Origin of the sequence: Bacillus sp. 3103sda1 (assembly GCF_024159135.1) — a bacterium.
Taxonomy (GTDB): Bacteria; Bacillota; Bacilli; order Bacillales; family Bacillaceae_G; genus Bacillus_A; species Bacillus_A rhizoplanae.
The window spans coordinates 3337886-3395556 of record NZ_JAMYWS010000001.1 but is presented as its reverse complement, the minus strand read 5'-3'; the positions used below and the strand labels follow the sequence as shown (position 1 = coordinate 3395556).

Sequence of the window (57671 nt, the reverse complement as noted above, 5' to 3'; positions counted from 1 at the left end):
ACGTGAACAATATAAACTTCTTGTTCCGCATGTGAGCGAGAAGTTAATAGAATTAATGAATGATCTTATGTTTTATATTCAAGATCGAGTAGATACACCGTTAAATGAGCATATTCATATTGCTTTAACGGATCATATTGCTTTTGCAATTAAGCGATTAAAGCAAGGATTTACAGTAGACAATCCATTTTTAGTGGAAACGAAAGTACTGTATCCAAAAGAATATAAAATTGCAGAGGAAGTTGTAGAATTAATTAACTCTCGCTTAAATATCCATCTTCCAGAAGGCGAGATTGGATTTATCGCATTGCATATTTATAGCTCTATTACAAACTCTGAGGTGTCTTCTATTAATCAAAATTCTAGATTGATTGCTCATCTCATCTCTTTAATTGAAGAAAATTTACAGATCGTGTTAGACAAAGAGAGCATTCATTATTTACGTCTTGTTCGGCATTTGCAATACACGATTGAACGTGTGAAAAATGGTGAACAAGTGGAAGAATCACAACATTTTGCAGACCTTTTAAAAGCTGAATTTCCAGAGTGCTATAATTTGGCATGGAAACTTGTTAAAGTAATGCAAAATCAATTGCAACTGCCTGTGTATGAAGCGGAATCGATTTATTTAACGATGCACTTACAGCGTTTAGTGAAGGTAGAAGAAATGTAGAAATTGTTTGATTTTGTCGAAAATGTAAACGTTAAAAAAAGTTGTTGAATCGCTTACATCACTTATGTATAATAATCTTACAGAAAGTTATTATTTTCGACAAATGTTGCGCATCGATAAACGGAAACGTTTGCGTGAATTGAATATCGCACTTATTTCATTACGATTCGACACGTGTTACTGATTCGATCAGGCATGAGTGAAGAAGAGGTTGGAATGGTAGCTGTTGAAAGGGACATACTACTCCTTGATAGCTATTTTCTACCTTTTTTTAACTCATGCCTTTTTGCATTTGCCGAAAGTAAAAATAAAAAAGAAAGGGAGGAAGAATCCAAATGTTTAAAAAGATTTTTGGTGTTCTTCAAAAAGTCGGAAAAGCATTGATGCTTCCAGTTGCTATCCTTCCGGCGGCAGGTATTTTACTTGGATTTGGTAATGCATTTCAAAATCCACAGTTAACAAATTTAATCCCTGCTTTAAAAGCAGATTGGTTTGTTCTAGTTGCAAAAATCATGGAACAATCTGGTGACATTATTTTCGCAAACCTTGCATTATTATTCGCAGTAGGGGTTGCCATCGGGTTATCGAATGGAGACGGAGTAGCTGGATTAGCGGCCTTCGTTGGATACTTAATTATGAACAAAACGATGAGCGTATTCTTAGGAGTAGACAAGCTAGTTCAAGTAACAAGCAAAGCTGGAGATCCAATTAAAACTGGTTTTGCAGATCCAGCTTATGCAAATGTATTAGGTATTCCAACACTTCAAACAGGAGTGTTTGGTGGTATTATTGTCGGGATATTAGCGGCATATTGCTATAACAAATACTACAACATCGAATTGCCATCATATTTAGGATTTTTTGCCGGTAAACGTTTCGTGCCAATTGCAACGGCAACATTCTCTTTACTTTTAGGGATTGCAATGTGCTTTGTTTGGCCACCGATTCAAGGTGCTTTAAATACGTTTTCACATCAAATGATTGATGCAAATAAAACGTTAGCAGCATTTATGTTCGGTTTGATTGAGCGGTCTTTAATTCCATTTGGATTACATCATATTTTCTATGCGCCGTTCTGGTTTGAGTTCGGTTCATATACAAATGCAGCAGGTGAAGTTATCCACGGTGACCAAAAGATTTTCATGGCACAATTAAAAGATGGTGTCACATTAACAGCTGGTACATTTACAACAGGTAAATATCCGTTTATGATGTTCGGTCTTCCAGCAGCAGCATTAGCAATGTATCATGAAGCACGTCCGGAAAATAAAAAAATGGCAGCTGGTATTTTAGGATCTGCTGCGTTAACATCTTTCTTAACAGGTATTACAGAACCAATTGAGTTCTCATTCTTATTCGTAGCACCTGTACTATTTGGAATACATGCAGTATTTGCTGGTTTATCATTTATGGCTATGCAACTTTTAAACGTTAAAATCGGGATGACATTCTCCGGTGGTTTAATTGACTTTATGCTATTTGGTGTATTACCAGGCCGTACCGCATGGTGGTGGGTAATTATTGTTGGTCTTGTATTAGCAGTGATTTACTATTTCGGATTCCGTTTTGCAATTCGCAAATGGGATTTAAAAACACCAGGTCGTGAAGTAGTAGAAGAGGTTGAAGGAGCAGGAAAAGTAGAAGCAGGCGAGCTTCCAGGTGAAATTTTAGTAGCGTTTGGCGGAAAAGAAAACATCGCTTCTTTAGATGCTTGTATTACACGTTTACGCGTTCAAGTAAAGGATCAAAAAGATGTAAATAAAGATCGTTTAAAAGAGCTTGGAGCAGCAGGTGTTCTTGAGGTTGGTAACAATATTCAAGCGATTTTCGGTCCGAAATCTGATACGTTAAAATCACAAATTCAAGATATTATGGCAGGTCGTGCAGTGCATGTTCCAAAAGAAGCACCTGCAAAAGTAGAAGAGCCTGTACAAAAAGCAGATGTAAATGAAGTAATTGCGATTCCGATTGAAGGTAAAATTTTACCGATTACAGAAGTGCCAGATCAAGTGTTTTCCGGAAAAATGATGGGGGATGGATTTGCGATTGAACCAGCGGAAGGAACTGTAGTTTCTCCGGTAAATGGTGAAATTGTGAACGTATTCCCAACGAAACATGCGATCGGTATTCAATCTGAAGGCGGAAAAGAAATTTTAATTCACTTCGGTATTGATACAGTGAAATTGAATGGAGAAGGCTTTGAAGCACTAGTTTCTCAAGGTGATAAAGTAACGCAAGGCCAGCCTTTATTAAAAGTAGATATAGCATTTGTAAAAGAAAATGCGCCTTCTATTATTACGCCAATTGTTTTCACAAACTTACAAGAAGGACAAAAAGTTGAAATTAAAAAGCAAGATAATGTCCAAAAAGGTGAAACAAACGTTATTGAAATTCAGTAAAATTTAGACGCAAATTGTTTACAATTATAATAGGCGATGTAGTTGACCAGGCATCGCCTATTATATACAATAGAAAGTGTAGTACTCACGTCTATACAACTTAAAATATACTGTAGTTTAAAGGAGATAGATCATTATGGAAAAAATCTTTAAAGTAACTAGCGACTCAGGAATTCATGCTCGTCCAGCAACTTTACTTGTAAACACAGCAAGCAAATTTGGTGCTGATATTAACTTAGAATATAACGGCAAAACTGTAAACTTAAAATCAATCATGGGTGTTATGTCTTTAGGTATTCAACAAGGCGCAGAAATCAAAATCACTGCAAATGGTGATGATGCAGCTCAAGCAGTAGCAGCTATCGAAGAAACTATGAAAAACGAAGGATTAGGAGAATAATGACTCTTAACATTAAAGGGATCGCCGCGTCAAGTGGTATTGCAATTGCAAAGGCGTTCCGTCTAGAAAATCCTGAATTTAATATTGCAAAGAAATCGATTACGGATGAAGCTGCGGAAATCGCACGCTTAGAAGCTGCGCTTGAGAAATCAAAGTCTGAATTAGAAGCAATTAAAAATCATGCTTTTGCTGAGCTTGGAGCTGATAAAGCGGCTATCTTTGAAGCACATTTACTAGTATTAAATGATCCAGAACTAGTAAACCCAGTAAAAGATAAAGTGAAAAACGAAAAAGCAAACGCTGAATTTGCGATGGATGAAGTTGCATCAATGTTTATTACTATGTTTGAGAGCATGGATAATGAATACATGAAAGAACGTGCAGCGGATATTCGCGACGTGACAAAGCGTGTTATTGCACACTTACTTGGAATTAACTTCTCAAACCCAAGTACAATCTCCGAAGAAGTAATCATCATTGCAGAAGATTTAACACCGTCTGATACAGCACAATTAAATCGTAAATATGCAAAAGGTTTCACAACTGATATTGGTGGACGTACGTCTCACTCTGCAATTATGGCTCGTTCAATGGAAATCCCAGCTGTTGTTGGGACAAAAGTTGTGATGGAGCAAATTCAAAACGGTGATATCGTAATCATCGACGGTTTAGATGGAGAAGTAATTGTAAACCCATCTGAAGAGACTCTTCGTGTTTATGAAGAAAAGAAAGCACAATTTGAAGAGCAAAAAGCAGAATGGGCAAAATTAAAGAATGAAGCAACAGTTACGGCAGATGGTCATCACGTTGAGCTTGTAGCAAACATCGGTACACCAAAAGATGTAAAAGGTATTATTGACAACGGTGGAGAAGGCGTTGGTCTATATCGTACAGAATTCTTGTACATGGGCCGTGACAACCTTCCAACAGAAGAAGAGCAATTTGAAGCATACAAAGCTGTTCTTGAAGGTGTAGGAGAAGGTCAGCCGGTTGTTGTTCGTACACTTGACATTGGTGGCGATAAAGAGCTTCCATACTTACATTTACCAAAAGAAATGAACCCGTTCTTAGGCTACCGTGCAATTCGCTTATGCTTAGAAGAACAAGATATCTTCCGTACACAACTTCGTGCATTACTTCGTGCGAGTGTATACGGTAATTTAAAAATTATGTTCCCGATGATTGCAACTCTTGATGAATTCCGTCAAGCAAAGGCAATTTTATTAGAAGAAAAAGAAAGACTTGTGCAAGCTGGTACAGTGGTTTCTGATAGCATTGAAGTTGGTATGATGGTAGAAATCCCAGCTTCTGCGGTGTTAGCTGATCAGTTTGCAAAAGAAGTAGATTTCTTCTCTATCGGAACAAATGATTTAATTCAATACACAATGGCAGCAGATCGTATGAATGAACGCGTTTCTTACCTATACCAACCATATAACCCAGCAATTTTACGTCTTGTAAAAATGGTGATTGATGCAGCTCATAAAGAAGGGAAATGGGCTGGTATGTGCGGTGAAATGGCAGGAGATGCTTTAGCAATTCCGTTATTAGTTGGATTAGGATTAGATGAGTTTAGCATGAGTGCAACATCTATTCTTCCAGCAAGAACACAAATTCGTAAGCTTTCAAAAGTGCAAATGGAAGAGTTAGCACAAAAAGCTTTAAATATGTCAACTGCTGAAGAAGTAGTAGAACTTGTAAAAAGCATTTAATGAAAAAACCTGAGCTGATTGAAATCGGTCTCAGGTTTTTTTATACAATTCACTTTTTTATTGAATTTGTATTCTATTTAATTGTTTTCGGGTTAATCAACTTTTCATATTTGTGAGTAGAAATAAAACCAGGAAAGCTATTGCCTCCCTGGAAATTACTGACTTTTATTAGAAAACGATAGCTACAACATCATCTGGGCAAACACGTAATAAGCCTCCACCAGGTATATTGCCTCCTGAGAAAAGTGCTACGCCATTTGAAAATCCCTCGAATACAACGTTAGTAAAAGTACCATTATCTCTAACTGTTAATAGAGCGATTCGAGTACCGACACAAAGATTTCTAAGAACGTTGCAAAAACGATTTCTATGACCAGTACGTACACCGCTACGGCAGTCGCTACGGAAACGGCGGTCGCTACGGAAACGGCGGTCGCTGCGTACACCGCTACGGCAGCCATCAAATCCAAAACATCCTCCGAACATAATTCTCACCCCCTTCACATTAATAAGATATGCTCTAGGTACATGCTTTGTTTGGACACAGTGGAAAAATTTTTTAAGATTTTTTCCTATTTTTTAGGAAAATAATAAATGTTTTAGGTAGAATGTTGTTATTCTTCTTATAACATATGAGAAGAGGGAAATGAGAGTTTGGACAATAAGCGGATATGTATAGAAAAAAGACTGCCTCTTTTTAATAAAGACAGTCTTTATATTTTTTTGCTTTTATATAAAACAATGATATATACAGGAAGTGCTAATAGTAGTGGTGCAACGGAACGACCAGCATGCTGACCAATTTCGGACTGAAGCGCTGTTTCTTTTGAAAACTGTAGCATCGCAATATTTGTCATATCTCCAACGAAGTATAGAAGTAGTACTGTGACTAGATAGCACAATATTGCGATAAAGCTTCCAGATAAATTCAACGAAAATCCCTCACTTGTTATCAATTTGTTACTATTGTATCATAATTGTAACAAAAAAGCATCTTTAGAGTACAGTCTGCTATTCCTAGGTAGTAAGCCCTTCTTAATATTTAGAGAGAAGTGAAGAAGATAGATGGAGAATAACTGCTGTCACGTGTCTGATTGGTGAGAGCTTTCCATTAGTGAGGAATGAAAAAAACCTCCACTAATGGAGGTTTCATTTTATCCCACACTAACGGGCAGTAAGACTTCCACCTCAAGATTCAGAGAAAGCGAAGAAGATAGGTGGAAGATAGCTGCCCGTAAGTACCCGATTGGTTCAACTAACCATCAGTGGGGGGATGAAGAAAACCCCCACTGATGGAAGTTTCACTTTATTTTGCCCATTCTGTTACTTGTTCTACGCTCATGCGTGGTGCTGGGTGACCTGCTAATGTAGATTCACCAATTGTAATTAACATAATTGGAAGGTAGCGAGAAGACACGTTAAACTCTTCCATTAATGCTTGCGGGTTAAAACCTCCAATTGCACATGTGTCCCAACCAGTTGCTTTTGCTGCAAGCATAAGTTGCATTGCTGCTAAAGATGCATTAGAGAATGCGGCATCGCGTGGGTATTGTTCACGTTGATATGCACCTTCAATATTTTGTGACAAACGATTTTTTGCTTCTTCTTGCATAAGTCCTTGTTCTACAAGTGGACCGTATACAGCATCAACATTTTTATATGCTTCTAAGTCAGCTAATATAGCGACAACTGCAGAGGCATCAAGAATTTGTTGTTGATTATATGCAATTGGATGTAAGCGACGTTGTACATCTTCTCCTTGGAATACAAGGAACTTCCAGTGTTGTAAATTCCATGCTGATGGTGCTTGGCCAGCAGCTTTTAAAATATCATATAATTCTTCTTTTGAAATTTCTTTTTCAGGGTTGAAAGCACGATTAGATGTGCGTTCGTATAAAACAGTAAAGAAATCTTGCTGTGTCATTATAATTCCTCCAACCTTTGTTTCTATTTGTAAATGAGTTGAATGTAAAAATGTTCTTAACTTACATTTTGTAAGTAGATACTGTAAAAGGATATAATATATGCAGTTCTATTGTCAAGTGTTTTAAAAAAGATATGAATAAAAGAAGATATTCGCACAAACGTCTCACTTATTGTTGTCATACAATAAAAAGATGATACAGGGCTTCAAAAGGTTTATGTAACGTGAAACAGCCATGTGATGGTTTGTTGAACAAATCAAGTTCTTATAAGTGATGAACTCTATCGTAAGGGATTCTTAAGCTTGTAAGAATGGGATAAATGAAGTGAGTGAAAACCTAGTGGTGAACATTCTGCATTTTTTATTGGAACATACCGTTTTTCAAAATGTATTACAAGATCTCGATGTGAATGTATTGTATATTGAAGAAGGTCATAACGAGCAACATACAGTTGCAACGTTAAAGCCAAAGTGCTTGTTTTTGGCACATAGTTTTAAGGACGGGAAAATATTGTTTGAAAAAGTTCAACCACAAATCGTAATTATATATATTTCTCATGCTTCTCAAGTCGAATTTGTAAAAGAATTATTTACTTCAAATATTTCTTTTATCATTGTATGGAGTGCACAAGTTACATCTCAGTTTGTTGAACTTATTAAACTTGGGGTACGAAACATTGTGTTACCTCCAATTACGCCTCAATCTATACTTGCTGAAGTGCAAAAGAGTGTGTATGAGTTGTCATTGTTAAAACAAGTCATATTACAACAAGAGTTACTTCAAATGATATTCGATTTTCAGAATGATTTGTTGTTTATTGTAGAAGATGATGAAATTATAGATTGCAATACAAATTTTTTACGTTTTTTCGGATATGAAGATCTTATGTCATATCATGAGCATCACATGACATTTGCTGAACATTTTGCAGAGGAGAATGGGTATTATATTGCAGAAAATGATACAATGTGGATTGATGATTGCTTAACGAAATCAAGAAAAATCAAAATGTATAATGAGGCTGAAGAAGCAACTGTGTTTTTGTTACGTATTGCTCCTTTGCCGGATGATGTAACGAGATTCATCGTTACATGTACAGATATTACAGAGTTAGAAGAAGAGTATAAAGAACAAGAGCGCTTAGCAACAATTGATTCCTTAACAAATATTTATAATCGGTTGAAGTTTCAAAGACTATTTTCACAAGGTTGGGAAACTGCTATACGAATGAGCCAATCATTTGCTCTTATTTTATTTGATCTTGATGATTTCAAAAAAGTAAATGACACATATGGTCATGATTTTGGAGATTTAGCATTGGTACAACTAGCGGAACTTGTGACAGCAAAATTACAGTCGCATCATGTTTTTGCACGGTGGAGCGAAGAAGAATTTATTATTTTTTTGTCTCATACAACAGAAAAAGAAGCATTTCAAATTGCGGAATCGCTTCGATTTTTTATCGAAACAAAAAAATTTTCTGGAATTTCAAATATCACAGCAAGCTTTGGTGTTGCTGCATATGAAAATGGAATTACAAAAGAAATATTGATGCATCGAGCAGATGTTGCATTATATGAAGCAAAGAAAAAGGGGAAAAATCAAGTGTGCTTATATAGAAAAGAAAAAATGTAACATTTTTTCGCAACAAATTGTTGCGATTTTTTTTTATTATCGGATAATGGTGAGGGGGGAATGATTATTTAAGATGCGATGGAGGATTTTTAGTAATGAAGACGTTATGGAGTACAATTATTGTTTTGCTTTCTATTTTATTAGTTGGGAGCTATTTCTTTTTTAAATTACCTGCTAAAAAAGAAGCGAAGTCAATAAAAACAATACCCTCTACTGATACAATAAAAGAAAGAGAAAAAGAAATTGATTATACGGCTGTTGCACAAAAACTAGAACAATATTTAAAAGATAAACAATTTAATGGCTCAGTTCTCGTTTCATATCAAGGCCGTACAATATTAGATAAAGGGTATGGCTATGCGGATGTACAAAAACAAATTGAAAATACGCCGCAAACAAAATATCGAATTGGTTCTATTACAAAAACGACAATTGCGGTGTCGATTCTACAGTTGCAAGAACAAGGAAAAATAAATATACAGGATAACGTGAATAAATATATTCCTTCTTTTCCTGTTAATAAAAATATTACGTTGTATCATTTATTAACGCATACATCGGGACTCCCTGATCATGGAAAAGGGAAAGTCAATGCGGCATCCCGTCTTAGTTTAGTGACATGGATTGGACAACAGTCAACTGCTTTTCAACCTGGAAGTGGCTGGTTATATTCAGATTATAATTATATGTTGCTAGCTTATATTCTAGAAAAAAACTCGGGACAATCTGTAGCACAATACGTTACAGATCATATCTTTATTCCCGCGGGGATGACAGAGTCAGGTATGGGAGAGACACCAGCAGGAGATGTGAATTTTTCAAAAGGATATAAAAAGAAAGAGAATGAACTTGTGCTAGCGCCTAAATTAGCAATGAATTGGTTATATGGATGCGGAGAGATGTATACAACGGTGCATGATATGAAAAAGTTAGATGAAGCAATTATGACAGGTAAGCTTATCTCTGCTGAAAGCTTAAAATTAATGCTAACACCATCTTCAGAAAAAAAATATGCATTTAGCTTATATATATATCCAGATTATTATCATAATCATGGTGTACTTTCGGGATGGAATACATTTAACAATTTTAATTGGGATAAACAATTATTTGTAATTGAATTCTCAAATGTGCAAAATGGAATTGATGATGAGTTTAATAATGAATTTCGTAAACTTGTGAGTGATTTATTAGAGAAAAGGGGATGAGAAGATGAAGCAGATATTGCCACCAGCTTCTATTGGTTTTGTTGGTACAGGTGTTATGGGAAAGAGTATGGTGCGTCATTTATTAAAAGCTGGTTATACTGTTTATGTATATAATCGTACAAAAGAAAAAACAGCAGCTTTGATTGAAGAAGGTGCGTACTGGTGCGATTCTCCTAAGGAAATTGCAAGAACAGTAGATGTTGTAATGACTATGGTTGGTTATCCACATGATGTGGAAGAAGTATACTTTGGTGCAGAGGGGATTCTTACTCATGCAGAACGAGGGACGATTACGATTGACTTTACAACATCAACACCAACTCTTGCGAAACGTATTTATGAAGAAGGGAAGAGCAAGGGAATTCATGTATTAGATGCCCCCGTATCGGGCGGAGATATCGGAGCAAAAGAAGGAAGCCTTGCGATTATGATCGGTGGGGATGAAGAAGTATATGAAGCATGCTTTCCGTTATTTGAATTGTTAGGCAAAAACATTATATTGCAAGGAAATGCAGGTAGTGGCCAACATACAAAAATGTGCAACCAAATTGCGATTGCATCTAATATGCTTGGTGTATGTGAAGCACTTGCTTATGCAAAAAAGGCAGGTTTACATCCAGAAAAAGTGTTACAAAGTATTTCTACTGGTGCAGCAGGTAGCTGGTCATTAAGTAATTTAGCACCGCGCATGTTACAAGGTGATTTTGAACCAGGATTTTACGTAAAACATTTTATTAAGGATATGAAAATTGCGTTAGCAGAAGCAGAACAACTTGGGTTATCTGCGCCTGGCTTAGCTCTTGCGCGAGAATTATATGAACAATTGATGCAAGACGGTGAAGAAAATAGCGGCACACAGGCATTATATAAACGATACATAAAGGAGTGAGTGTATGGGTTTAGAGAAATTTGATATTATCATTGATACGGTACAGCGCGCAGAAACAATTTATATTAATGATAAGCAACTGGCTGCGTTTAAAAAGAAGTATAGTTTTGAACCGGTATTTGAATATGGTAGAGATGAAACAGGTCGTTATGTCATTCGAACAACGAAAGAAATGCTAGAAGAGATGGAATTTTATTTAGCGTTAAAGTACGAACGTGATCTCATTGATTTATATATGAATGCAGAAGTAGACGGGAAATTTTATGTTTCGGTTAGTTATGGAGAGGATGCACTTCATTTACAGGAGCTATTTCAATTTTTAGAAGAAAATAAATAAAAAAGTCCTCATATGAGGACTTTTTTATTTAGGAAAGGCCTGTTGCTCGGCGTGCTTTTTCAATTGGAAAGGGAATGACTTCAGCCATTCTAGTTCGAGTAAATCGTTTTGTGCGAGAATGACGTAATATATATAGTGCAAACAGTAAACAAACAGGAATTGCACCATATAAACCAAAAAATAAAGCGCTTACAGAAGATGCGACAAAACCAATCATACCAACTTCTAATTCCTCCATAATGGCTCCCACAACAGCAGGTATAGACCCGCAAACGACACCGAAAAGAATGGCTAAAATTAACTCCATATATTCCCTTCCTCCTTTTTACAATTCCACTTGTTTTTTCTATTATTTGTATTATAACACATTTTAAACAGAATATTCAGAAAAAGTTCACAAAATGTTCATAAAATTGTAAAAAATTATTCAACAAAAAATGCAGGTTTATCTCCTGTATAGAGATAAACCTGCCTATAGGAGGATGTATATATGTAGAGTGAATAAAAGGAAGAAAAAGGGGAATCCACTCCTTTTATTCAACGTACTACCTTAGTAAATAGGAACCCAACCTTCAGTTGTCACAAAAATACGAATTGCAACAACTTGACGATCATCTTGAAGTGTAAAGTAATGTCTCGCGTTTTCAGGAACCGAAATTAAATCGCCTGGTTCAAGTTCAACATCAAAGAAACGACCGTTTTTTCCTTGAATGGCAAAAATGCCATGTCCGCTAACAATAAAGCGAACCTCATCATCAATATGATGGTGCTCTTGTTTAAAGTTTACTAACAATTCATCTAGATTCGGTGTTGCATGAGAAAGTGAGATGACATCGCTCGCTTGATAGCCGCGGCGCTTAGAAACATCAGCAATTTCTTCTGCGAATACTTCTAAAATTTCTTTCTTATTTTCATCAGTTAATGCATAGTTTTCTTGTAAATGACCAGGAAGTTTTGTGATATCCCATTTCTCATACAAAACACCTTCAGTTTGTAAAAACTGTTGTACTTCTATTTCTTTTTCAATACGAGTATTAACTTCATGAATACGAATTTGTGCCATGTTGAACGCCTCCTTTAATTGATAACAGTTTAATATGAAATTGGAATAAAAACTCGTATGCTTCTAATCTCTTTTTTGTATCAAAGCTATCTTTTCCCCATACTGTAATACCGTGATTGCGAATTAAAACAGCTCCTGCATCTTCGTAAATATGATTGCGAAAGCTCTCACCTAACGTTGGAATATGAGCGTAATTTTCAATGATTGGAATACGAATAGAAGCTCCTTCTTCCCAAATATTGAGTGCTTTAATAATTTCTTGATTACAAAGCACAACTTCTTTGTCGTATACGTTTGTAATTACATTATTATCGGTTGTATGGACGTGTAAGACGCATGCAGCGTTTGTATGATTATAAATGTGAGTATGCAACAATGTTTCTGCAGAAGGGCGTAAATCTGTTTCTAAAACAGGGGTTCCATTTTGATCGACTAACAGAAAATCGTCGGGTGTTGTTTTTGTTTTATCTCTTCCGCTTGCTGTAATGAGAAAGGTAAGGGGATTGTCACTCACTTTTATTGAAATATTTCCGCTTGTTGCTGGAAACCAGTTCCGGTCGGTTAATTCTTTTTTCAGTTCACTCAGTTCTTGCCATTGACGAAATAGTTGTTTCACTTTATCACCTCCAACAATTGCTTCACTTCGTTTTGTATATCGTGAAATGTTTCAAACGGTGTATAAGAAATGTGATGTTCTTTACATTTTGTAATAAGAAAGTCACGAGCAAATACCTTGTCAGCAAGCTTTGCTGCTTGTAAATCTGTAATAGAATCACCAATTATGATTTTAAAATCATTTTGTGAACTTAAATTGCGAATAAGTGTTGATTTACAAAGACCACATTCATTTTCGCAATGCTCATCACATGGATATGGCCAGTTTACTTGAACTGTTTTACCCGAAAAATCAGTTGCATTACAGTAAATTTGATTAGAATCTATAAGTTCTTCAAGAAGAGGATAAACGAAAAAGTCCATTCCTCCTGATATAATATGAAGTGAGATGTTCTTTGTTTGGACAAACTGTACGAATTCTTCAAAACCAGAACGAATGACAGCAGTCTTTTTTATGAAAGTTGTAATCTCATTTTGTAAACTTGTAGGTAATAGAGAAAAAAGTTTTCCTACACCTTCTTGAATAGAAAGTTTTTGTGATAAAATTTGTTGTTTAATTGTTTCCGCTTCCGGCGGTGCAAACTTTTCCATAATGGCAACGATATTATCGTTATTTGTAATTGTGCCATCGAAATCGCAAAAAATGTGAATGCTCATGATTTCACCTCTTTAGAAGGGTCGCCCCACAAACGAAGGGCTGCTTGTAAATAAGAATCATCAACTGCATACAGCGGTGTGTTTGTTAGCGTTGCATCGATGGCAGCTCGAAATGCTTTTCCGCCTCCCTGTGCACCAAATGGATGTCCGTGAATACCGCCACCAGCATTAATGACACATTGCTGACCAAAATCACGAATAAGAAGTGGAACAAGTCCTGGGTGAATACCAGCAGATGGAACAGGAAAGCTTCGTTTCAATGGTTCGTTTTCATCTGTAAGTGCTTTTGCTAGATAAAGTGCTTCTTCTTTTTTTAAAGCAACGGTTCCATAAGGTGATGGAAATAATGAGAAATCTGCGCCTGCATAGCGAAGTAGTTTACCTAGTAATAAGGAAGACGAAAATCCATATAATTCAGATGCGATGTAAGTTCCACTTACTGCTGGATGTGCCATGATTGGGATAGAAATATCATCGTCTTCAGCTAATGCTTGTAAAACATCAAGTCCATAAGCAAATACATTGAAGAGTAATACATCAGCTCCAGCTGCAACTGCTTGTTTTGCTTTCTCTTTTAAATCATAAGTTCGTCCGGATAAGTTAACAGCGTATAACGTCTTATGACCGTATGTTTCGTATACAGACTGCAATACTTCTTTTCCAGCCCGAATGCGTTCTGACAGTGGTGTTAACGGATTATCAAATAAAATTTCATCATCTTTTACAATGTCTACACCGCCGCTTGCTTGATCACGAAGCTGTGTTTTTAAATAACCGATATTACGACCAATCATTCCTTTAAAAATACTCATGAGAAGAGGGCGATCGTGAACATTCAAAGTGCTTCGTATCCCATCGATACCAAATTTAGGACCTGGAAAACATTTTTTTATATCATCAGAAAATGTCAAATCAATTAATTTAATTTCTCCATCCAGTGATAGCTTTCCGAAAACAGTTGTAAAAACCGCTGGTAAGTCGGTACTAAAGTTAGCAGATGGATAATGAATTTTAATAAGACCGCGTTTTACTTTTTTATCAAGGTATATATTTATTTTTTCATTATCTTCTAATTCTTCTACGCTAATGACTGAGCCTTTATGTTGTTTTAATTGTTCTTGTAGTAATTGGGGTAAGTGTGTCCACGAACCAACCGTTAAGCCGAGGGCGATTTGCTCTGCCTTTTGAATTAAATTTTGAGAATCATCATGAATTAAATATGTCGCTGTTATTCCGCTCATTTTCATAACCTCCTAGTTGAATAAAAAAACCTCTCAGCTAAGGAGAGGTTTTTTTACAACCAGCTCCTTATCTGTCAGCTTAATGCTGCGAGAATTAGCACCGTGCCTATATAAAATAGATCGGTTGCCGGGTTTCATCGGGCTCGTCCCTCCACCTGCTCTTGATAAGAAGTATTCGGAAATGTTTTAATATTTTTGATAACTGAATTCTGACAGAGAATTTTTATGTTGTCAATGATTTTTTGAAAATTTTTAATTGATTAATTCTATGGACCGCTTCGCGAAGGCGTTCTTCTGTATGTAATAAGCCAACGCGAATGTAACCTTCCCCATGTGTACCAAAGCCGACACCTGGTGCAACGGCAACGTGAGCTTGCTCTAATAATACATCAGCAAATTGTTCTGAAGTATACCCATCTGGAACAGGCAGCCATGCAAAAAAAGATCCTTTTGGTGCAACCACATTCCAACCGATAGAATGACAGGTAGTAATCAAAGCATTTCTTCGAGATTCATAGCGTTCAACTAGTTCATCTACGCAAGTTTGCGGACTTAATAACGCTTGGCGAGCAGCTTCTTGCACGGCACCAAAAATACTGACATACATATGATCCTGTAATAAGTTGATTGCTTCAATGACACTTTCATTCCCAACAGCAAACGCAATGCGCCACCCTGCCATATTATATGTTTTTGATAATGTATAAATTTCAATGCCAACATCTTTTGCTCCATCAACTTGTAAGAAACTAATTGGCTTTTTAGCATCAAAGCCAATGGCACCATACGCGAAATCATGACAAACTAAAATGTCATGTTTGTTTGCAAACGATATAGTTTTCTCGAAGAATTTTGTTGTTGCAATGGCTCCTGTTGGATTGTTCGGATAGTTTAAAAACATTAATTTTGCTTGTTCAGCAGTTTGGGAATCAATCTTTGTATAATCAGGTAAAAAATGATTTTCTGCTAATAATGGCATTGTTGCAAGTTTTGCTTTCGCTAAGGCAACACCTGATAAATAATCTGGATAGCCAGGATCAGGAACGAGAATTGTATCGCCTGGATTTGTAAAACAAAGCGGTAGCTCAACTAATCCGGCTTTCCCGCCAAATAAAACAGCTACTTCGGTTTTGGGATTTAACTGTACACCGTATTCACACTCATAAAACGTAGCGACAGCTTCTTTTAAGCTTTCATGCCCGCGAAATGGCGGATATTTATGATGAATTGGTTGTTCTGCTGCACGCTGTAGCGCTGCTACGATATGCGCTGGCGTTGGCTGATCTGGATTTCCTTGTCCTAAGTTAATAATATCATGACCAGCTTGCACGGCTTTGTTGACTTTTGTGACGAGCGAAGCAAAAAATTGTGTTGGTAATAATGTTAATGACTCAGAAGATTGAAAATGCTTCATACTTTCCACCTCTTTTGAAAGTTGTTACAATTCTAGTGACAAATAATATAATCTTTCCAACTTTTTGTAAAGAAAAAATAAAAGGGAGTAGGGAGAAATTAATGAAAATTGCTTGTATTCAAATGGATATTACTTTTGGGAATGTAGAAAAAAATATAGAACATGCCGAAAAAAAAATAAACGAAGCGATGAAGGAAAAGCCAGACGTTATTGTATTACCAGAGTTATGGACAACAGGGTATGATTTGGAACGTCTTCCTGAAATTGCTGACCCAGATGGGAAATACACGAAACAATTATTATCAAAGTGGGGTAAGCAAAATTGTGTGAATATTGTTGGAGGATCGATTGCTAAGCAGACAGAGAAAGGTGTTACAAATACAATGTATATTAGTAATCGAAGCGGAGAAATTGTGGCTGAATATAGTAAAGTTCATTTGTTTCAACTGATGGATGAGCATAAATATTTAATTGCTGGAAATGAAACTGGGCATTTTCTATTAGAGGATATACCGTGCGCAGGAACAATTTGCTATGATATTCGTTTTCCAGAATGGATACGTGTTCATGCTGCACACGGGTCAACAGTATTATTCGTTGTAGCAGAGTGGCCACTTGTTCGCTTAGCGCATTGGCGGTTATTACTTCAAGCAAGGGCAATTGAAAATCAATGTTATGTTGTAGCGTGCAATCGTGCTGGACGTGATCCGAATAATGTATTTGCAGGCCATTCTCTTATTATTGATCCTTGGGGAGAAGTCGTAAATGAGGCAGATGAAACAGAAATGATTTTGTATGGAACATTAGATGTAAAGAAGATTTCTGAAGTGCGTAAAGGGATTCCTGTTTTTTTTGATCGCCGACCAGAATTGTATAAGTGAAAAAAGTATTGACAAACAATTTTTATTCTTGGTATAGTCAACAACAGAAACTAAAAAATTCAGACAACTATATACTCTTATCAAGAGCAGGTGGAGGGATTTGGCCCGATGAAGCCCAGCAACCGACCGTAATACCATTGTGAAATGGGGCGCACAGTTCGCGCCTAGTAAGGCACGGTGCTAATTCCAACAGAAAGAGAAACTTTCTGATAGATAAGAGGGGAGAAGTGAATCTTCAAACCTCTTTCGTCATCGAAAGGGGTTTTTTATGATGAAAAACCCCAATACATTTAGGGGGAATCAAAATGGGATACAAACAATTAACAGAAGAAACAGCCGTTACATATGCGAAAGAAAATGGTTATTTTTCAGAAAAGGCAGTTGTCACTTGTGAAGAAATTGGTGATGGGAATTTAAATTATGTGTTTCGTTTACGTGATGGGAAGAAGGGATTGATTCTTAAGCAAGCTCTTCCATACGCAAAGGTAGTAGGAGAAAGTTGGCCGCTATCTTTACGCCGTGCAACCATTGAAAGTGATGCATTGCAAATTTTTGCAAAATACGTACCAGAGTATGTACCGAAAGTATATGGGCACGATGAAACATTAGCGATTAGTGCTATAGAAGATTTATCAGCTTTAACGATAACGAGAAAAGGATTGATAAACGGGGAAGACTATCCACTATTATCCAAACATATCGGGCGTTTTTTAGCTCATGTTCTTTTTTACACATCTGATTTCGGACTACAAGCAGAAGAAAAAAGAGTGCTAGATAGTCAGTTTGTAAACCCTGATTTATGTAAGATTACAGAGGATCTTGTATTTACTGATCCATTTGCAAACCATGAAACAAATGAGTATGAAGAAGAATTACAGGGTGTTGTTGACGAACTTTGGTGTGATAAAAACTTGAAGCTACAAGTAGCGCAGTGTAAGTATAAGTTTTTGACGCGAAAAGAATCATTAATTCACGGTGATTTACATACGGGAAGTATATTTTCATCATCTTCAGAAACGAAAGTGATTGATCCAGAATTTGCGACATTTGGTCCGTTAGGGTTTGATCTAGGTCAATTTATTGCGAATTTATTATTAAATGCACTGTCGCGTGAAGAAAACAAACGCAGCGTATTATTTTATCATATTGAGCAAACATGGAGTGTTTTCGTAGAAACATTTACAAGGTTATGGATGCTCGAAGGCGTAGAACCGTATACGAGAGAAAAGCAATGGCTACCAATTGTACTGAACAATATTTTCACTGATGCAGTTGGATTTGCAGGATGTGAGGTCATTCGCCGTACAATTGGATTAGCGCATGTTGCAGATTTAGATGAGATTTCTCATAAAGAAACAAGGTTACAAGCAAAAAGGCATGCATTACGGTTAGGAAGAAAATTACTTCTACATAAAACAGAAAATGCAGATGCTCGTTTGTTCCATATATTATTTGATTCTATTGTTTTGGGGAAGGAAGTAAAAGCGTGAGTATAAGCATAGCAGTACCTCGTTCTATTAGTTGGAAGGGAGATTCCATCGCTCTTTTGAATTAAACGAAGTTGCCGACTATTGTTGAATATAAGGCATTAACTACAATTGAAGATGTTTAGAAAAGTATTGTTTTATTAGAGGTGCAAAGGGATTATAAAGTGAAAATCGCAAAGATATTCGGAAAAACAAAAATGATTTAGCTTGTTTTTATTTACCACTTTTTTGGAGTCTCTCTTACTTATAATAAGAAGGGAGGAGAGACTATGGAGGAATGGATATCGGTTATTGGCAATGTTGGCTTTCCAATTGTTGTTACGCTATACTTACTGCATAGAATTGAAAGTAAGTTAGATAGCGTTATTGTCGCGATTGAGAAGTTACCAAAGCAGATGCAAAGATATGAAGCTCCAAAATAAAGTGAAACTTTCATCAGTGTGGGGGACTTCATCCCCCACTGATAGTTAGTTGAATCAACCGGGCTCTTAGGGGCAGTTATCCCCCGCCTATCTTCTTCGCTTTCGTGGGGGTCTTACTGCCCAAAAGTAGCGGGATAAAATATGTGATGAAAACGGATTGTGTGGTAAAGGCACAATCCGTTTTTGTATATATTTAAATAGAAGAAAAAATTTGCTGAACTTTACTGTGCGGTATAACCACCATCAATGACAACAGATTGTCCTGTAATGCCTTTTGCTTTCTCACTTGCTAAAAATAAGGCGTAGTCTGAAATTTCCTCCACGCTAAGCAATCTTTTTTGTGGTACAAGCGGGTAAATGACATCCTCTAATACATGTTCAAGCGGGACATCTCTGGTTATCGCTAAATCTTGAAGTTGGTTGCGAACAAGAGGCGTATCAACGTAGCCGGGACAAAGTGCATTTACTGTAATATTACACTCGGCACCTTCTAATGCTGCTACTTTTGTGAGCCCAATTACCCCGTGTTTGGCACTGTTATATGCAGATTTTCCAGCAAAACCAACAAGACCATTAATAGAAGCTATATTAATGATGCGTCCGTATTTTTGTTTTTTCATAATAGGAAAAGCATGTTTTATCGCAACAAATGGTGCAATTTGCATAATCTTAATAAGCATTTCAAATTTTTCAGTTGGAAAATCTTCAATTGGAGAAACATATTGCATACCTGCGTTATTAATTAATATATCAAGTGAACCAAAACGTGCAACTGTTTCAGAAATAGCTTGTATAATCTCTTGTTCTACTGTCACATCACATTGCATTCCAAATACTTTATATCCTTCGTTCTGTAATTGTTTCGCCGCCTCTTGTGCCTTGTCCTCTAAACGATCTGTAATCATTACAGTTGCGCCTTCTTTTGCAAAGGCTTTTCCCATTTCGTATCCAATTCCGCTTGCGGCACCTGTTAAAAATACAACGCGATTTATAAACATTTTTTATTCCATTCCTTTCATGAATATAGTTAACTCTATTGCTCTATTTAGAGAAATAAGGATGGAAATCCTGCAATCTTTTGGAAAAAATGCTCAGGCTATCTTGTGAAGCAAAATACTGTTTGTTATACTACTTGGTAAAGCAAGATACTTATACTTATCTATCTTGTAAAACAAGATAGAAGGAGGATTTGAATAATGTCGACGAGTCAAATGCTAAAAGGTATTTTAGAAGGATGCTTGCTTGCTATTATTTCTGAAGGAGAAATATACGGATACGAAATGAGTGAAAAACTGGCACAGTACGGTTTTACAATGGCAAGTGAAGGAAGTATTTATCCGTTATTAATTCGTATGCAAAAAGAAGGATTGATTACGAGTACGATGAAGGAGTCACCATCTGGTCCAAAGCGAAAATATTATACATTAACAGAAAAAGGTGAAGAGGCATTAGATGATTTCATGGAAAGGTGGGAAGCGATGCAAAGTAGTGTGCAGCGGTTGTTAGAGGGAAAGGAAAGCAGACGATAAAGTCTGTATTCCTAACGCTGAAACAATGAAAGGAAATCAAAAATAAGTAATCTAGACGAGGAGGTTACATATGAACGTTTCTAAAGAAGGTAAAAAGTTTTTGATTGATATGAAAGTATATTTATTAACAAAAGGAATAAAAGAAGATGATATAAATAACTTTTTAGAAGACGCTGAGCTTCATTTAATAGAAGGAGAAAAAGAAGAACGATTTGAAAAATTTGGGTACTTGTATTTTGGGTGTGCATTTTTATTTATATGTGCAGGGCTACTGTTAATTTGGTAAAGGTCGTGTGAATATGAAATTCCTTTGTTCTTCTTCTTTCTGTTTTGGTTTTGTAGTTGGATTAGGATTTTAATATTTACAAAGAAAAAGTAACTGCAGCGGTTACTTTTTTTCTTTGCGCAATAAGGGACTTTTTAAAGATAATTCTCTTTGGGTATTTGTTAATAAGGAATCTATTTGTGATTTATAAGGGGTAGGAATGATGTAATGCATAAGGTTTGTGGGAGAAGGATGGTGTTCGGAACCGTTTGGACATTCGGGATCTGCATTTGTAAGCTTGTCCTGTACACGGCGCGTGAATAAAATGTGACCAATTTCATGTGCGAGTGTGTACATGTTCTTCCAAGCTGAAGCGGCGTTTGTTAATACAATGTAACCTTTAATTTGTTTATTAGTTGATAAAGAATAGGCACAAGCGATAACGGATTGTTCTTGAAAATAATCACTACCGATATAACAAATATAAATATCACTTTGCGATGCACGTTCGGTACATTCAGCAAATAAAGAAGTCAACTTTGGTTGTGATTTTAGTGAAGACATGTAACTAATTTCACCGTCATGAAAACGATAGGGTTCGTCTAACGTTCTGATATCTTCAATTTGAAATACGATAGGATGCCAAATATATTCAGTAATTGTAATATCCCTAGCAATCCGGTCTTTATCAATATTCGCTCCAGGAGCGATGCAAACACATATGTTAACGTAAGGACACATATGAGACACCTCAAATATAGTGAATTTTTCTGACGAGATAAAAAGAAAATATCTTTAACGATTGAAAAGAGGAGGAATAAATGTTTTTAATGTATCTACAGTATTTTTTGAGCGCATCATGTATGGGGAATATTCTTTATTTGATAAAAGATGCGGCAACATATCATCATCTTTGTTAAGCAAATTTCCAAAATTTGTTAGCATATGAGTAAATTGTTCATCCGTAATCATACCGCTCGTGTGCCAATAGCACATCATCGCATAGGCAATGGAGCTTGTATCGACGTTTACGTTTATATTAACATGGGAGTTTCCGCTGTTTGAAATATTTGAGCCGTTTTCTGGTAGCATGATAAAACCTCCTTACAAAAATAGGCTACGTTTTAGTAGCCTAATCGTATTTGTCTCGATTATAGTTGTTTTGATTTGAGTAATTTTGATTTGAGTAATTTTGATTTGAGTAATTTTGATTTGGGTAATTTTGATTTGGGTAATTTTGATTTGGGTAATTTTGATTTGGGTAATTTTGATTTGAGTAATTTTGATTTGGGTAATTTTGATTTGAGTAATTTTGATTTGGGTAATTCTGATTTGGGTAATTCTGATTTGGATAATTTTGATTTGCGTAATTTTGTGAGGATTGAGCGGAATTATTTAATGCATTTGTTAAAAATGGGAGCAAAGCCGCTAATAATTGGTTTGTAACATCTGTATTCAACTGTCCTTGTCCCTGTGCTTGCCCTTGCCCTGGTCCTTGTCCCTGTGCTTGCCCTTGTCCCTGCTCTTGTGATTGCTCCTGCCCCTGCCCCTGTTCTACATCAGTAGACTGCCGATTCGAAGAAGCTGTTTCAGAATCTAAATCAGAGTCTACATTTAAATTTACGCGGGAATTTCCACTGTCTGAAATCTGAGCAACATTGTGATTGTGTGTATGTTTTTTTGTAGTTTCTTCTTGTGGATCAGATCCAGATTCAGATTCAGATCCAGATTTAGATCCAGATTTAGATCCAGATCCAGATTGTTTTTCTGTATATTGGGGTTTTTTTCGACGGCGCTCATAATAATAAAAACACAACAATACCCTCTCCTTTATGAACTATAGAAAATGTCTATATCAATACTTTATGTGAAAATAAAGAATATGTATGGACAAATTAACTATCATTTAGCGTAGTTTTTTATCATGTCACAACATAAGTTGATAAGAAATTATTATATTTACAATAGGATGATTTATGATAAACAGTAATATTAAATTATATATATTTAGTGTTCTTGTTGTTAGATTTTTTAACAGTGGAATTAATATGTAGTAAGATAATCGAAAATGTTGTGATTATGAGTACTTTCTTTGGAACGACTTGTTTATAAGATCCCCCACCTTAAAATTCGGAGAGCAATGAAGAAGATAGGATAGGTGGGGGATAACTGCTGGCATGTGCCCGATTGGTTATAACCATCAATGGGGGATGAAAAAACACTGATGGAAGTTTCATTTTATTAGCAGCTGTGTGTTGGCCGGGAAAATAAAAAATTGATTGAAAGAAGTCAGAAAATAGTCACACTTCGACACGTTTATATATCCACTTTTTGTTATAGTAAAAAGAAAAGGGGGAAAAAACATGTATACATTTAAAATTGTTTCAGATCGTGAAGCTGTTTATCAGTTTGCGAGTTATGCTCAAGTTGTACAAGGGATAGAAAGTGTATATGTGGAAGTAGGTGAACCTTTGTATGAGCGTCCTCTTATGAAGTTTTATGTTCATGTCTCCATAAAACAAGAGTATGAACAAGCAAAAGCGTTGCGTGAAATCGCGCGTTTAGTAGAATTAGGACGTTTTACATACGTACATTACCGAGATGAAGAAATTGAAAGAGCATTTGAAGAAGTAAAATATGAGAGCCGTGTAGGCTAGATAATAAGGAAGAAAGGGGCTAATGTGAATTAGCTTCTTTTTTTGTTTATCTCGCATTAACGGGCCTCAAGATTCAGAGAGAAGCAAAGAAGATAGATGGGGGAATAACTGCCCGTAAAAGCCCGATTGGCTCAACTAACCATCAGTGGGGGATGGGGAAAACTCCCACTGATGGAAGTTTCGCTTTATGAAAATATTTTTATATGTATCAAACAAATAAAGAAGGAATTTTGCTATGATAGGAGAGGAAAAGAAAGGGGAGTTATATAATGGGGTATATACAGGAACTGAGGGAATTAGTTGGAACAAAACCACTTATTATAGTAGGCTCAGCAATTATTGTTTTAAATGAAAAGAATGAAGTATTATTACAACTTCGTTCTGATACATATGATTGGGGATTGCCAGGGGGAGCAATGGAGCTAGGAGAAACAATTGAAGAAACAGCAGAGAGAGAATTAAGAGAAGAAACAGGTTTAAAAGCAGATTTCTTACAATTTCTTGGTGTGCTCTCTGGACAGGATTTATATTATCGTTATCCGCATGGAGACGAAATTTATAATGTAATCAATGCCTTTCAAGCACATCACGTATATGGTGAAATAGAATGTGATGAAGAAGGGGTAGACATTCGATATTTTCCAATTGATAAGTTACCGAAATTAAATACAACAACAGAAAAAATCCTTCAAAAATTTTTATTAGCATTAACAGAGTAGGAAGAAGAATGAACCTTCTTTCTATTTTTATTATATTAAATATTTTGATTTTTTAGTTACCTCATAATATAATAGATATAGATATACATCTTATGTTATTCCATCCAAAAATTCACTAGGGTACATAGGAGAGGAGAAAGTACAAGATGCGCAATGTAGTCATTACAGCTGCAGTTCGTTCACCAATTGGAACATTTGGAGGAGCTTTCAAAAATGTAAAACCGACTGAACTAATGGTTCCTGTATTACAGGAAGCTGTGAAAAAAGGCGGTGTTTTGCCGCACGAAGTAGATGAAGTGATTTTAGGTCACTGTATTCAACGAACAGATGAGGCAAATACAGCAAGAACAGCAGCGCTTATGGCGGGATTTCCTGATACAGTTACAGGTTACACAATTCAGCGTCAATGTGCTTCGGGTATGCAGGCATTAATTTCAGCAGCAATGCAAATTCAATTAGGTGTAAGTGATGTTGTTGTTGCAGGTGGAGTAGAAACAATGAGCTCTAGTCCATATGTATTAAAAGAGAACCGCTGGGGACAACGACTACAACACGGAGAAATTCGTGATATGGTGTGGGAAGTGCTAGAAGATCCAACGAATCATATTATGATGGGGGAAACTGCGGAAAATCTTGCTGAGCAATATGAAATTTCACGTGAAGAACAGGATGAAGTAGCAGTATTAAGTCATCAACGTGCCATTCATGCAATCGAAGCGGGCTATTTTGACGAGCAAATTGTGCCGATTACGATAAAGGAACGTAGAAAAGAGATTGTTGTTTCCAAAGATGAACATCCTCGTGCAGATATTACGTTAGAAAAACTTTCGGGTTTAAAAGCAGCTTTTCGTAAGGGTGGAACAGTAACCGCAGGAAACGCATCGGGTATTAATGACGGAAGCGCAGCGTTAGTACTAATGAGTGAAGAAAAAGCGAAAGAAAAAGGGCTGCAACCATTAGCGAGAATCGTAGGATACTCTATGGCAGGGGTAGATCCTAAAATTATGGGAATCGGTCCAGCACCAGCAATTCGAAAAGGATTGGAAAATGTAAATTGGTCAGTAAACGATGCGGATTTATTTGAAATTAATGAAGCATTTGCTGCGCAATATTTAGCAGTAGAAAAAGAATTGGGCTTAAATCGTGAAAAAGTGAATGTAAATGGTAGTGGAATCAGTCTTGGACATCCAATTGGATGTACAGGTGCACGTATTACAGTAAGCTTGATTCATGAATTAAGAAGACAAGGACTTGAAAAGGGAATTGCTTCTCTTTGTGTCGGCGGCGGTATGGGAGCAGCATTATTTATAGAAGCACTATAAGAAACAAAACCAGCTAATGTGTTCATTAGCTGGTTTTGTTTCTGTATGAAATAGTCTCCCTCGATCTTCAAAAAGAGTTTCACCGTTTGATAATACTCTGTTTCTTCTAAAGTAACTTCTTGTATTTTTCCTAATATAAGCAATACATAGTTGCATCTAGGTACACCATTAAAGTTGGGGAATGTGTAGTTATATTCAAAGTAGATTATATTTTCAAAATAGCAGAAAAGACAAGGATTAGACAACTTATTAATAAAAAATTAAGGACATTAAATACAGAATCTTTTTAGTTCTGTATTGCATTGTTCTCAGTTGAAGTGTAATAATGAAGAGTTATCTCATTTATTTATCCCGCATTAACGGACAGTAATACCTTCACCTCAAGATTCAGAAAAAAACAAAGAAGATAGGTGGGGGATAACTGCCCGTAAAAGCCCGATTGGTTCAACTAACCCTCAATGAAGGAAGTTTCACTTTATATTTAGAGAGAAAATAATTAGTATAGTTATATTTAATGGTTGTTTCATAGCATGTAATGATTGGAGTAAGACAATGAAAATATGGAACGTATTTTGTATTTTATGTAGTTTTGTTATTGTTTTAAGTGGTTGTGCTCAGCATGAAAAAGTGAAGCAGCCGAAGAAACAGACCATTCCAGAAACGAATGAATACGGCGGCATACAATTAACAAAAGTGGGACAAGAGATTAAAGAAAAAAATTGGGGCACTCTAAAATTAGAACAAATCAAACATGTAAATGAAACATTTACAGTTGGAACGATGAAAATCTATGTAGAAAATGTGAGAGTTATTACACTATCGAATATGGAAGATGAAACAAAAGAGACGTTGGAAATGTATACAAAATTAAGTCCAGAAGAAGTACAACGTCGTTTAGGTGAGACACTGGACCAAAAAGAGGCAGAATGGTATGCATCATTAAGTGGACAAGATATTGGTGATACTGCTAAATATGTTGAAATTACATATAAGGTTGAAAATACAGGAGACAAAGAGATGCAGTTCTTTTCTATGAATGATGTAACTGTAAATGAAACGCAACAATTTCATGTGCCAGCGCAAAACTTCTTATATGCAGAAGACACATTTGTTGGTACAAAAAATATAACGAGAGAGGATTATAGTTCCGGTGAAATAAGGGAAGGGTTAATTGGTCTTTTACTAAGTGATAATAATGAAAAAATAAAAAGGATTTCTTTTACAACAGATGTACTTGCAACAGGCGATACACATGAGAAAGTAGCAGAACCACAAACATTTGCCATTTCACTATAACAGTGAAATGGTTTTTTCTTAATTGTTAGTAGGACAGGAAATATGTCGTTTTGTAGAGAATTTATATACATATAGCGTTTAGGAGGGAAATGAAAATGCAGAAGGGATGCTACGTATGTGGTAATAAAGAAATAGAAACAGGTACTATGTCACCTTATATAGAAAGCAATATTGGAAGTTATATTGTTCCGTTTGCAGAAATGACAGCAGAAGTGGCAGTATGTAAAAATTGCGGAGCTGTTATAACGATGAAACAAGAACATATAGAGTATAATCAAAGGAGAGAGAAGTAAACGTAATGTATATTGTCAAAGCAAATCTACATGATGCAAAAGAACTTGCACGCGTTCATGTTGATAGTTGGAGAGAAACATATGAAGGCATTATGCCAAAAGATGTGTTAGATAAAAAATCGTATGAGAAACGAGAAGCATTGTGGAAACAAGTATTACAGAAGCAGCAGTCGCATGTTTATGTTGCCAAAACAATTGATGGGAAAATAATTGGTTTTGCAGATGGTGGGAAAGAGCGAACTGGTAAATATGAGTATGACGGAGAGTTATATGCGATATATATTTTACGGGCATATCAGCGTAACAAACTTGGAAAAAGATTGACAAAAGCGGTGGCAGCAGATTTATATAAGAATGGATATCGTTCTATGCTTGTTTGGGTAGTAGCGAACAATCCGTCTAAATATTTTTATGAAGCGTTACAAGCTTCTTTTGTAGATGAGAAAGATATTGAAGAATTATACATAAAAGAACTTGCATACGGTTGGAAAGATATACAAACTCTTTTCATATAATACAATTCCCGGCAACGGCCTGCTCGTTTTATTACTTCGTGAATATAATGAAGTGAATAGAGTGAAAGGAGAGACAATCCGTGAGAATATTCACGGTTTTGGTCGGGGTTATTATAGCCGCTTGCTTTCAAATAGGATTATTATGTATGTTACAACGAATCGAGCAACTATCACTTCCTCATTTTCTATATGAACTGGTATATGTAGGAGCATTATTTGGATTTGGAATGGGTATTGCGCATTATTTCTATAAACATAAGATTTATATACTTATAATCGTATTCGTCTTTTTATACGGATGGGGCTATTATCGTTATAATGACAGAGTTCAAAGCATTTTACAACTGCACATTGTATCGATTCAACACGCATTACTGTTATTATTTTGTATTATGTTTGGAACCATTGTTTATAGAATGTTGTTTTATAAAGAAAATAAAGAGAAAAAGGTCAGATGAAATATCTCATTTGACCTTTTTTAAGATTGTTGTTTTTCTTTTGTAAGGTAAGTTTTTACACTTTGTAATTGGAGTTGTTCAGGGAGACGAAATTCTTGTTTTTGTTCTTCAAATTGTTTTTTTGTATAGGGACCAAACCGGCGGTTATTTTTCAAATCGATAATCCAATAATTTTCTGTCGCTTGATTAGTAATAGAAGCATCGGGGTTATTAGGGTCATCTGTTTGCTCTGTTTGTTTTGCTAAAATATAATTGTCGTTCCAGGCAATTTCTACAATTTCTGGTGGAATATATTGAGAGGCGTACAAGGCGTCTGTTTTAGGGAAAAGTTCTAGTGCATTACCGGAAACATTAATGAGCTCATATTCATCCCCAATGCTGTAATGAGATGGATTAAAATTTGTTGCACAACTAGTTAAAAATACGAGAGAGCAAACGATGATGAATCGTTTCAATATGAGCTCCTCCTTCTGAAATGTGATTGATACATATTTTACAGGAAAAGAAAATAAAACACCAATTTATGAGTTGTTTACAACTGTTTTTAGACATGATACGATGAAACGGTTAATAAAGGATAGAAAAAAGGAGTCGACACAGCATGAAGCTGAAAATACATCAACCAGTGATTGTTATGAACCGTCTAGGGGCTGCAATGATCGATATGTTTTTCATTTCTGTTTTGTATGGTGCCATTGTTGCAATTACAACCGGAAACTATAAAGCGATTTTGAATCGTTTTAATGTAAGTTCAGGAGACATCCGTTATGACTTTGGGCTTGCATTTTTATTAATGGCGCTTTATTTTATTGTTCTACCATTTATTTGGAATGGATATACACTAGGGAAAAAAGTTACACGCACAAAACTTGTATCGCTTACACATGAAAAGTTAACGCTAGGAATTTTAACAATGAGGTTTATTGTATTGTTAGTACCGAATATTTTGTTTCTCGGTATTCCGATGATATGTAATATATACATGATGTTGGTTAGAAGTGATAATAGAGGTTTTCATGATCTTATAGTGAAAACTAAAGTTATGGGTGTTGTTTAGAGAAAGGGAAGCAGTTGCTTCCCTTTTTAAAATTTGAAAAAAATTTGTTTGTATAATTTGGTACAGGGGAAATATGAAAGAACTAGTCATACTAACATTAAAGATTTTGTCAGCACAATGGAGGATACTATGGAATTTGATTAAATAGGAAATGACTGAATAAAAATCAACTTGAATTATAAAAATATTTTTATTCAGTCTAAATTTTTACAAAATTCGATATATTTAATTTGGTATAATAGAATTTATATAGGACAGGCATCTCCTATATAGTACCCTCCATATTGATGGCGCGTCCAGGAAAGGCGCGCTTTTTTATGATCAATAGACTGAAAATTAGGAAAATGTTATTATTTATAATAAAGAGTTCATGTTTCTTCACATTGGGAGGGAGCGAAATGACAGGAGAAAGTTTATTATTTTGGGGAATTCTTATTTTTGTTGGTCTAGTTTTTGATCAGTATAATAGTAAGAAAAAAGAGAAAATTCGAAAGTAAGCGATTACATTATATGTATCTATCTTTTCCTGCTTGCGGATGCTTCAAAAAAAGGAGTATACTGTATGACGTTGAGACTAACCAGAAGGGGAAATGACGATGAAGCTAGCAGGAAAGGTTGCCGTTGTAACAGGCGGAGGCATCGGCATTGGTCGTAACACAGCTCTTTTGTTGGCAGGGCAAGGTGCAAAGGTAATTGTGACAGATATTGATGAGGAAAATGGACAAGCAACAGTGGAGGAAATTGTAGATTTAGGTGGCGAGGCACTTTTTGTTACTCATGATATGAGTAAGCGAAGTGATTGGCAACATGTTTTAGAAGTTGCAGTTGAAGCCTATAACAGAATCGATATGTTGTTTAATAATGCCGGATTATATAAAATAGATCCGATTTTTTCTCATGAAAAAGAGAACGATTCCAATGCACTTTGTATAAATGACGTCTGGATAGAAATAAAACAGCTGAGGTCATCTTTTATGAAACAGCAAGAAGAAGTGAGATTGACTGATCTTCCTATTTTTGGTGTTATCAGTACAAAGGAACAGTCACTTCATACAGTAGAATCTTTAGTATAATAAGTTGAAAACCGTCCCCAATTTATCTGTGGACGGTTTTTTTTATTTAGCGAATACGTTTTTCTGTTTTTACGTCAAAGAAGTGCGCTTTGTTCATATCAAAAGCAAGGTTAATCTGATCACCATGTGTAAAAGTATGTCTTGCGTCAACACGAGCTGCAAAATCTTGATTTCCAAGTTTCATATATAAAATAGATTCTGCACCTAATAGTTCAGCAACATCGATTCGCGTTGTAAATGTTGTACCTTCGGAAGCTTCTAAAAATAAAAGTTCATCATGAATATCTTCTGGGCGAATGCCTAAAATAATTTCTTGGTTAATGTAACCATGTTCATCCAGTAGTTTCATTTTTCCTTCTGGTACTTTAATTTTTACTTTATTGTTTATTACAAAATGATTCTCTGTTAATTGGCCATGGAAAAAGTTCATCGCAGGAGAGCCAATAAATCCGCCAACGAAAACATTTTCTGGTGTTTCATATACTTCTTTTGGCGTTCCGATTTGTTGTATTTTTCCATCTTTCATAACGACAAGGCGCGATGCCATCGTCATAGCTTCTGTTTGGTCATGTGTTACATAAATGGTTGTTGTTCCAAGTTTTTGATGAAGCTTAGAAATCTCAGAGCGCATCGATACACGTAATTTTGCATCCAGGTTTGATAACGGCTCGTCCATTAAGAAGACTTTTGCATCACGAACAATGGCACGTCCTAAAGCGACACGTTGTCGTTGTCCACCAGATAATGCTTTTGGTTTTCGATTTAAATATTCTTCGAGTCCTAAAATACGGGCTGCGTCTTTCACTCGACGATCAATTTCGTCTTTTGGTATTTTGCGAAGTTTTAAGCCGAATGCCATATTATCGTAAACACTCATATGTGGGTAGAGAGCATAGTTTTGAAAGACCATTGCAATGTCGCGATCTTTTGGAGGAACATCATTCATTACCTTGCCATCAATTGAGAATTCCCCTTTGGAAATATCCTCTAAACCAGCAACCATTCGTAATGTCGTTGATTTTCCGCATCCAGATGGACCGACAAATACAATAAATTCTTTATCTTGTATGTGTAAATTGAAGTCGGTGACTGCAGTTACATTGTTATCATATATTTTATAAATGTTTTCTAATTTTAGTTCTGCCATGACTTTTCCTCCTAGCCAAAAAGTATGCAAACGTTTTCCTTAATTTTATTATAAATGAATGCGTAAAAAAAAGAAATAAAAAATTAAAACGTTTTCATAAATTTAAGAAAATATACACAAAAATAGTGTGTTTTTAATATTAAAAGAGCTCTAACTATATTTTTTAGGCCATACAAAAAATGTAAGCATTGTTTTCATTTTATTCAAAATCTGTTATCATTCACTAATGAAAACGTTTGCGCCTGTTTTGCGATTAAATTATGAAATGGGGTAGCATGATGGAGAAACAATGGTGGAAAGAAAGTGTTGTATATCAAATTTATCCGCGTAGCTTTATGGATAGTAATGGTGATGGAGTTGGTGATCTTCGCGGAATTATTTCAAAGCTTGATTATTTACAAGAACTAGGGATAGATGTAATTTGGTTATCACCAGTTTATGAATCTCCAAACGATGATAACGGTTATGATATTAGTAATTATCGTAAGGTTATGGATGAGTTTGGGACGATGAATGATTGGGATGAATTGTTGGATGAAATGCATAAACGTAATATGAAATTAATGATGGACTTAGTTGTCAATCATACTTCAGATGAACATAATTGGTTTGTTGAATCCCGGAAGTCAAAGGATAATCCATATCGAGATTACTATATTTGGCGTGAAGGAAAAAGTGGAAAAGAGCCAAATAACTGGGGAGCTGCTTTTAGTGGATCTGCTTGGGAGTATGATGAAACAACAGATGAATATTACTTACATTTATTTTCAAAAAAGCAACCAGATTTAAATTGGGATAATGAACATGTGCGCAAAGAGATTTATGAGATGATGAAATTTTGGCTGGACAAAGGAATTGACGGCTTTCGAATGGATGTCATTAACTTTATTTCAAAAGTAGAGGGATTACCAGCTGTGAATACAGAAGCAGAGGGGTATGTATCGGGTCATCAATATTTTATGAATGGACCTAATATTCATACGTATTTACATGAAATGAATCAAGAAGTGTTATCTCAATATGATATTATGACAGTTGGTGAAATGCCTGGTGTAACAACGGAAGAGGCGAAGCTTTATACAGCTGAAGATCGTCAGGAATTACAGATGGTATTTCAGTTTGAACATATGGATTTAGATTCTGGAGAGAATGGTAAATGGGATGTAAAGCCATGTTCGCTTGTTGCATTAAAGGAGAACTTAACAAAGTGGCAAAAAGCATTAGAACATACAGGATGGAATAGTTTGTATTGGAATAATCATGATCAACCGCGTGTTGTTTCTCGCTTTGGTAATGATAAAACGTATCGTATTCCGTCAGCGAAAATGTTAGCGACGGTACTTCATATGATGAAAGGAACTCCTTACATTTATCAAGGAGAAGAGATTGGAATGACAAATGTCCAATTTGCTTCAATTGATGAATACCGTGATATTGAAACGCTGAATATGTACCATGAAAAAGTAAGTGAATGTGGTGAAAATCACGAAATGGTGATGCAATCTATTTATGCTAAAGGACGCGATAATGCTCGGACACCGATGCAATGGGAAGACAGTGAACATGCTGGATTTACATCGGGTAAGCCGTGGGTCCAAGTAAATCCTAATTATAAAGAAATTAATGCGAAGCAGGCATTACATGATTCAAATTCTATTTTTCATTATTATAAGAAATTGATTGAACTTCGTAAAAAGCACGAAATAATTGTGTATGGTACATATGATTTAATTCTAGAAGACCATCCATCTATTTTTGCTTACGTAAGAACATGGAAAGATGAGAAATTACTTATCATTGCAAACTTTACTGAGGATTCATGTGTATTTGAATTACCGGAGGAGATAGCGTACAGTAATGTAGATTTATTGATACACAATTATGATGTGCAGGATGAATCAATTGAAAATATTATTTTACAGCCTTATGAAACGCGGGCGTATAAATTGAAATGAGAAATATGTAAGTAGATATTAGAGAGGCTTGGAGACAGGTCTCTCTTGTTTCTCAATTAGAATGACAAGTCACGATGAGGGATGTGCTGGTATAAAGTAAAAGCCTTGTTTTCTATACAAGGCTTTTAAGCTTTACCATGTTAAAATGGAAAATCCATATGGTGGAAGTGTAACTAGTAATGAGTTTGTTTCAGCGGAAAACTCTTCTTTTGTATACAGATTTACAATTTTTTTACCACCAATACGAAAAGGTATCGGAGCTGTAATTTCATTATTTGTTGGATTTAAAACAAATAATATTGTTTCTTTTCCGTATGTTTTTGTATAAGAAATATAATTGTGTTTGTTGTTGGCGTCAATCCATTGAAATGAACCGTGCCCGCCAAAGGCTTTATATTGTTTCCGCAATAAAATTAATGTTTGTATATGCTGAAATAATTCTTTATCTTGTTTATCTTCATCCCAGATCATACATTTTCGGCAACCTGGGTCCATTCCCCCGTCCATTCCAATTTCATCACCGTAATAAATACATGGTGAACCGATGAAAGAGAGTTGGAATACATAGAGTAATTTTACTTTTTCTTTATTGCCTTTACAGGTTGTTAAAATTCGCGGTGTATCGTGGCTGTCTAGTAGATGAAAAGCAGCTTCGTTTACATTCATGGAATATGAATGAAGAGATTCGGTAATTTGATGCATAAAATCATTTGCCCGAATGGTTTCATTTGCAAAATAAGAAAGAAGAGCATTTGTAACAGGATAACTCATGACGGCATCAAATTGATCGCCTTGTAGCCATGGAAGAGCGTCATGCCAAATTTCTCCTAAAATGTAGACATCAGGATTAATCGCCTTTACTTCACTGCGGAATTCACGCCAAAAGCTATGATCCACTTCATTCGCTACATCAAGTCGCCAGCCGTCAATGTGAAACTCTCGTACCCAATAACGTCCTACTTCTAGTAAGTATTCTTTTACGTCTGGATGAGTTGTATTTAGTTTTGGCATATACGGTGTAAAAGCGAATGTATCATAATTAGGAAAAGGTTCTGTTACAATTGGAAATTCATGAATATGAAACCAGTCTTTGTAGGAAGAGTGTTCTCCTTTTTCAAGAACATCTTGAAATTTATCGAAAAAGTATCCACTATGATTAAAAACGGCATCTAGCATAATTTTTATACCGCGTTGATGACATGCTTCCACAAGCTTCTGAAATGTTTCTTTTGTCCCAAATTGAGGATCGATTTCCATATAGTCAATCGTGTCATATTTATGATTAGACTGTGCCGTAAAGATTGGGGTAAAGTAAATGCCGGAAATACCAAGTTCTACAAGGTAATCAAGGTGATTCATAATGCCGACGAAATCCCCGCCAAAAAAATTTGTTGCAGTTGGATCTGTACTACCCCAAGGAAGAGTATTTGCTGGATTACATGTACAATCTCCATTAGCAAATCGTTCTGGAAAAATTTGATACCATACTGTATTCTTCACCCATGGGGGAGCCGTAAAAACATCCTTTTCATGTATAAATGGGAAGCAAAAGTAATAGCCGACGTCGTCAGTAGGTGCTTCAGAGAAAAGGCCTCTTTCTGTATAAACGATAGTTTCAGTACTACTTTTCAGTTCGAATCCATATCGTAAGCGCTTAAATTTCGGTTCAATTGATACAAACCAATAATCAAATAAATCCGTCGAGCCGCTCTTTTTCATTGGTATTTTTTTTGTTAACCATTTCCCATCTTGCCATTCATATGGATCACCATAAATGAAGGATACTATATCTACGTCGTTTTTTTTCGTACGTAGCCGAATGTGGAGTGTTTTTTCATTATAAGCGTATGCGTAATTATCTTTTGGTCTATGGTATATTGCTTCTTTAATCATATAAAATATTCTCCTTTACTAGTTCTTTAAATAAGAATATATTGCAAACGATTGCTTTTTATATAATTTTAATATTGCTTATAAGGGTAGTACGCATTCCATATAAAGTCAATGAATATAAAGAATAACTGCGTAAATTTTTTGAAAAATAATATTTGCAAAACATATAAATGTATGTATAATAATAGACAAATAGCGCAAACGTTTTCATAGATTGAAAAGTTGTTTGTGCTTCTATTAAACTATTAGATGCAAACGTTTTCATTGATTAGAGTACCATATACATAATTTGGGGAGGTATTAAGGGATGAAGAAAAAAGCGTTATCTTTATTAACAGTTTCAGCTTTGGCAATCGGTATGTTATCGGCATGCGGACCGAAAGATTCAGAGAAAAAGGAAGCGAGCAAGGAGAAGAAAGATTATGATCTTCTTGTTTGGGAAGATCAGAAAAAAGGTGTTGGTTTAGATCCAGCCGTAAAAAGTTTTGAAAAGAAATATAATGTAAAAGTAAAAGTTGTCGAGATTCAGATGACAGAACAATTAAAAAAACTTCGTCTTGATGGTCCAGCTGGTACAGGGCCGGATGTTGTAACATTACCGCATGATCAAATTGGGGATGCAGCGACAGAGGGGTTACTTTCTGAGATGAAAGTGGATGATTCTGTTAAAAATAAGTTTACTGATTTGTCACTAAAAGCGCAAACATATGATGGAAAATTATATGGTTTACCGAAAGCGATTGAAACACCTGTATTCATTTACAATAAAAAATTAATGACAAAAGCACCAGAAACGATGGATGAACTATTTAATTTTTCAAAAGGATTTACAAAGAACGGAAAATATGGATTTTTAGCATTAGGAGATAACTTCTATTTTGCAAATGCATTTATGGCTGGTATGGGCGGTTATGTATTTGGTGAGAAAGACGGACAACCAAATGTAGCCGATATTGGATTAAATAATAGCGGTGCAGTACAAGGTGCAGAATATATTCAAAAATGGTATAAAGAAAAACTATTTCCAGAAGGAATTATTGGTGAGTCTGGCGGACCAGCTGCAGATGGATTATTTAATGAAGGAAAAGCTGCTTCTATTATGAATGGTCCATGGGCATTCCAGGCGATGGAAAAAGCAGGAATTGATTATGGTGTAGCTCCAATGCCAAAATTACCAAATGGCCAGCCGATGAAAACATTTGTTGGTGTAAAAGGATGGCATGTAACAAGCTTCTCTAAAAACAAAGATTTGGCAACAAAATTCACTGATTGGGTAACAAATGAAGAAAATGCAAAAATTCGTTTTGAAAAAACAAAAGAAATTCCGCCAGTGAAATCAGTTATGGAAGATCCAATTATTAAAAATAACGAAGCTGCAAAAGCAGTAGTGACACAAGCCGAAAATGGTATTCCAATGCCGAATATCCCAGAAATGCAAGAAGTTTGGAAACCAGCTGGTGATGCGCTGCAATTAGTTGTAACAGGTAAACAAGAACCAAAAGCGGCACTTGATGAGGCTGTGAAACAAATTAAAGGAAACATTGAAGCAAATCATAGTAAGAAAAAATAATATAGAATTTGTGTCTTTTGTAAACAAAAGGCACGAATTCTCCTCCTTCCAAGGGGAAGAAAAAAGGGGGAAGAACTATGCAAACATCCTTTGAACCAACACACGCAGTAAACGGTTCAAAACACCGAAAAACAGCGGCGGCGTTGTCTATTATTCCAGGTATTGGGCAACTGTACAATAAACAATATGTAAAAGGTATCATTTTTCTAGTATTAACTTGTTCGTTTTTTGTAGCATTTGCTGATTTGTTAAATATCGGGTTGTGGGGAATTGTAACGCTCGGTACAGAAGTTCCTCGTGATCACTCTATTTTTCTATTAGTAAAAGGTATTTTAGCAATTATCGTTATTGCATTTGGACTAGGTGTATATGCCTTCAATTTATATGATGCGTATCAAAACGGGAAAAAGCGTGATGTAGGAATACCACTAAACTCTGTGAAAGAACAATATCATCATTTATTAGATCAAGGTTTTCCCTATTTGATGGTTTCACCAGGTTTTCTTCTATTAATTTTTGTTGTTGTACTTCCGATTATTTTCGTCCTATTAATTGGATTTACAAATTATGACTTATATCATTCTCCTCCTGCAAAACTTGTAGAGTGGGTTGGGTTTAAAAACTTTGTTGATATTTTTACATTGCCAATGTGGCGAGACACATTTGTAAGTGTATTTTCTTGGACTGTGATTTGGACCTTCGTCGCAACGACATTACAAGTTGCACTTGGTATTTTCTTAGCGATTTTAGTAAATCAACCGAGTATTAAAGGAAAAGCGGTAATTCGTACAATCTTTATTTTACCATGGGCTGTTCCAGCGTTTGTATCTATTCTCGTATTTGCTGGCATGTTTAATGAATCATTTGGAGCAATTAATAATCAAGTGTTAACTCTATTTGGAATCGAAAACATTGCTTGGATGACAGATCCATTTTGGTCGAAAATCGCTTTAATTTTTATTCAAACATGGCTCGGATTTCCCTTTATTTTTGCGATGACGACAGGTATACTGCAATCGATTCCAGGTGAATTGTATGAAGCTGCTACGGTAGACGGTGCGACAGCTTGGCAACAATTTCGTAAAATTACATTGCCGCTCGTTTTATACGCGACTGCTCCTATTTTAATTACGCAATATACATTCAACTTTAATAATTTCAGTATTATTTATCTGTTTAATGGTGGTGGTCCAGCTGTAGCGGGACAAAATGCAGGTGGAACGGATATTTTAATTTCTTGGATTTATAAGTTAACGATGACATCAGCTCAATATGGAAAAGCAGCAGCACTAACGATGATTTTATCGGTAATAGTTATTTCAGTTGCTTTATGGCAATTTAAAAGAACAAAATCATTCCAAGAAGAGGATATGATGTAAATGAATATAAAACGACAGAAGATGTTACGTCTTTCATTAAGTTATTTCGTAATTTTCATTATGTGTATTATTATTTTCTATCCATTATTATGGATTATAGGCTCCTCGTTTAACCCTGGGGATAGTTTGTCGGGATCAAGTATAATTCCTAAAAATGCAACGCTGGATCATTACAGAAAACTATTGGATCTTTCGCAAAGTAACTATGTACTTTGGTATAAAAATACGTTGAAAGTTAGTGTTTTGACAATGATTTTTTCTGTATTGTCAATTAGTTTTACAGCATATGCTTTTTCGAGATATCGTTTTGTCGGAAGAAAGAATGGGTTACTAACGTTTTTAATTCTTCAAATGGTTCCAAACTTTTCAGCATTAATTGCATTGTATATATTAGCACAGCTGACAGGATTAATTGATACACATCTAGCATTAATTTTAATTTATGTTGGCGGTGCAATTCCAATGAATACGTGGCTTATGAAAGGATACTTTGATACAATTCCAAAAGAATTAGACGAGTCAGCCCGTATGGACGGAGCAGGGCATTTTCGTATTTTTTGGCAAATTATTATGCCTTTGGCAAAGCCAATTATTGCGGTTGTAGCGCTGTTTACCTTTATCGGTCCATTTACTGATTTTATTTTAGCGAGTATTATTTTGCGTACACCAGAAAATTATACATTAGCCGTTGGATTATACGAAATGGTAGCGAAAAAATTCGGTAATGAGTTTACAACATTTGCAGCAGGGTCGGTATTGATTGCGATACCAATTTCAATTTTATTTTTATCTTTGCAAAAATACTTTATTTCTGGTTTAACAGCTGGGGGAACGAAGGGATAAATGGGACTTTATGTCTCATTTATCTTTTTTAATTGGAATATCGGTCTATATAACATAAGAACAGGGTAATTTTTAAAAAAATAGTATATAGTATAGGAAAATAAGGTTCTATCCCTTACAATACATGAAGAGGGAGAATATAGATATAGATTTACATTAATAGAAATTTTTATGAATGGAATAAAGTGAAACTTCCATTAGTGGGGGGCTTACTGTCGCTAATAGCGGGATAAAAATAGAGGTAACTTGTATAAATCATGTAGATAAAAAAGAGAGGAGGAACAAATTTATGACAGTTACAATTAAAGATGTGGCAAAAAAAGCAAATGTTGCTCCTTCTACGGTTTCACGTGTAATTGCTGATAACCCGAGCATTAGTGAGAAAACAAAACGTCGCGTTCGTAAAGTGATGGCTGAATTAGGATATCACCCGAATTTAAATGCGAGAAGTCTTGCAAATCAAACAACAAAAACGATTGGACTTGTTATGCCAAGCTCTGCGAGTAAAGCGTTTCAAAATCCATTTTTCCCAGAAGTTATTCGAGGAATTAGCTCATTTGCACATGGAGAAGAATATTCATTGTATATGTCAACTGGAGAAACGGAAGAAGAGATTTTTAATGGTGTTGTGAAAATGGTGCAAGGAAGGCAAATCGGTGGCATTATTCTTTTATATTCCCGTATGAATGACCGTATTTTAGAATATTTACACAGTCAAAATTTCCCATTTGTTCTCATTGGGAAACCATATGAACGAAAAGAAGAGATTACATATATCGATAATGATAACTATGCAGCCGCACGAGAAGTAACAGAATATTTAATTTCACTTGGACATAAACGAATTGCTTTTATCGGTGGTGATTCGGATCTACTCGTTACAAAAGATCGCCTCGCTGGAATGGCAGACGCATTAAAATTAGCTGATATTTCTTTGCCAGCTGAGTATGTTTTAAATCTTAGTTTTTTACGAGAAAGTGGTCAAAAAGCGGTAGAAGAACTTATGACACTTGATGCACAGCCAACAGCTATTATCGCAACGGATGATTTAATTGGATTAGGTGTATTAAGTGCTTTATCAGAAAAGGGAATTTCCGTGCCAAAAGATATCTCTATTGTTAGTTTTAATAACGTATTATTATCTGAAATAGCAAATCCACCATTAACAACAGTCGATGTAAATATTTTTCAGTTGGGCTACGAAGCAGCGAGATATTTAGTTGATAAAGTTGAACATTGTGAAACTTCACCAAAGTGTATTATTATTCCTCATAAATTGATGAAACGTCAAACATGCAATGAAATATTGAAATAGAATCTAAGATGGTATTGTATAGATAAGATTAATTTAAACAAATTATAAAATGAAATATTTATAAAGGTAGTCTTCTCACCCAGAGCTAAGTTGTATGGTAAACATACAATAATATACAGGAGGTGAAGAAGATGGATAAATCAATGAAGTATTTCTTTGCGGTTATTGTTGGTTGGTTATGGACAGTACTTGCTGGAGTAATGGACCAATCATTAACAACAGGTTTTCATTATTTCTCTATTTATGCATTAGATGGACTAATCAATTTCATTCAATATGTGGTAACATTAGTTGGCTGGATAACAGTTGGATTATTTGGTTTTTTTGTCATAAGAGATGGTTGGAAAGAGAAAAAAAGATAGTATAAATGCAAAAAAACTAAGGGGAAAGGGTATTCCTCTTAGTTTTTTTGTTGTAGAAACGTTTCTAAACGGTCACAGCCTTCTTTCAGCATTTCCATACTATAAGCATAAGAAATACGAATGTACCCTTCACCGTATTCGGAAAATGCTGAACCTGGAACAACTGCAAGTTTAGCTTCTTTCACAAGTTCAATTGCGAAATCAAAAGAAGAGGAGTTTAAATTCCCGATATAAGGGAATAGATAAAACGCTCCTGTTGGCTTTTCAACAGTTAATCCCATTTGTACAAGACGGTTGTATACATAATCGCGACGCTTTTTGTATTGATGACGCATCATACGGGGGGCGTCCTTTGCTGCTGTTAATGCTTCAATTGCTGCATACTGAGCAATTGAAGTTGCACATGTAACATTGTATTGATGTACTTTTAAAATTTGACTTGCTAAAAAGTTTGGTGCAAATAAAAAACCAATGCGCCATCCTGTCATAGAATGAGATTTTGATAAACCGTTAATTACAATCGTTTTATTTCGCATTTCTGGAAAATTTGCAATAGATATATGTTTATTCTCGTATACAAGTTCGCTGTAAATTTCGTCGGAAAGAACAAAAATATTTTTATCCTTTAATACTGAAACAATCTCTTTGAGTTCTTCTTCTGATAATGTTACGCCAGTTGGATTTGATGGATATGGTAATACGATGCAACGGGTTTTGTTTGTAATTGCTTTTTCGATTGTTTTTGCTGTTAAGCGGAATCCTGTGTCACGGACGTCTACAAAAACAGGTTTTGCACCGCATAGACGAATAATAGGTTCATAGCCTGGGTAGACAGGGGCTGGTAAGATTACTTCAGTTCCTTCTTCCAAAATCGTACGAAAGGCAATATCGATTGCTTCACTTGCCCCGATGGTTACAATTGTTTCATCTTCCGGAGAATATACTAAATTATAGCGTTCTTTTAAGAAATCACAAGCAGCTTTTCGAAGCTGTAACAAACCCGCATTATGTGTATAACTTGTAAAATTTTCTACAATAGCACGCTTAGCAGCTTCTTTCACTAAAGAAGGAGTTGGGAAATCAGGTTGTCCAATGGTTAATGAAATAAGATCATCATAATTTTGAATCATGTTAGAAAATTGGCGGATTCCAGAAATTTGAATATCCTTTACACGTGGATTAATAAATTGTTCCATTTTGTCTCCCTTTCTTCCGTTGCAAAATTTCTTTTTATTGTATCATATTTATCATACAATCGCTTTGAAAAGCTACAAATAAAAAAGGTCGCTAAAAAGCGACCTTTTGTTTAATAACCGTATTCCCAATCGATTTCGTCTTCACTCCAAAGAACGGAAGAAACTTTTCCTAGATGTATTACTGAGTTGTTTATAGAGCATGCACAATTGTTTGTACCTGTTTGCTCTTGTAATTTTTTATACACCGATTTCTCAACATTTTCTAGTACAACAAGATTTTCCTCGTTTAAGACGAGCGCAGTTCCTGTCATTTTATTTTCCCCCAATCGATTTCTTAACCTGTATTTATTGTATCTTGTACAGAGACAATTTGATACATGGTTTACAATCATTTTGAAAAGTTGTAACATTTGTGAATAAATTTCCACAAAATGTTTACAGAAATATTAAGAATAATCTAAAAAATAAAACAAATTTGCCAATAAAATGGTATAATCGTATCAAAATAAATATAGGGGATGAGGGGATGGGACTTATCCGTGATTTAATAATTCAAGTTGCTATCATTATTTTGCCGTTATTTTTGTATGAAGCAATTCGTTTAAATCGCTATCAAAGCATGCTTCAAAAGCCCAATCGCTACTTTATTGTATTATTATCAACAATTACGCTTATCCTTTCAATGACATATCCAATTTGTGTTGGGGAAACCTGTAATTATGATTTCCATCAAATCTCAATAATTAGTGCGTTTTTGTATGGTGGTTCAGTTGGTATGATTCCGGCTGTAATGGCTATTTTATACGATGGATTTCTGAATGGTTTAAGCTGGCTTCGGTTATTAGAAATTATTTGTATCTCTGTTATCCCTTTTTTATTGTCTAAAAAATGGAGTGCGTTTCCGAAAAATAAAAAAATTGTTTTATCTTTTATGTTGGCATCTTTTTATACACTCATTTCTTTAGGATTTGAAATATTTGGTTTGTTGTTAGGAAAGGGCTTTACGCCAATGATGTCTTATTTGTATAGCGAATACATATTTGCCTCTTTTATTATGATTATGACGATGACATTTCAAGTGTATTTAACAGAGTATTTATATGAAAATGCAATGTTACGAACAGAAATGCAAAAGTCTGAGAAATTAAATATTGTCAGCGAGTTAGCAGCAAGCGTGGCCCATGAAGTTCGTAATCCACTTACAGTTGTGCGTGGATTTATTCAATTGTTAGAAGGTACAGAAGATGTTAAGAATAAAGAATACATGCGTCTTGTTTTGGCCGAATTAGATCGGGCAGAACAGATTATTTCAGACTATTTAAATTTAGCTCGGCCGCAAATTGATAAGAAAGAACATATTTGTTTATCAGCACAGCTTATTGAAATGACGACGTTAATGTCTTCCTTTGCTGCAATGCGAGGTGTATATCTACAGGTTGAAATTGCAGAGAATTTATATACTATAGGTGACAAAACAAAATTAAAACAAGCGATTATGAATGTTGTAAAAAATGGCATTGAAGCAATTCAAGAAAATAAAGGGTATTTAAAAGTGACTGCATTGCAAAAAGATGAATCTATTGTTATTCGTGTCAAAGATAGCGGTGTTGGGATGACAAAAGAGCAGTTAGAGAGACTTGGACAACCCTATTATTCATTGAAAGAAAAGGGGACAGGACTTGGATTAATGGTTACCTTTAGTATCTTACAAGCTCATAATGGTACACTTGTATATAAAAGTGAAATAGGTAAAGGAACGGAAGCGATTATTACTTTACCAGTTGCGGTGCAAAACATAGTACATAAAAAATAAAAGTTACCGAGGTATGGTAACTTTTATTTATTCATTTCTCCCGTTTTTTCAGATTTAAATCGAATGAATAGACTTTTAAATGATTTAAATAAACTTTGTTCTTGTGAAGCAGCAACTAATCGTTTTGTTTCTTGAATTTCTCGAATAACTTGCATAAGCTGAGCATCGCGATTGCTTTCTTTATTATAAACTTGGTTCATAAGTTTGTTCATTTTTTCTTCTTGTTTGGATTCACGTTTATACATATGATTCATAAGTAAATCCATTTTTTCTTTTTGCAGCGCATCAGTTTCTGCTGCGTGATCTACAAGATTTTGTAACATTTCCTCTTGTTTGGATTCTTTTACGTATACTTGGTGCATTAATTCATTTAGCTTTTCGTCTTTTAAACGATTCTGTGTAATAAGGGTAGAATTTTGATGAATAATTGCTTCGTTTAATTGAGCAAGCATATCTAACTTGTGCATAAATTCTTCAAATTTCAGGCTTTGCTCTTTGAGTTGTAGGTCTGTATTTTCTTTTAGATCTGTATCTTCTTTTACAATAGCAGGAGAATCGGGTGGAGACTCTTCTTCTTTTAGTATAAATGAAATCGTTTCCATAATATCTTCTTCCAATGTAGCAGCTCGTTCGTGAATCATTTTTAATAGTCGTAAATCATCCATTTTATACGTGCGAGATTCAGCAGTTTTATCAATAAAATAGCCATGTTGTTCTAAAAGTTGGCTATATTTACGAACCATATTTTTGGGGATTCCCGTTTTATTTGTGACATCTTTTGTTTTATATGTTCCGCTCATGACATTTCCTCCCTAAAAAGTATCATGTATACCAATTCCATTTTTTGTTTTATACTTCCTTTGAAAAAAAATGTCGGAAGGTTGAAAGTTTTCTACATGTTTAGTGAAAAGTTGCACAAAATGGTATGTTATTGATGGAAAAGAAGCTAGGAATATAGAATAATGTCTGAAAACATAAGAATATGAAGTTTGTTATAATGAAAGAAAGAGAGGAAGAAAATGGAGGATGTAAGCTGGATGAAACAAGTAAAAGGCATTTTGATTACAATCATTGCAATTCTGTCTGTATTAATTGGAGTATACAAAGTTCTGATAACGCCAGCATCAGAGAACAAGAAAGAGGTATCGTACGACCAAATTCTTGAGTTTCCGAAAGAACGATATCCAGAGACAGGAAAACACATTGCGAACGCAATACAAGAAGGGCATTCTAACATTTGTACAATTGATCGAAATGGAGCTGCGGATAGAAGGAAGCAATCGCTAGCTCCATACCCGCCCAAAAAAGGCTATGACCGTGATGAATGGCCGATGGCGATGTGTAAAGAAGGTGGAAAAGGAGCGCACATTGAATATATTAATCCCGCAGATAATCGGGGTGCTGGTTCATGGGTTGGTAATAAGTTAGATCAATACCCAGATGGAACACGTGTGAAATTTGTTGTGAAATAATATATTGCTTCGCATCACTTAATAGAAAAAGGAGTGAAAAGAGTGGAGTTAACAATTTCTTATGCACAATTGATAGTAATGAATCAAGAGATGACATCTCCGCATGTAGATTGGACGGATAAAGATTTTGAAAGAGGCTATGCTGAGGCTGAAGGAACAATTATATTTGAGGCCTTATCTGATTATACGTGTGAAGTAATGGTATTTACTCAGAAATTTGTAGAAAAAAAAGAAGCATTACGAACGGTATCAGCTCCATTCACAGTGTTACAAGAAGGAGTGTTTATAAGCAGTGTGCTAGCAAATCAACTTCATTTTCTCGTTCCGTCAGGAGAGTATATAGTGACTATGCAAGCAATTCCCCTAGAAGAACCTTCAGTAGATGCCTTGTATAAGATAAGATATGAATTGTTTTTTGAAGAGAATTAGTCACTACATTAGTATAGTGACCTTTCACGAGCAAAAACATATTGTTAATTATAAATGAAGGGTAAGCCCCTTCGTATTTTTGTTAAGTAGTAAAGTGAAACTTCCATCAGTGAGGGGGCTTACTGCCCAAAAATAGCGGGAAAATTAGAAAACTACTGTCCAAGAGACAGTAGTTTTCTAATTTTATTATCGCACGTTTGTTTGCAACAATTGGCGAGCTTTTACAGCTGCCTTTACCATATGTTCTAATGCAGGAATAACTTCTTCTGTTTTTCTTGTTTTTAAGCCGCAATCTGGATTAATCCAGAAATATTTTGGATCGCACACCTTTAATGATTGTTCTGCAATTGTATACATTTCATCTATACTTGGAATGCGTGGACTATGAATGTCATATACACCAAGTCCAATCCCCTTTTCATACGGATGTTCTTTTAATGTATCAATAAACTCCCCGTGGCTTCTTGATGTTTCAATAGAGATAACATCTGCATCAAGCTGACGGATCGCTTCCACAATATCTTCAAAGTTACAATAACACATATGCGTATGAATTTGTGTTTCGTTTGCTACTGAAGAAGTAGAAAGGCGGAATGCTTGAACAGCCCATGTTAAATATGTGTCCCAATCTTTCTCTTTTAACGGCAGTCCTTCACGCAGTGCAGGTTCATCAACTTGAATAATACGAATACCAGATGATTCAAGTAAGTTAATTTCATGTCGAAGTGCCAGTGCAATTTGGTAAGCAACTTCCTTTCTTGGAATATCGTTACGAACGAAAGACCAATTTAAAATTGTCACAGGACCAGTTAGCATGCCTTTGACAACTTTATTAGTACAACTTTGTGCAAATACTGTTTCTTTTACTGTCATACCATTAATAAACGCAACGTCACCATAAATAACAGGAGGTTTCACACAACGAGAACCGTACGATTGCACCCATCCATTTTTTGTAAAGGAGAAACCAGCAAGTTTTTCACCGAAATATTCTACCATATCTGTTCGCTCAAATTCGCCATGAACGAGAACATCAAGACCAATTTCTTCTTGGTATTGAATCCATTTTTTTGTTTCTTCTTCAATAAATTGTTCGTACTGCTCATTTGAGATGTCACCGCTACGCCATTGTTTTCTAGTCTGACGAACTTCCTGCGTTTGCGGAAAGCTACCAATTGTTGTCGTTGGAAGTAACGGTAAATTCAGAGCTTTTTGTTGTAAATTGTAGCGATCTTCAAATGAAAGAGGACGAGAAAAATCTTCTTCTTGTAATGCTGATAGTGTAGATTGTACATCGTTACGATTACGAACTGCAGAAGTCTGAATTGCTTCGTGAGCATTTCGATATGTTTGTAATTCATCAGAAGTATTTTCTATTCCATGAACGAGAGCTTTTTGTAAAATAGTAAGCTCTTCTAATTTTTGATTTGCAAAAGCAAGCACATCGTATAATTCGTTTTCAAGGTGTGTTTCAATCGTCTTGTCAACAGGGGTATGAAGTAAACTACAAGACGGCTGTACAATCCATTCTTTTGGTTGTATAGTTTCTTGTAATGTATGGAAAAGAGAAAGGATTTCATCCAAGTTTGCTCTCCAAATGTTACGACCATCTATACAGCCAACACCTAATACTTTATTGGAAGGGAATCCATGTTGTAGCAGGGCGCGCAAATTACCTTCTTTACCGTGTACAAAATCAAGTCCAATACCAGTAACCGGGAATGAAATAATCTCTTCATAGTTTTCTTCTATACTATCAAAATACGTTTGCAGCATAATAGATATATTTGGAACAGCTTTACGAATCGTTTCATATAATTCTTTCGCTATACCAATTTCTTGTTTTGATAGGGATGTAAAGATTGGTTCATCAATTTGAACCCAGCGTACGCCAGCGTCTTGTAATTCTTGTAACAATTGAATGTATGGCTGTGTTAATTTTTGTAAAATGCTTGAGAAGTGTTCTTTTTTATAACCTTTTGCTAAGCTTAAAAACGTATACGGTCCTAATATAACTGGTTTACCATCAACGCCTAGTTCTTGTTTTGCTTCTTCATATAAACGAAGTGGACGATTGTCTTTAAGAGAAATATGTAAGCCTTCCTCATATTCTGGAACGATATAATGATAATTTGTATTAAACCATTTCGTCATTTCAGAAGCAACGTGATCTTTTGAACCGCGTGCCATACCAAAGTATACGTCAAGCTCTGATGTATACTTTGAAAAACGAGATGGAATAAATCCAAACATACATGCTGTATCAAGGACATGATCATAATATGTAAAATCACCAATTGGGATAAGATCGATTCCTTTTTCTTGTTGTACTTTTACATGTTGAAGGCGAATCTCTTTCATTTGTTTCACAAATTGTTGTTCATCCACTTTGTTTGCCCAAAAGGCTTCTAAAGCTTTTTTCCATTCGCGATGTAATCCAATTCGCGGATACCCTAAGTTACTTGTTTGAATTGTCATAGTTAATTTCCTCCCTAAATATAAGTAAGCATTTCCGTTTACTCGGAAATACCTTTAACGAAAAGTAGGCATAGAAGCAGAAAATGCTCCTCTTTCGTTAAAAACACATCCTCATCATCCGTGAGTCTATCAGTGCCGTTAAAATAGGCAGGTCTCCTGGCTCATGCATCAGCGATTTCTATCACCTTCCCGTTTTCACAGTGGTATATCGAAAGAAATCTTTGCACTTACAGTGGCGGGACCGCGCTGGATTTTCACCAAACTTCCCTTTTAAACACGAAATAAATCTTTTCGTGTACCTATCTCCTTTTGGAAAGGAATGTAACTAGCGTATTTGATATTGAAACAAATTCTAACATAATATTTAAAATTTTGTCTACTATTTTAAAATATAAATTTTTAAAATTTTTTAAAAAATCATTTAATTACATTAACATGAAAAATTTTCTAAATGCCACCACCAATGTGATGATGGATATGTATATGGAAAAACACAGTAGTAAGGCTGTATATGTTTATATATATCGTGAGCGTGGTGAAAGAGTAACCGGTCATAGGAGAGTAGTTCTAGTTGTTCATTTGGCTGTAATGTATGGGATTGAAAAGCAATTTCACTGCGAAGAATTAGTATATATAAGATTTGTTTTTGTAAATAAGAATGGTAGTATACAGAAAATCCGTATTGTTTAATTAAATTACCCTTCATAAGGTGTCACCTCCTTTATTCCGCTAGTTGTAGGAAGTAAGACTCCCACCTCAAGAATTTGAGAAGTCAAAGAAGTAAGGTGAGAGCTTTCCATAAGTGAAAGAGGAAAAGCTCCCTGCTTATGGAAGTTTCACTTTATATATTCGTATTGTAATGAAAAAGGGAAGAGGTTACAAAAAAGAAAAAAGGGAAAAAACGCTTAAGAAAATCCATTTTCATGAATACAAAAAACAGTCACTCCTTGGTGACTGTTTCGATGTTTAATTATCTAACTCTGTATGGATTTCCGAAAGTTTTCCTTCTAGTGCGTCTTTATACAGTTGTTTCAGCCAACGAAATTCAACAGAAGCATGATCAATAACGTTTGCCAAAATATAAAGCTGTGCACGAGGAATGCTAGCCTTATTATTTATATATATGCTTTGCATCGTTGTTATAAATGCCTGTGTTTCTTCAATTTTCTTTTTAAGAATCGGCACAATGCATTGATTGTCACCGAAATGACTGAAAGAAAGCCCGGTATAGATTGGTTTATATATATGATTTTTCGCTTGAAATTGTTCGAGTAAAAGAGTATGGAAAAGTCCTTTTCCTTTTTCTGTAATATGATAAATTGTTTTATCCGGACGATTTGTATCACGTATGATATGCGTAACAGCGATAGCTTCCTGTTTTTCTAGCTGCTCGAAGGCGTAATATAAAGACCCCTTTGCATATTTAATATAACAATCCATTTGTCTTTCTTTCATAATGTGTTGCACTTCGTAAGGGTGTTTCTCTCCTTCAAGAAGTAAACCGAGAATGACTAATTTCATGCTCATTTTGTTTCAACTCCAATAGCATCAAACTACTAAAATAAGTATATTCTCCTCCTCATCAAGGAGAAGGAGAGAAGAATGTTAACTAACTTGTTTTTGCTTCTTGTTTGTTGGTATAATTAGTCGCTCTTTTCCCATTAATAAGATGCATATAATGCTAAGGGCTGCAGGAATAAGTGCCCATAAAAATGTGTCAGCGATAGAGGTTGCTAGTGCATGTTTAATACCATCTAAAATTTGTGGCGGTATTTTCTCAGTCGCATTTGGAGATAATAAGAAACTTGTATCGCCGCCTTTTGGAGCCATCTTTGCTAGTTCTGGCGGGAAAACAGATTTTAGTTGATCTGTAAATACATGATTTTGAATCGTACCAAAAATTGTTACACCAAGTGTCATACCAAGTGAACGGAAGAAAGAATTTGTTGATGTCGCAGAACCTCGTTCTCTCATACTTAAATTATGAATAGAAGCCATACTTAAGACAGAGAAGGAAAATCCGACGCCAAATCCAGCTAAAATCATAAAGACTGTAATCATTGTACGTGACGTATCGACTGTTAAAGTACTTAATAAATACATACCAAGAATAAAGAAGATACCAGAGATCATCATAATGTTACGGTAACTTGTACGAGTTGATAACTGTCCACCTATTTGGCTTCCAATAACAGATCCTACCATCATCGGTGTTAAAATTAATCCAGCATTTGCTGCGGATCCACCAAGAACACCTTGGATGAAAAGTGGAATGTACACTGTACAAATAATAAATGTTGCACCGTATAAGAAGGCAACGCCTTGACTTGCTGCAAATAAACGTTTTTTGAATAAATGGAAAGAAATAATAGGCTCTTCCACTTTTCGTTCAATAAAGAAAAAGATAATCATCATAATAGCAAACGTAGCAAATAAGCTCACAATTACGCTTGAATCCCAAGCATACTGTTTACCTCCGAGTTCTAAAGCAAACATGAGGCAAACAATACCAATAATTAAAGTAACAGCACCTGCCCAATCAATTTTTTGTTTACTATATTGTAAAGATTCTTTATAGTATTTTGTAATTAAAAAGAGCGAGATAATCCCTAATGGAATATTAATATAAAATACCCAGTGCCAGTTAATATAGTCAGTAATATAAGCACCTAACAGCGGTCCAAACACACTTGACGTTCCAAAAACAGCTCCAAATAGTCCTGTCATTTTACCTCGTTTTTCTGCTGGGAAAATATCATACATAATTGTAAATGCGATTGGCATAAGAGCACCGCCGCCAATTCCTTGAATTGCACGGTATACACTTAATTGTTCAATGCTAGATGCAGTGCCGCAAAGCATTGAACCAGTTAAAAAGAGAAGTAATCCTCCTATGTAAAAACGTTTACGTCCGTACATATCTGATAGTTTTCCGAAGATAGGCATTCCGGCCATCGTAGCTACCATATAGGCAGAAGTGACCCATACAAATTTATCAAAGCCGCCTAAATCACCTACAATAGTAGGCATTGCAGTAGCAACAATTGTGTTATCCATTGCTGCTAGTAGTATTCCCAGTAGCAATCCTGTTACAACCAATTTTGTGTTACTTGCTTGCTTTTGAGTTATTTGTTCCTCCAAGCATAACCCTCCTTTGTATATCAACAATAAATTATATTATAGTCAAATTTGACCAAATGATAAATAAATTTTTTTCGGCAAAATTATTTTGTCGTACATATGTACTTTTTAGTCAAAGATCACAAACATATACATATAAATTATTTAGTCGATATATATGTGAAAAAATATGTTATTGGTTACCTATTATAAAAACTGTAGAAATGCAGAAATGTAAAATATTTTTTAAAAACATATTATTGAAAATGATTCATAATATAGGAAGTGACGAAAGGACATAGAGCTTACTTGTAAGAATTAGAGAGGACAGAGAACTGTTTATGTATTGCTATACAATATAAAGCAAATTAAAAAATACTAGAATGAGAAACAATATATAAAGTGAAAATTTTATCAGTAGGAAAGTTTTTCATATGCCACTTATGATTAGTATAAGATAAAAGAATACATGAAACTTTATCAGTAAAGCTGTACATGATGTGCAGCTTTTTTAGAATGATTTTTTCTTTCGTTTATCGAATACTATATAAAGTAAAGGATATAAAAAGGTTAAGTTTTTGTCGGAGGCCGCGAAGAAAAAGTAGAGAGTGTGAAAATTATAAATTTAATATTAGAGTGGGGTGAATTTGTATGGTGAAATACTGGGGGGAATTAGAAAATCGAGATAAGTTTTCTTTGTGTATACAACCTTCTTTATGGTCAGGGGGCAATGACAAGGATTTAGCTTATAAGCAATACACTCCTCAAATAGAAGTAACGCTTACGGTGTGTAATATGAAACAACAGTCTTCGTTTTCAGACACTATTTATTATGAACTTCAAGATATAATTGCGATTCAAATTGAAGTGGATAATAAAGGGAAAGAAGCTGTTTCTCGTATATGCGTAAGTCATATGATTAGAGATCAACTATCGTATATACCAAATACATTAACGTCTAATAGTGGGGAAAACGAATTTCTTTTTCAACTTGTTCGTTGGCGCATTGATAATTTGTCGCCAAAAGAAAAAGCATGTTTAGTATTGCAAGTAAAGGCTGAACGTAACAATATATCACCTTCTTTACCTCTTCGTGCTACGTATACATTTCAACATAACCAACAAGTGTATGGACCATTGCAAACAAAGCAGGCCCTGTTGATAAAACGATAAAAAGGAATTATGGAGTAGGAGACTACCAACAAGAATTTTTTTTAAGTAATTGGATATCGCTTTATCCCGCACTAACGGGCACGAACAATCAACATTAATGAATCGAATAACTAAAAATTTAACAAAAGTGTTGCAAGATGATATTGTACACATCACATTTATATTTGGTGGAGCAACATATCCATTAGAGGGAGACTTATTTGAAGTGCTATTAGAACTAGCACAAATGCGATTATTTCAAAATAGAGATATGCAACAAGTGGAATTATAACATTATTATTTCGAAACATTTTTTTCATTTTTGTTACAATACTTGTGTGTTTTGTAACAAATCCCTTTAAAAATATGGTTAATCGTCATATAATTAACGATGGATGTGTCAGTATATTTTGCACAATGATTTCTCATTAAAAGTGTAGAGTAGGAAAGATCTCTACACTTTTCCTTTTGAAGAAAATTAGAGAATAATCGGAAAATATTGCATCGATTCCTTTGTACTGTGTAAAATGGAACAAATAGAGATAGAGAGATAGAAAGATAGAAAGGGAATGATAGAATGGTAGACGTTACGAACCACCGCTCTACAATAATTAAGCGGTTGGTTATTGTTGTTATAGCAATTTGTGCTGTAGCAGCAGGATTTTTTCTGTTTCAATCAATTACTTCTCCTGCAAAAGCAGTTGCAAATCAAGAAAATTCCGTTCAGTTTGCAAGTGAACAGACAAACGTAGAAATGAAAAAAGCAGCGCCTGAAAAATATAATGGTCAAGTGCGTAAAGTAGTATATTTAACATTTGATGATGGACCAAGTGAATTTCAAAAGGAAATTTTAGATATTTTAAAGAAAAATGATATAAAAGGAACATTCTTTATGATTGGTGGAAATATTCCAGCCTATAAAGAGAGTGTAAAGCGCTTAGTAAAAGAGGGACATTATCCGGGTGTTCATAGTATGACGCATAATTATACAAAGCTGTATAAAGAAGGAAAATTTGTCGACGAAATGAAACAAGCACAAGATATTATGAAAGAAGTAACTGGTATTCATCCAAACCTTGTTCGCTGTCCATATGGAAGTATGCCGGGACTTACTCAAGCGTTACGTGATCAAATGACGTCTGCTGGCATGAAAGAATGGGATTGGACTGTAGATTCTTTAGACTGGAAATTATCAGGAAATCCAAATGGAGTAACCCAAAATGTTGTCTCACACGTTAATAAAGAACGAGAAGTTGTTTTAATGCATGAGAAAAAGCAAACAGTGCAAGCTTTACAAACAATCATTGATGATCTTCGTAAAAAGGGGTATGAATTCGAAGTATACGATGAAGCAGATCATTTTCCATTAAATTTCTGGCATGATAATCGCATATAAAATAGGAGGAATTGAAGTTGAAATATAAAAAGATAGCACTAGTAGCAGTTATATCAATGAGTTTACTTGCAGGTTGCTTCGGACCTAAACCAGAAGAAGAGTTATACGTAGCATTTGAGAATGCTGCAAAACAAGAAAAAACAATGTTTGAAGATGCGAAAACATTGGAGACATTAGAAAAGCAAGGACAAGAATTGTACAGCCAGATTGTAGAGGGCGGAAAAGATAACAATCAAGTGGTAAAAGAGAAATTAGATCAAGCTATAAAAAACGATGCAGATCGTGAAAAAGTATTAGATAAAGAGAAAGAAACATTAGATAAAGCGCAAGAAGAAACAAAAGATGTTGATAAATATATAAAGGAACTTGAAGATAAAAAACTGCAAGAACAAGCAAAGAAAGTACAAGATGCGTATACAGGCCGTTATGATGCGTTTAAACAAATGTATGATAGCTATAAAAAATCATTAAATTTAGAAAAAGAATTGTATACGATGCTGCAAGCAAAAGATGAAAAGTTAAAAACGATTAGTGAGAAAGTAAAAGCTGTAAATCAATCTTATCAAGATATCGAGTCTTCAAAAAATAAATTTAATGAATATACAAAACAATATAATCAAGAAAAACTGTCCTTTTATAAGCAAGCAAACATTAAAATAAAAGAAGACAAAAAATAAAGAAGCTTTGGCCAAAATGGCCAAAGCTTCTTTATTTTTTTGTGTAAGTACGACGATACCAAGGAATGGATTCGCTTAATTTTTTTTCTTGTTGAAATGCTTCTTCCCCAATATACTGCTGGAGCATTTTTTTAGCAGATGTTAAGGATAGATATGTTTTTGGATTTCGATATGCACAATCAAGGCTACCGAGATGTGGAAGGTTACGAAAATCATCTTTCGTAGGAGGAATATGGAAGTAATAATTACCTGCTCGGACAAGAACGTCAGATTGTTGTTGGCTAAAACGTGGGTTTTTGGAAAAGTGTAAACCTTCTTTCGTAGCTTGCTCTTCTGAAATTAATCGTTCTAAAGCTGTCTTTTTTAACCAATATAAATATTTCGGATTTGTAGCTGATTTTGCATGTCGGTTGACACTGAAAATTGCTTCAGCAAGTTGATGGACCGAAAATTGATTGTAGGAACGAGACTGTGATTGTGAAGATTTCATCTTAGCACTCCTTTCCTGTCTACAGTATCATAATCTAACAAAAGCTAGCAATTCTTCTATGTAGAAAATTATTATACGTATTTTCAATATTAAAGCAATGTTGTAATAAAAAACAACTATTTTGTATAATAGTTATATCTTTCTTTGAAGTAAGTTAATGCTTTATCCCGCTATTCGCGGGCAGTAAGACCACTCACCATAAGATTCAAAGAGAAACAAGGAAGATAGGTGGGGGATAACTGCTGGCATGCGCCCGATTGGTTCAACTAACCATCAGTGGGGGAGGAAAAAACCCTCACTGATGGAAGTTTTACTTTACTTCATTTAGAGAAAAATATCTAGAAGACCCTCTTACTTATGAATTTAAGTGCTCTTGCGCTATGTTGTACGGGTTTTTATAACTTCAAATAACAATATAATGATATAGAGAAAAGGATGACGAAAGCGTTGAAACAACAATATGGGATTATTGATATTGGATCAAACACGATGAGATTAGTTATTTATGAAAAACAAAATGGTGGTTTTTACAAAGAGATTGAAAATACGAAGGTAGTTGCTCGCTTACGTAACTATTTAGTAGATGGTATCCTAACCGAAGAAGGAATCCATATATTGTTACATACTTTGCTACAGTTTCAAGAAAGCACGCGGTTTCACCAGTTACATAAAGTATTGTGCGTAGCAACTGCAACAGTTCGGCAAGCTAAAAATCAAATGGAAATTAAACGTCTTGTTGAAGAACACACTGACTTTAAGCTTCGGGTATTGTCTGAGTATGAAGAAGCACGTTATGGATATATAGCGGTTATGAACTCTACCTCTTTTACAGAAGGAATTACTGTTGATATAGGAGGTGGAAGTACAGAGGTTACTTATTTCCGAAATCGAGAGGTTGTGGAATATTATAGTTTTCCGTTTGGAGCATTGTCATTAAAGCAACAATTCATTTGTCATGATACACCAACTTCGGAAGAACTTGAGGAATTAAGAAATTATTTATGGTATCAGTTTCAATCGCTTCCATGGCTTAAAGGTAAGAAATTACCGTTAATTGCAATTGGAGGTAGCGCACGAAATATGGTGAAAATTCATCAAAATTTAATTTCTTACCCGATTTCTGGACTACATTTATATAAGATGAAGCGAACAGATATTGAACATGTACACGAACATTTATTAACACTTTCATTTACAGAACTGCAAAAGTTAGAGGGACTTGCTAAAGATCGAGCTGATACCATTATTTCGGCAGCAGAAGTGTTTAGAACGTTAACAACTATTATAGAAGCACCATCTTTTGTGTTGAGTAGAAAAGGACTACGAGAAGGTGTTTTTTATGAAGAATTAACAAATTCGTTTGGGATTACTTATTATCCCAATGTTGTGGAAGAAAGCTTATACTTACTTTCTCATGAATATGAGATGGATATGAGCGCTGTGATGCAACTTATGAAAAATGCCATGACTATTTGCAAAGAATTAGAAAAAAGAGAGGTTATCTCCTTTACGCAAGAAGATTGGACTGTGCTTCATAGAGCAGCAAAAGTATTTAATATTGGAAAATATATTGATGAAGAGTCAAGCAGCCAGCATACATTTTATTTATTAGCAAATAAAACGATAGATGGCATGATGCATAAAGAACGAATTAAATTAGCATTAATTGCTTCTTATAAATCGAAATTGTTGTTTAAACAATGTATCGAACCATTTACAGATTGGTTTGAAAAAGACGAACAAAGAAAAATACGATTATTAGGGTCTATTTTGCAATTTTCTGCAGCATTAAATGTGACAAATCGTAATCTTGTCGAATCCATTCATATTGTAAAAAACGAAGATGGTCTTGCTTTTTATATTTGCTGTAAGCAATCAGCATTATCTGAAAAAGTACAGGCGGAAAAACAGAAAAAACAGATAGAGAAAGTTTTAAAAACGAACATTGAATTATATTTTCATGAAAGATGTTAATTTGTACGAACTTCTTTACAAAAAATTTACACTTCTTCCAATGGATATTTGTTAAAATGAATATAATAAAATTATATTGAAAAAGTTTTAGAGGGAAGTGTGATGGGGGTATGGAAACGGTGAAGAGTAGTCTTATAAACTTGAATGATACTGCTTATTATAACAATCGTGAATTAAGTTGGCTTGCCTTTAATGAGCGAGTGTTACAAGAAGCGCAAGATGACTGTAATCCATTATTAGAGAGATTAAAGTTTATCAGTATCTTCAGCTCAAATTTAGATGAGTTTTTCATGGTGCGTGTTGCAGGATTGAAAGATCAGGTAAGAGCTGGGTTTAATCAACCAGAAAATAAAGCTGGACTAACGCCGAAACAACAATTGGGGAAAATTTCAACTAAGGCACATGAATTAATGAAAGTACAGTATGATACTTATCAAAATGCTGTAATTCCTGCGTTGAAGGAAGAAGGAATAGAATTGTTGTCTTTTCACGATTTAACGAAAGAACAACGAGAATTTATTGAAGAATATTTTGATGAGCAGATTTTTCCAGTTTTAACACCTGTGGCAATTGATGCGTATCGACCGTTTCCTATGTTATTGAATAAAAGCTTAAATTTAGCTGCAATTTTATACGATGAAAGACAAACAGTAGAAGAAAATCGGACCAAGCTTGGCATCGTTCAAGTTCCATCATTATTAGAACGTTTTATTTTTTTACCAAATGAAGATAATAGGCAAAAATTCATTTCTTTAGAAGATGTGATTAGTAACTTTACTCATAAATTATTTACAGGATATATGGTATCTTCTGTTACGCGTTTTCGCATTACACGTAATGCGGATTTGACTATTCATGAAGAAGGTGC

62 protein-coding genes and 3 riboswitches (2 of these 65 running past the window's edge) are annotated in these 57671 nt (G+C 35.1%); of the genes, 38 read left to right on the top strand and 24 right to left on the bottom strand.

Annotated elements, in window-relative coordinates; translation table 11 throughout:
- From glcT to ptsP, 4 genes are all read left to right on the top strand, one after another.
- Window positions 1-673: the 3' portion of a glucose PTS transporter transcription antiterminator GlcT gene (glcT, locus tag NKR74_RS16915; RefSeq protein WP_098310505.1), read on the top strand. The gene continues 176 nt to the left of window position 1, outside the view; the window shows 673 of its 849 coding nt (coding positions 177-849); its start codon lies beyond the left edge, outside the window; the stop codon is at window positions 671-673.
- A 335-nt stretch (window positions 674-1008) separates the two neighbouring features.
- Window positions 1009-3072, top strand: a complete 2064-nt coding sequence (gene ptsG, locus NKR74_RS16910; protein WP_253630317.1) for a glucose-specific PTS transporter subunit IIBC — start codon at window positions 1009-1011, stop codon at window positions 3070-3072.
- A gap of 136 nt (window positions 3073-3208) precedes the next feature.
- Complete coding sequence (gene ptsH, locus NKR74_RS16905; protein ID WP_020059386.1) at window positions 3209-3472, top strand: phosphocarrier protein HPr; 264 nt, start codon at window positions 3209-3211, stop codon at window positions 3470-3472.
- The gene (ptsP, locus tag NKR74_RS16900) at window positions 3472-5184 is read left to right on the top strand and encodes a phosphoenolpyruvate--protein phosphotransferase (RefSeq protein ID WP_098310507.1); all 1713 of its coding nucleotides are present in this window, start codon (window positions 3472-3474) and stop codon (window positions 5182-5184) included. Before ptsH ends, ptsP begins: the two co-directional genes overlap by 1 nt.
- Before the next feature lie 168 nt (window positions 5185-5352).
- Here ptsP and NKR74_RS16895 read toward each other — a convergent pair whose 3' ends face one another.
- The 3 genes from NKR74_RS16895 to NKR74_RS16885 form a co-directional block, all read right to left on the bottom strand.
- A complete protein-coding gene (locus NKR74_RS16895; protein WP_253630316.1) occupies window positions 5353-5670 on the bottom strand; it encodes a DUF3915 family protein in 318 nt (105 codons plus the stop codon).
- Window positions 5671-5897: 227 nt separating this feature from the next.
- Complete coding sequence (locus NKR74_RS16890) at window positions 5898-6116, bottom strand: hypothetical protein (protein ID WP_253630315.1); 219 nt, start codon at window positions 6114-6116, stop codon at window positions 5898-5900.
- A gap of 374 nt (window positions 6117-6490) precedes the next feature.
- Complete coding sequence (locus NKR74_RS16885) at window positions 6491-7108, bottom strand: nitroreductase family protein (protein ID WP_098310510.1); 618 nt, start codon at window positions 7106-7108, stop codon at window positions 6491-6493.
- 343 nt (window positions 7109-7451) lie between these two features.
- Between NKR74_RS16885 and NKR74_RS16880 the strand changes: the two genes are divergently transcribed.
- From NKR74_RS16880 to NKR74_RS16865, 4 genes are all read left to right on the top strand, one after another.
- Window positions 7452-8744: a sensor domain-containing diguanylate cyclase gene (locus tag NKR74_RS16880; RefSeq protein ID WP_253631171.1), complete on the top strand. Its 1293-nt coding sequence runs from the start codon at window positions 7452-7454 to the stop codon at window positions 8742-8744.
- Between the two features lie 95 nt (window positions 8745-8839).
- A complete protein-coding gene (locus NKR74_RS16875; RefSeq protein WP_253630314.1) occupies window positions 8840-9952 on the top strand; it encodes a serine hydrolase domain-containing protein in 1113 nt (370 codons plus the stop codon).
- 4 nt (window positions 9953-9956) lie between these two features.
- Entirely contained in the window at window positions 9957-10841 is an 885-nt protein-coding gene (locus tag NKR74_RS16870) for an NAD(P)-dependent oxidoreductase (protein WP_253630313.1), read from the top strand.
- Window positions 10842-10845: 4 nt separating this feature from the next.
- Complete coding sequence (locus tag NKR74_RS16865; RefSeq protein WP_253630312.1) at window positions 10846-11178, top strand: DUF3909 family protein; 333 nt, start codon at window positions 10846-10848, stop codon at window positions 11176-11178.
- A 28-nt stretch (window positions 11179-11206) separates the two neighbouring features.
- Here the strand turns inward: NKR74_RS16865 and NKR74_RS16860 are convergent, their stop codons facing one another.
- The 6 genes from NKR74_RS16860 to NKR74_RS16835 form a co-directional block, all read right to left on the bottom strand.
- Window positions 11207-11485 carry a hypothetical protein gene (locus NKR74_RS16860; protein WP_098310514.1) on the bottom strand — a complete coding sequence of 93 codons (279 nt, stop codon included), beginning with the start codon at window positions 11483-11485 and terminating at the stop codon, window positions 11207-11209.
- Between the two features lie 243 nt (window positions 11486-11728).
- Complete coding sequence (locus NKR74_RS16855) at window positions 11729-12241, bottom strand: 1,2-dihydroxy-3-keto-5-methylthiopentene dioxygenase (protein WP_253630311.1); 513 nt, start codon at window positions 12239-12241, stop codon at window positions 11729-11731.
- Window positions 12219-12857, bottom strand: coding sequence for a methylthioribulose 1-phosphate dehydratase (locus NKR74_RS16850; protein ID WP_098310516.1), 639 nt, complete (start codon window positions 12855-12857; stop codon window positions 12219-12221). The genes NKR74_RS16855 and NKR74_RS16850 overlap by 23 nt, the downstream gene beginning before the upstream one ends.
- A complete protein-coding gene (locus NKR74_RS16845; protein WP_253630310.1) occupies window positions 12854-13513 on the bottom strand; it encodes a 2-hydroxy-3-keto-5-methylthiopentenyl-1-phosphate phosphatase in 660 nt (219 codons plus the stop codon). Before NKR74_RS16845 ends, NKR74_RS16850 begins: the two co-directional genes overlap by 4 nt.
- The gene (gene mtnW / locus NKR74_RS16840) at window positions 13510-14754 is read right to left on the bottom strand and encodes a 2,3-diketo-5-methylthiopentyl-1-phosphate enolase (protein WP_253630309.1); all 1245 of its coding nucleotides are present in this window, start codon (window positions 14752-14754) and stop codon (window positions 13510-13512) included. Before mtnW ends, NKR74_RS16845 begins: the two co-directional genes overlap by 4 nt.
- A gap of 64 nt (window positions 14755-14818) precedes the next feature.
- A riboswitch (SAM riboswitch) is annotated at window positions 14819-14925 on the bottom strand.
- A 52-nt stretch (window positions 14926-14977) separates the two neighbouring features.
- Window positions 14978-16168: a pyridoxal phosphate-dependent aminotransferase gene (locus tag NKR74_RS16835; RefSeq protein WP_253630308.1), complete on the bottom strand. Its 1191-nt coding sequence runs from the start codon at window positions 16166-16168 to the stop codon at window positions 14978-14980.
- 14 nt (window positions 16169-16182) lie between these two features.
- Between NKR74_RS16835 and NKR74_RS16830 the strand changes: the two genes are divergently transcribed.
- The 3 genes from NKR74_RS16830 to NKR74_RS16815 all read left to right on the top strand — a co-directional run bounded on the left by NKR74_RS16830 (window position 16183) and on the right by NKR74_RS16815 (window position 18958).
- Window positions 16183-17049, top strand: a complete 867-nt coding sequence (locus tag NKR74_RS16830; protein WP_253631170.1) for a carbon-nitrogen family hydrolase — start codon at window positions 16183-16185, stop codon at window positions 17047-17049.
- Window positions 17050-17123: 74 nt separating this feature from the next.
- A riboswitch (SAM riboswitch) is annotated at window positions 17124-17269 on the top strand.
- A gap of 85 nt (window positions 17270-17354) precedes the next feature.
- Window positions 17355-18539, top strand: coding sequence for an S-methyl-5-thioribose kinase (gene mtnK / locus NKR74_RS16825; RefSeq protein ID WP_253630307.1), 1185 nt, complete (start codon window positions 17355-17357; stop codon window positions 18537-18539).
- 266 nt (window positions 18540-18805) lie between these two features.
- Window positions 18806-18958 carry a YvrJ family protein gene (locus NKR74_RS16815; protein ID WP_098310521.1) on the top strand — a complete coding sequence of 51 codons (153 nt, stop codon included), beginning with the start codon at window positions 18806-18808 and terminating at the stop codon, window positions 18956-18958.
- Between the two features lie 221 nt (window positions 18959-19179).
- On the opposite strand, the gene NKR74_RS16810 is transcribed toward NKR74_RS16815, so the two are convergent.
- Window positions 19180-19956, bottom strand: coding sequence for a 3-hydroxybutyrate dehydrogenase (locus tag NKR74_RS16810; RefSeq protein WP_253630306.1), 777 nt, complete (start codon window positions 19954-19956; stop codon window positions 19180-19182).
- A 198-nt stretch (window positions 19957-20154) separates the two neighbouring features.
- Between NKR74_RS16810 and NKR74_RS16805 the strand changes: the two genes are divergently transcribed.
- Window positions 20155-20487 (top strand): PadR family transcriptional regulator, encoded by a 333-nt coding sequence (locus tag NKR74_RS16805; RefSeq protein ID WP_098310523.1) that lies wholly within the window; start codon window positions 20155-20157, stop codon window positions 20485-20487.
- 70 nt (window positions 20488-20557) lie between these two features.
- Entirely contained in the window at window positions 20558-20773 is a 216-nt protein-coding gene (locus NKR74_RS16800; protein WP_253631213.1) for a hypothetical protein, read from the top strand.
- A 102-nt stretch (window positions 20774-20875) separates the two neighbouring features.
- Here the strand turns inward: NKR74_RS16800 and NKR74_RS16795 are convergent, their stop codons facing one another.
- From NKR74_RS16795 to NKR74_RS16785, 3 genes are read right to left on the bottom strand one after another with little or no spacing between them, the layout of a single operon-like run.
- Complete coding sequence (locus tag NKR74_RS16795) at window positions 20876-21493, bottom strand: ImmA/IrrE family metallo-endopeptidase (protein ID WP_098311385.1); 618 nt, start codon at window positions 21491-21493, stop codon at window positions 20876-20878.
- A 54-nt stretch (window positions 21494-21547) separates the two neighbouring features.
- Window positions 21548-21844 (bottom strand): hypothetical protein, encoded by a 297-nt coding sequence (locus NKR74_RS16790; RefSeq protein ID WP_098311384.1) that lies wholly within the window; start codon window positions 21842-21844, stop codon window positions 21548-21550.
- A 40-nt stretch (window positions 21845-21884) separates the two neighbouring features.
- Entirely contained in the window at window positions 21885-22568 is a 684-nt protein-coding gene (locus NKR74_RS16785; protein WP_253630305.1) for a hypothetical protein, read from the bottom strand.
- A 547-nt stretch (window positions 22569-23115) separates the two neighbouring features.
- On the opposite strand from NKR74_RS16785, the gene NKR74_RS16780 reads away from it, so the two are divergent.
- The 7 genes from NKR74_RS16780 (at window position 23116) to NKR74_RS16750 (ending at window position 28012) form a co-directional block, all read left to right on the top strand.
- Window positions 23116-23409 carry a DUF3928 family protein gene (locus tag NKR74_RS16780; RefSeq protein WP_098305787.1) on the top strand — a complete coding sequence of 98 codons (294 nt, stop codon included), beginning with the start codon at window positions 23116-23118 and terminating at the stop codon, window positions 23407-23409.
- A gap of 269 nt (window positions 23410-23678) precedes the next feature.
- Complete coding sequence (locus tag NKR74_RS16775; RefSeq protein WP_098305785.1) at window positions 23679-24128, top strand: NUDIX hydrolase; 450 nt, start codon at window positions 23679-23681, stop codon at window positions 24126-24128.
- A gap of 146 nt (window positions 24129-24274) precedes the next feature.
- Entirely contained in the window at window positions 24275-25450 is a 1176-nt protein-coding gene (locus NKR74_RS16770) for an acetyl-CoA C-acetyltransferase (protein ID WP_098305783.1), read from the top strand.
- Window positions 25451-26002: 552 nt separating this feature from the next.
- Window positions 26003-26746 carry a hypothetical protein gene (locus tag NKR74_RS16765; RefSeq protein WP_098305781.1) on the top strand — a complete coding sequence of 248 codons (744 nt, stop codon included), beginning with the start codon at window positions 26003-26005 and terminating at the stop codon, window positions 26744-26746.
- Between the two features lie 95 nt (window positions 26747-26841).
- On the top strand, window positions 26842-27039 hold the full coding sequence (locus NKR74_RS16760) for a hypothetical protein (RefSeq protein WP_098305779.1): 198 nt from the start codon (window positions 26842-26844) through the stop codon (window positions 27037-27039).
- A 5-nt stretch (window positions 27040-27044) separates the two neighbouring features.
- Window positions 27045-27554 carry a GNAT family N-acetyltransferase gene (locus NKR74_RS16755; RefSeq protein ID WP_253630304.1) on the top strand — a complete coding sequence of 170 codons (510 nt, stop codon included), beginning with the start codon at window positions 27045-27047 and terminating at the stop codon, window positions 27552-27554.
- Between the two features lie 146 nt (window positions 27555-27700).
- Window positions 27701-28012, top strand: coding sequence for a DUF2157 domain-containing protein (locus NKR74_RS16750; protein ID WP_253630303.1), 312 nt, complete (start codon window positions 27701-27703; stop codon window positions 28010-28012).
- 20 nt (window positions 28013-28032) lie between these two features.
- Here NKR74_RS16750 and NKR74_RS16745 read toward each other — a convergent pair whose 3' ends face one another.
- Entirely contained in the window at window positions 28033-28467 is a 435-nt protein-coding gene (locus tag NKR74_RS16745; protein ID WP_253630302.1) for a DUF3997 domain-containing protein, read from the bottom strand.
- A 146-nt stretch (window positions 28468-28613) separates the two neighbouring features.
- Here NKR74_RS16745 and NKR74_RS16740 point away from each other — a divergent pair, with 146 nt between their 5' ends.
- The 3 genes from NKR74_RS16740 to NKR74_RS16730 all read left to right on the top strand — a co-directional run bounded on the left by NKR74_RS16740 (window position 28614) and on the right by NKR74_RS16730 (window position 30142).
- Entirely contained in the window at window positions 28614-29069 is a 456-nt protein-coding gene (locus NKR74_RS16740) for an RDD family protein (RefSeq protein WP_253630301.1), read from the top strand.
- A 398-nt stretch (window positions 29070-29467) separates the two neighbouring features.
- On the top strand, window positions 29468-29566 hold the full coding sequence (locus NKR74_RS16735) for a flagellar motor protein (RefSeq protein WP_098305769.1): 99 nt from the start codon (window positions 29468-29470) through the stop codon (window positions 29564-29566).
- Window positions 29567-29665: 99 nt separating this feature from the next.
- Entirely contained in the window at window positions 29666-30142 is a 477-nt protein-coding gene (locus tag NKR74_RS16730; RefSeq protein ID WP_141524952.1) for an SDR family NAD(P)-dependent oxidoreductase, read from the top strand.
- A 46-nt stretch (window positions 30143-30188) separates the two neighbouring features.
- On the opposite strand, the gene NKR74_RS16725 is transcribed toward NKR74_RS16730, so the two are convergent.
- A complete protein-coding gene (locus tag NKR74_RS16725) occupies window positions 30189-31289 on the bottom strand; it encodes an ABC transporter ATP-binding protein (RefSeq protein ID WP_098305765.1) in 1101 nt (366 codons plus the stop codon).
- A 260-nt stretch (window positions 31290-31549) separates the two neighbouring features.
- Here NKR74_RS16725 and NKR74_RS16720 point away from each other — a divergent pair, with 260 nt between their 5' ends.
- Window positions 31550-33244, top strand: a complete 1695-nt coding sequence (locus tag NKR74_RS16720) for a glycoside hydrolase family 13 protein (RefSeq protein ID WP_301287715.1) — start codon at window positions 31550-31552, stop codon at window positions 33242-33244.
- A gap of 132 nt (window positions 33245-33376) precedes the next feature.
- On the opposite strand, the gene NKR74_RS16715 is transcribed toward NKR74_RS16720, so the two are convergent.
- Window positions 33377-35137: an alpha-glycosidase gene (locus NKR74_RS16715; protein WP_253630299.1), complete on the bottom strand. Its 1761-nt coding sequence runs from the start codon at window positions 35135-35137 to the stop codon at window positions 33377-33379.
- A gap of 307 nt (window positions 35138-35444) precedes the next feature.
- On the opposite strand from NKR74_RS16715, the gene NKR74_RS16710 reads away from it, so the two are divergent.
- The 5 genes from NKR74_RS16710 (at window position 35445) to NKR74_RS16690 (ending at window position 40606) form a co-directional block, all read left to right on the top strand.
- A complete protein-coding gene (locus tag NKR74_RS16710) occupies window positions 35445-36707 on the top strand; it encodes an extracellular solute-binding protein (RefSeq protein WP_253630298.1) in 1263 nt (420 codons plus the stop codon).
- Between the two features lie 77 nt (window positions 36708-36784).
- On the top strand, window positions 36785-38086 hold the full coding sequence (locus tag NKR74_RS16705; protein ID WP_253630297.1) for a carbohydrate ABC transporter permease: 1302 nt from the start codon (window positions 36785-36787) through the stop codon (window positions 38084-38086).
- The gene (gene malD, locus NKR74_RS16700) at window positions 38087-38929 is read left to right on the top strand and encodes a maltosaccharide ABC transporter permease MalD (RefSeq protein ID WP_098305755.1); all 843 of its coding nucleotides are present in this window, start codon (window positions 38087-38089) and stop codon (window positions 38927-38929) included.
- A gap of 289 nt (window positions 38930-39218) precedes the next feature.
- Entirely contained in the window at window positions 39219-40244 is a 1026-nt protein-coding gene (locus tag NKR74_RS16695) for a LacI family DNA-binding transcriptional regulator (RefSeq protein WP_098305753.1), read from the top strand.
- A 131-nt stretch (window positions 40245-40375) separates the two neighbouring features.
- Window positions 40376-40606: a hypothetical protein gene (locus NKR74_RS16690; protein ID WP_098305751.1), complete on the top strand. Its 231-nt coding sequence runs from the start codon at window positions 40376-40378 to the stop codon at window positions 40604-40606.
- A 38-nt stretch (window positions 40607-40644) separates the two neighbouring features.
- On the opposite strand, the gene NKR74_RS16685 is transcribed toward NKR74_RS16690, so the two are convergent.
- Window positions 40645-41802, bottom strand: coding sequence for an aminotransferase A (locus tag NKR74_RS16685; protein ID WP_253630296.1), 1158 nt, complete (start codon window positions 41800-41802; stop codon window positions 40645-40647).
- A 110-nt stretch (window positions 41803-41912) separates the two neighbouring features.
- The gene (locus tag NKR74_RS16680; protein ID WP_098305747.1) at window positions 41913-42113 is read right to left on the bottom strand and encodes a hypothetical protein; all 201 of its coding nucleotides are present in this window, start codon (window positions 42111-42113) and stop codon (window positions 41913-41915) included.
- A gap of 215 nt (window positions 42114-42328) precedes the next feature.
- Here NKR74_RS16680 and NKR74_RS16675 point away from each other — a divergent pair, with 215 nt between their 5' ends.
- A complete protein-coding gene (locus NKR74_RS16675; protein ID WP_098305745.1) occupies window positions 42329-43615 on the top strand; it encodes an ATP-binding protein in 1287 nt (428 codons plus the stop codon).
- Window positions 43616-43638: 23 nt separating this feature from the next.
- On the opposite strand, the gene NKR74_RS16670 is transcribed toward NKR74_RS16675, so the two are convergent.
- Window positions 43639-44415, bottom strand: coding sequence for a DUF3967 domain-containing protein (locus tag NKR74_RS16670; protein ID WP_253630295.1), 777 nt, complete (start codon window positions 44413-44415; stop codon window positions 43639-43641).
- A 237-nt stretch (window positions 44416-44652) separates the two neighbouring features.
- On the opposite strand from NKR74_RS16670, the gene NKR74_RS16665 reads away from it, so the two are divergent.
- Together NKR74_RS16665 and comJ are read left to right on the top strand one after the other, a co-directional pair.
- Entirely contained in the window at window positions 44653-45087 is a 435-nt protein-coding gene (locus tag NKR74_RS16665; protein WP_098305741.1) for a NucA/NucB deoxyribonuclease domain-containing protein, read from the top strand.
- Window positions 45088-45129: 42 nt separating this feature from the next.
- On the top strand, window positions 45130-45516 hold the full coding sequence (gene comJ, locus NKR74_RS16660) for a competence protein ComJ (RefSeq protein ID WP_253630294.1): 387 nt from the start codon (window positions 45130-45132) through the stop codon (window positions 45514-45516).
- A gap of 186 nt (window positions 45517-45702) precedes the next feature.
- On the opposite strand, the gene metE is transcribed toward comJ, so the two are convergent.
- From metE to NKR74_RS16640, 4 genes are all read right to left on the bottom strand, one after another.
- Window positions 45703-47994, bottom strand: a complete 2292-nt coding sequence (metE, locus tag NKR74_RS16655; protein WP_253630293.1) for a 5-methyltetrahydropteroyltriglutamate--homocysteine S-methyltransferase — start codon at window positions 47992-47994, stop codon at window positions 45703-45705.
- 129 nt (window positions 47995-48123) lie between these two features.
- A riboswitch (cobalamin riboswitch) is annotated at window positions 48124-48312 on the bottom strand.
- Window positions 48313-48424: 112 nt separating this feature from the next.
- Entirely contained in the window at window positions 48425-48700 is a 276-nt protein-coding gene (locus NKR74_RS16650; protein WP_253630292.1) for a hypothetical protein, read from the bottom strand.
- Between the two features lie 260 nt (window positions 48701-48960).
- Window positions 48961-49521 (bottom strand): PadR family transcriptional regulator, encoded by a 561-nt coding sequence (locus tag NKR74_RS16645; protein ID WP_253630291.1) that lies wholly within the window; start codon window positions 49519-49521, stop codon window positions 48961-48963.
- A gap of 78 nt (window positions 49522-49599) precedes the next feature.
- The gene (locus NKR74_RS16640) at window positions 49600-51135 is read right to left on the bottom strand and encodes an MDR family MFS transporter (protein WP_253630290.1); all 1536 of its coding nucleotides are present in this window, start codon (window positions 51133-51135) and stop codon (window positions 49600-49602) included.
- 630 nt (window positions 51136-51765) lie between these two features.
- Here NKR74_RS16640 and NKR74_RS16635 point away from each other — a divergent pair.
- The 4 genes from NKR74_RS16635 to NKR74_RS16620 all read left to right on the top strand — a co-directional run bounded on the left by NKR74_RS16635 (window position 51766) and on the right by NKR74_RS16620 (window position 54339).
- Window positions 51766-52287, top strand: coding sequence for a hypothetical protein (locus NKR74_RS16635; protein ID WP_098305729.1), 522 nt, complete (start codon window positions 51766-51768; stop codon window positions 52285-52287).
- A 97-nt stretch (window positions 52288-52384) separates the two neighbouring features.
- On the top strand, window positions 52385-52558 hold the full coding sequence (locus NKR74_RS16630) for a hypothetical protein (protein WP_176524511.1): 174 nt from the start codon (window positions 52385-52387) through the stop codon (window positions 52556-52558).
- Between the two features lie 285 nt (window positions 52559-52843).
- Window positions 52844-53662 (top strand): peptidoglycan-N-acetylglucosamine deacetylase, encoded by an 819-nt coding sequence (locus NKR74_RS16625; protein ID WP_253630289.1) that lies wholly within the window; start codon window positions 52844-52846, stop codon window positions 53660-53662.
- 56 nt (window positions 53663-53718) lie between these two features.
- Window positions 53719-54339, top strand: coding sequence for a YkyA family protein (locus NKR74_RS16620; protein WP_098305799.1), 621 nt, complete (start codon window positions 53719-53721; stop codon window positions 54337-54339).
- 31 nt (window positions 54340-54370) lie between these two features.
- Here the strand turns inward: NKR74_RS16620 and NKR74_RS16615 are convergent, their stop codons facing one another.
- Entirely contained in the window at window positions 54371-54829 is a 459-nt protein-coding gene (locus NKR74_RS16615) for a YkyB family protein (RefSeq protein WP_253630288.1), read from the bottom strand.
- Between the two features lie 435 nt (window positions 54830-55264).
- On the opposite strand from NKR74_RS16615, the gene NKR74_RS16610 reads away from it, so the two are divergent.
- Together NKR74_RS16610 and NKR74_RS16605 are read left to right on the top strand one after the other, a co-directional pair.
- Window positions 55265-56803 carry a Ppx/GppA family phosphatase gene (locus NKR74_RS16610; RefSeq protein WP_253630287.1) on the top strand — a complete coding sequence of 513 codons (1539 nt, stop codon included), beginning with the start codon at window positions 55265-55267 and terminating at the stop codon, window positions 56801-56803.
- A gap of 110 nt (window positions 56804-56913) precedes the next feature.
- Window positions 56914-57671, top strand: partial view of an RNA degradosome polyphosphate kinase gene (locus NKR74_RS16605; RefSeq protein ID WP_253630286.1) — the 5' portion only. The gene runs 1351 nt beyond the window's last position; the window shows 758 of its 2109 coding nt (coding positions 1-758); it begins with the start codon at window positions 56914-56916; its stop codon lies beyond the right edge, outside the window.

What these genes read in the sequence shown, in the direction of transcription:
- ptsG (WP_253630317.1), top strand. Translation starts at nt 1,009, where the DNA reads ATGTTTAAAAAGATTTTTGGTGTTCTTCAAAAAGTCGGAAAAGCATTG.
- ptsH (WP_020059386.1), top strand. Translation starts at nt 3,209, where the DNA reads ATGGAAAAAATCTTTAAAGTAACTAGCGACTCAGGAATTCATGCTCGT.
- ptsP (WP_098310507.1), top strand. Translation starts at nt 3,472, where the DNA reads ATGACTCTTAACATTAAAGGGATCGCCGCGTCAAGTGGTATTGCAATT.
- NKR74_RS16895 (WP_253630316.1), bottom strand. Translation starts at nt 5,670, where the DNA reads ATGTTCGGAGGATGTTTTGGATTTGATGGCTGCCGTAGCGGTGTACGC.
- NKR74_RS16885 (WP_098310510.1), bottom strand. Translation starts at nt 7,108, where the DNA reads ATGACACAGCAAGATTTCTTTACTGTTTTATACGAACGCACATCTAAT.
- NKR74_RS16875 (WP_253630314.1), top strand. Translation starts at nt 8,840, where the DNA reads ATGAAGACGTTATGGAGTACAATTATTGTTTTGCTTTCTATTTTATTA.
- NKR74_RS16870 (WP_253630313.1), top strand. Translation starts at nt 9,957, where the DNA reads ATGAAGCAGATATTGCCACCAGCTTCTATTGGTTTTGTTGGTACAGGT.
- NKR74_RS16865 (WP_253630312.1), top strand. Translation starts at nt 10,846, where the DNA reads ATGGGTTTAGAGAAATTTGATATTATCATTGATACGGTACAGCGCGCA.
- NKR74_RS16860 (WP_098310514.1), bottom strand. Translation starts at nt 11,485, where the DNA reads ATGGAGTTAATTTTAGCCATTCTTTTCGGTGTCGTTTGCGGGTCTATA.
- NKR74_RS16855 (WP_253630311.1), bottom strand. Translation starts at nt 12,241, where the DNA reads ATGGCACAAATTCGTATTCATGAAGTTAATACTCGTATTGAAAAAGAA.
- NKR74_RS16845 (WP_253630310.1), bottom strand. Translation starts at nt 13,513, where the DNA reads ATGAGCATTCACATTTTTTGCGATTTCGATGGCACAATTACAAATAAC.
- mtnW (WP_253630309.1), bottom strand. Translation starts at nt 14,754, where the DNA reads ATGAGCGGAATAACAGCGACATATTTAATTCATGATGATTCTCAAAAT.
- NKR74_RS16835 (WP_253630308.1), bottom strand. Translation starts at nt 16,168, where the DNA reads ATGAAGCATTTTCAATCTTCTGAGTCATTAACATTATTACCAACACAA.
- mtnK (WP_253630307.1), top strand. Translation starts at nt 17,355, where the DNA reads ATGGGATACAAACAATTAACAGAAGAAACAGCCGTTACATATGCGAAA.
- NKR74_RS16815 (WP_098310521.1), top strand. Translation starts at nt 18,806, where the DNA reads ATGGAGGAATGGATATCGGTTATTGGCAATGTTGGCTTTCCAATTGTT.
- NKR74_RS16810 (WP_253630306.1), bottom strand. Translation starts at nt 19,956, where the DNA reads ATGTTTATAAATCGCGTTGTATTTTTAACAGGTGCCGCAAGCGGAATT.
- NKR74_RS16805 (WP_098310523.1), top strand. Translation starts at nt 20,155, where the DNA reads ATGTCGACGAGTCAAATGCTAAAAGGTATTTTAGAAGGATGCTTGCTT.
- NKR74_RS16800 (WP_253631213.1), top strand. Translation starts at nt 20,558, where the DNA reads ATGAACGTTTCTAAAGAAGGTAAAAAGTTTTTGATTGATATGAAAGTA.
- NKR74_RS16795 (WP_098311385.1), bottom strand. Translation starts at nt 21,493, where the DNA reads ATGTGTCCTTACGTTAACATATGTGTTTGCATCGCTCCTGGAGCGAAT.
- NKR74_RS16790 (WP_098311384.1), bottom strand. Translation starts at nt 21,844, where the DNA reads ATGCTACCAGAAAACGGCTCAAATATTTCAAACAGCGGAAACTCCCAT.
- NKR74_RS16780 (WP_098305787.1), top strand. Translation starts at nt 23,116, where the DNA reads ATGTATACATTTAAAATTGTTTCAGATCGTGAAGCTGTTTATCAGTTT.
- NKR74_RS16775 (WP_098305785.1), top strand. Translation starts at nt 23,679, where the DNA reads ATGGGGTATATACAGGAACTGAGGGAATTAGTTGGAACAAAACCACTT.
- NKR74_RS16770 (WP_098305783.1), top strand. Translation starts at nt 24,275, where the DNA reads ATGCGCAATGTAGTCATTACAGCTGCAGTTCGTTCACCAATTGGAACA.
- NKR74_RS16765 (WP_098305781.1), top strand. Translation starts at nt 26,003, where the DNA reads ATGAAAATATGGAACGTATTTTGTATTTTATGTAGTTTTGTTATTGTT.
- NKR74_RS16760 (WP_098305779.1), top strand. Translation starts at nt 26,842, where the DNA reads ATGCAGAAGGGATGCTACGTATGTGGTAATAAAGAAATAGAAACAGGT.
- NKR74_RS16755 (WP_253630304.1), top strand. Translation starts at nt 27,045, where the DNA reads ATGTATATTGTCAAAGCAAATCTACATGATGCAAAAGAACTTGCACGC.
- NKR74_RS16750 (WP_253630303.1), top strand. Translation starts at nt 27,701, where the DNA reads ATGTTACAACGAATCGAGCAACTATCACTTCCTCATTTTCTATATGAA.
- NKR74_RS16740 (WP_253630301.1), top strand. Translation starts at nt 28,614, where the DNA reads ATGAAGCTGAAAATACATCAACCAGTGATTGTTATGAACCGTCTAGGG.
- NKR74_RS16735 (WP_098305769.1), top strand. Translation starts at nt 29,468, where the DNA reads ATGACAGGAGAAAGTTTATTATTTTGGGGAATTCTTATTTTTGTTGGT.
- NKR74_RS16730 (WP_141524952.1), top strand. Translation starts at nt 29,666, where the DNA reads ATGAAGCTAGCAGGAAAGGTTGCCGTTGTAACAGGCGGAGGCATCGGC.
- NKR74_RS16725 (WP_098305765.1), bottom strand. Translation starts at nt 31,289, where the DNA reads ATGGCAGAACTAAAATTAGAAAACATTTATAAAATATATGATAACAAT.
- NKR74_RS16720 (WP_301287715.1), top strand. Translation starts at nt 31,550, where the DNA reads ATGAAATGGGGTAGCATGATGGAGAAACAATGGTGGAAAGAAAGTGTT.
- NKR74_RS16715 (WP_253630299.1), bottom strand. Translation starts at nt 35,137, where the DNA reads ATGATTAAAGAAGCAATATACCATAGACCAAAAGATAATTACGCATAC.
- NKR74_RS16710 (WP_253630298.1), top strand. Translation starts at nt 35,445, where the DNA reads ATGAAGAAAAAAGCGTTATCTTTATTAACAGTTTCAGCTTTGGCAATC.
- NKR74_RS16705 (WP_253630297.1), top strand. Translation starts at nt 36,785, where the DNA reads ATGCAAACATCCTTTGAACCAACACACGCAGTAAACGGTTCAAAACAC.
- malD (WP_098305755.1), top strand. Translation starts at nt 38,087, where the DNA reads ATGAATATAAAACGACAGAAGATGTTACGTCTTTCATTAAGTTATTTC.
- NKR74_RS16695 (WP_098305753.1), top strand. Translation starts at nt 39,219, where the DNA reads ATGACAGTTACAATTAAAGATGTGGCAAAAAAAGCAAATGTTGCTCCT.
- NKR74_RS16690 (WP_098305751.1), top strand. Translation starts at nt 40,376, where the DNA reads ATGGATAAATCAATGAAGTATTTCTTTGCGGTTATTGTTGGTTGGTTA.
- NKR74_RS16685 (WP_253630296.1), bottom strand. Translation starts at nt 41,802, where the DNA reads ATGGAACAATTTATTAATCCACGTGTAAAGGATATTCAAATTTCTGGA.
- NKR74_RS16680 (WP_098305747.1), bottom strand. Translation starts at nt 42,113, where the DNA reads ATGACAGGAACTGCGCTCGTCTTAAACGAGGAAAATCTTGTTGTACTA.
- NKR74_RS16675 (WP_098305745.1), top strand. Translation starts at nt 42,329, where the DNA reads ATGGGACTTATCCGTGATTTAATAATTCAAGTTGCTATCATTATTTTG.
- NKR74_RS16670 (WP_253630295.1), bottom strand. Translation starts at nt 44,415, where the DNA reads ATGAGCGGAACATATAAAACAAAAGATGTCACAAATAAAACGGGAATC.
- NKR74_RS16665 (WP_098305741.1), top strand. Translation starts at nt 44,653, where the DNA reads ATGAAACAAGTAAAAGGCATTTTGATTACAATCATTGCAATTCTGTCT.
- metE (WP_253630293.1), bottom strand. Translation starts at nt 47,994, where the DNA reads ATGACAATTCAAACAAGTAACTTAGGGTATCCGCGAATTGGATTACAT.
- NKR74_RS16650 (WP_253630292.1), bottom strand. Translation starts at nt 48,700, where the DNA reads ATGAAGGGTAATTTAATTAAACAATACGGATTTTCTGTATACTACCAT.
- NKR74_RS16645 (WP_253630291.1), bottom strand. Translation starts at nt 49,521, where the DNA reads ATGAGCATGAAATTAGTCATTCTCGGTTTACTTCTTGAAGGAGAGAAA.
- NKR74_RS16635 (WP_098305729.1), top strand. Translation starts at nt 51,766, where the DNA reads ATGGTGAAATACTGGGGGGAATTAGAAAATCGAGATAAGTTTTCTTTG.
- NKR74_RS16630 (WP_176524511.1), top strand. Translation starts at nt 52,385, where the DNA reads ATGAATCGAATAACTAAAAATTTAACAAAAGTGTTGCAAGATGATATT.
- NKR74_RS16625 (WP_253630289.1), top strand. Translation starts at nt 52,844, where the DNA reads ATGGTAGACGTTACGAACCACCGCTCTACAATAATTAAGCGGTTGGTT.
- NKR74_RS16620 (WP_098305799.1), top strand. Translation starts at nt 53,719, where the DNA reads ATGAGTTTACTTGCAGGTTGCTTCGGACCTAAACCAGAAGAAGAGTTA.
- NKR74_RS16615 (WP_253630288.1), bottom strand. Translation starts at nt 54,829, where the DNA reads ATGAAATCTTCACAATCACAGTCTCGTTCCTACAATCAATTTTCGGTC.
- NKR74_RS16610 (WP_253630287.1), top strand. Translation starts at nt 55,265, where the DNA reads ATGACGAAAGCGTTGAAACAACAATATGGGATTATTGATATTGGATCA.